The following is a 54,706-nucleotide window of genomic DNA, read 5'->3' as shown; positions in this document are numbered from 1 at the left end:
ACGATAATCCAGTTGTTGGGATGCCCTCTATGGTCCACGAGACTCCGTGCATGTTCCCACACGGAGCACATCATATTTATTTTGGTGTCCTGTCCGAAATACTCGTTGGGCCATGCAATTCCCGCTACCCACAGCCATTCTCGTAAGCGCCACGCTGCTGAAAGAGTTTCCCAAGACGGCCCTGCTCCCCCATTGGAGCCTACTGGAACCGGGTTTGCGTGGATCCAGCTTGAAATCATGCCGTCCAGCGCTTTTGCGTAGCGATCGTGGCCTGAATTGGCAAATTCCTTGACGAGTTCTCTCATGAAGTGATGCCGATGCAAGAAATGGCGCCATTCCAGCTCACCCGACGGATTGGCGTCCCAATCAACAGGGTGGCCGATCCTGCTGCCCATGATTCGTCCATCGAGTATTTCTTCAGCACGATCTTTGGGGTAGGTGTGTGGCGGCGGTATGAGAAGCCCCGGATTGGCAGGGGCATATGGATACCAAGTAGCTTCCTTTTGGGTCTCTATGCCGACATTTCCCGCGTCTCCACCCGAACGGTCGAAAAAGGAGGTCACCCCGGGGACGTCTTTGGTTAATAGGCCTTTGAGGCCCTCTCGGCTCAGTCGAGGCCCTACCGGGATTTTACGAATTCGCGCTTGCAGAGGCCCAATGGATACCTGGATTGATCCCGGAATAGGGTAACAGCGTTCCACGCTGAAGGTCACTTCCACTTCTCGTATATGCGACCATCCTACAGGAAAGCCGTAGACCCCGAAGGCCTCGTGAGGAAATTCCAACTCTCTTCGTTCGCCTGGCGCAAGTTCCTCTCGACCTCCCGAAAGAGAAACCGGAGGAAGGTCGCGGCCGTGGCCGTGGCCATGCACAAGCTTAATCCCCACCAGCAGGGGGCTTTGACCGAAATTGGCTGCTAATAAGGAAAGACCGTTGAATCGAGAAAGATCCGCCGTGAGAGTACGGCCTCTGAAGGTTGCTTTTCGGGAGGAAACGAATTTGAAAGACCCGCCGACGCGCTCAGCTTCTTGGATGGGCATCCATCCTTCGGAGTCAATCACAGGCTCCGTGTCGAGCACATGGTCGAGGCGGAAGCAATCCGGCGGTAGGTCAGGCTCCCGCATCGGGAATGCCATTGGTCGGGAGGAGGCAGCCGCTCATGCCCCTGGACTGATAACCTTCATATAGCATTTCTCTAAAATTCTTTCCGGACACCGCAATTCCGGCGTCCCGGCGCAAGCCGGGACCCAGTTCCTTTCGGATTCCGGCTTACGCTCGAATGACGTTCGGATTCCCAATCAAAAATAATTCTCAAAAATAGCTATACCAGTAGCGAACGCCGTTTAACCGGCCTGTTATTTCGAGAGTCCCAGGTACGCCAGGGCTATTAAGCTGGTACACGGGATGAAAAGCAATATGCCCCAGATTGCGGACTTGCCTCGGGCCTGGGCTATGCCGATGCATACAAGCAGCCAAGCTGCAATACAAACCAGAACCAGCGCTATGCCAAGCACCCCGACGATGATCCCTCCTGTGGGATCTACGATCGCGACCAGAGCCAGGAGTGGCGCAACCACAGGGAGGAACAACAAGGCCAGCCACCAGAGTGGCTTTTTGGCAATTTGCACCATCAGGAAGATGTTGGCCAACGGGACAAAAGCCAGCCACGGCAAACCGGTACCGGTCTTAGTGGCTATGAGATAGAACATCACCGCAGTGAAGACGTAGAGCACAAACGAAATGATCATCGAGACAATGTTCATGCTCGCAATAAATGCATCTATGTCGGAGGGAATAGGAAGCGAGGGCATTCCCGGAATTCCCAGGTCTAATCCCGGTGGCTGCTGCGGCATGGCCGGTACGCCGACCTTGGGAGGAACGGCCTTTACTCCAGGCTTGGGCTCTCCCGGCTTTACCTGCCCGGGCGCAGGGGGGCCGGGAGGTGTCGGCGGCTGGCCAGGAGCCGGAGGTTGGCCCGCGGCGGGCGGCTGGCCGGCAGTAGCTCGGGCTTGTGCCATCTCTTGTCTCAGCCCCTGGATTTTCCCCACAACCTGCTGCTTGTCAGGCGCGTCCGGTTTGAGCCTCAAATAAATCCCGTATTCCGCCGCCGCCTGTTCTTTACGCTGCTGAAGTTCGTGGATCAGGGCCATATTGTAATGAGCTTCCGCGAATCCTTTCTCCAGCGACGCGGCCTTCTTGTAGTCCGCGAGGGCCTCCGCGTACTTCTTCTGCTTGCGATAGATTTCTCCTCTATTGTTATAAGCGTCTGCATAGTTTGAACTCAGATCGATTGAAGCACTGAAATCCTTAAGCGCGTTGTCTAATTGCCCCAGGTCGTCATAAGCCATACCTCTCCAGTTGAGTGCCTCCGCAGCGCGCGGGTTCTTCTTTATTACATCGGAATAGACATCGACGGCCTCGTTAACCTTCCCGGCCTTATGAAGCTCGAGCGCTTCTTTCAGGTCAGGCGTCATTTGAGATAGCGCAGGCGAACAGGTCCACAACGGGATCAGAACGAACAGTACCATCGCAGCGAACCTCACCAGGCCACGCGAACCGGCAACCCCGGAGCCCAAGCCAGGCTGTACAGAACCGGCCAAATGCGCGAATGCAGCATGGGGTAAGCACTCCCAGCTGCGAGAGGTTCGAACTGCTTCGGCTTTTTTCTGCATGTGCTCAAGTTCGCTATTGGCGGGTGGAGCGGACACACCAGACCTTCTGACAATCCTAGAGCCTTCCATACCTGTCCCCACTTTTTAAGAAAAGAGAATGAAATATTTTTTCCAACAGTGACTCACGTTTTGCTTATCAGATTCCTGCGCTGGGGTCAAGGCTTATCGGTGCCAGATCATTGAAAAATCAAGCAATTCGAAATACGGCCCTTACAGACCGTGCAGATGCGAGAAGAGCATTTCTACCAGTTTTTCAGGGTCTGATTCTACTATCAGAGGCGCGGCCGGGGATCGGCCCACCAAAGTTGCCAATCCGGCCAGTTCATCCGAAATTCCGTCGCTATGCTCAAGGACGCCAATTGCGCAGGTTGGCCCCAACTCGTCGAAAGCGATTGTAAACTCGTTTAAGGTTCCCATGCCACCGCCCGCAAAGACGGCGGCATCCGCGCTCCTGACCAGAATTACATTGCGGCCTTTGCGCTCCATTCCTGTAAATAGGATGATATCACTGTCCACAGGATAGCGGTATTTGGCCACGTGTTCTTCCCTGTTCATTGCAGGAGAGATCGCCACAGTTATGCCCGCCGCGGCCCTTGCCCCCAGTGCCGCGGCATGTGGAAGGCCACCGCATCCTCCTGTCAGAAGAACACCTTTCCGGGAGGCAACCTCACGTCCGACGATGAAAGCCCTTCGGCCCTGAGCCGAATCCTCGGCCACATCGGCTGATCCAAGAACCGCTACCTTGAACTGCCGCCCCATATTCAAGCCTCTCCTTCAATAGTAGTCCTCGAAAGTAAACGCGGATTAACTCGCGAGTCCGCCGTCAACGCTGGACGACCTGATTCGGGAAGAGCTTTCGGGAACAACTATGGAGCCCTGTCTGTCAAGCTATGCCTTCTGTATTGGGTGCCACGGACCTTCACAAGCGGGTCCGTGCTTCTTCGTCTTCAGGTTCAGCGCTTGATGGCAAATCGGTTTCCAGCGATTCTCGAAAGCGATGCCCGTGTGACCGGTGGGCGCCACTGCCTGCTTGTACAGCATGCTATTTCATGCGGACGGAACTTCCGAGAACAGCCGGAAAGTCCTTGCTCAAACACTGCTCTGGTAAGTGCGCCCACAAAAAACATTAACACAGTCCACATTTCAGCGGGAAAGTTTATGGAAAAACTTCCACGAATGCTGTTCGTGAGTTGCGTTCTCACGCATCCGGCCGCCGCAAGCCGAAAAGCACCTTGACAGCACCGATGCAAAGGGATAAATTTGCTGGGTTCGACGACCGGCGAGTGAATTTATGCCATCATGAAACAATATGCTGCTCTCATATTGGCTGCGGGGAAGGGCACACGTATGAAGTCAGGCCTATGCAAGGTTCTTCATCCCGTGGCCGGGCGACCAATGATTTCTTATGTGATGGATGCGGTTCATGGAGCTGGCTTTCAAAAAATAGTCGTAGTCGTGGGGCATCAGGCCGACGGGGTAAGGAAAGCGGCTGAAGCGAGGGCAGTCGAGTTCGTTGTGCAGGAACCGCAGTTGGGAACCGGCCACGCGGTTTTGGCGGCGAAGGATTTGTTCCAAGGTTTCGCAGGTGATATCTTTATCCTATGTGGCGATATCCCGCTTATTCAGCCTGCCACGATCCGAGAATTCCTGGACATGCATGAGGCGAATGCCAGCCGTCTGACAGTTATGACGGCCCTGATGGAAGACCCGGCGGGCTATGGTAGAATCATTCGCAATGAATCCGGCCTGGTGGAACGCATCGTCGAACAAAGAGACGCGGACGCGTCAGAACTGGCCGTCAAAGAAATTAATACCGGTTTGTATATTGTTGATAGTGAACTCCTCTATGCTCTGTTGGAAAAAATAAGCGCAAACAACTCCCAAGGGGAATATTACCTCACCGATATAATTGAAGGAGCAGTCCGAGAGTCAGTATCCGTGTACGCTTTTCCCCTGAAAGACGCGCGAGAGGCCTCCGGAGTCAACACCCGTTCGGATTTGGCTGGGGTCTCAAACATAATCTGGGCAAGGCTTCGGGAAGAGCTGATGAATTCAGGAGTCACTCTGCTCGATCCTGCATCAGTCTACGTTGACTCTGATGTCACGATCGGCTCTGACAGCGTGATTCACCCCGGAGTAACCCTGTCGGGAAGGACGGACATAGGCAGAGACTGTGTCATCGAGTCCGGGGTGTACATCATGAATTCCAAGCTGGGTGATCGCGTTACGGTCCTGCAGGGGTCCAGATTGGATAGGGCCGTGGTGCAAGATGATACCTCCGTCGGGCCGATGGCCAACCTGAGACCGGAGGCTAGAATAGGAAAGCGAGCCCGAATCGGGAATTTTGTGGAAGTCAAGAAAACCGTGGTGGGGGACGGCACCAAGGCGGCCCATCTTACGTATCTTGGTGACAGCATAATAGGTAAAGACGTCAACATAGGCTGCGGCACAATCACCTGCAACTACGACGGACAACGGAAGCATACCACCACGATCCGGGACGGATGCTTCGTGGGATCGGATGTTCAGTTCGTTGCTCCGGTGGAAATCGGGGCGGGTAGCTTGATTGGAGCAGGCAGTACGATTACCAGGGATGTCCCGCCGAACACCTTAGCCATATCGCGTGCAAAACAGAAAATGTACCCATTGCGAAAAGGCCAAGGGGCTAAGCGATCTGATGAAGATCGCGACAAGGGGACCTGAAGTTCAACATCCGTGTGTTCACCCGAGCAAGATCGTTTCAAGACCATTTTCCACCGCTGGGGCTGGTAGCGCGAAATGGTCAAAGCGGGGCGGAAATTTCCAGGGCCTTGCTCGGAATCAATTGGACGGTCGAGACAGGGTTTCGGTTCACAGTTCGCTTCACAGGCCGTCCGACCTGACAGCTATGGTCCAGATTTTTACAAGAGGTCGCGATGTTATGAAAAGACAGGATAAGGAACCAGGGACGCAAGCCGCTGCGCCGGACCAGCCGAAGCAAAGCCGTGGCACTCATCCCGTTCTCAAGGCCAACATCGGGGATTCAATCGACCTGCTGGTGGAGTTTCTGGTGGACAACAATGTGGAAGGAATTCATCCACTGATAATGGGTGAGGTGGAGAAGCGTTTGATTATCAAGGTGCTTGAGCGTAGCCGAGGAAACAAGCTGCAGGCCGCGAAACGACTTGGCTTGAGCCGAAACACTTTCTGTAGAAAAATTCGGAAGCTTGAAGATTCCCGCTCGTTCCCTGACAGCGAGCCGAAGGCGTGACCGATCGAGACGCATTATCTACAAGAAACCATTCTATTTCTATAGTACCCTTGGTTCGTGCAGCCACAAACGGAAGTATTAAGATATTGACAGGGGGTTAGGGCTCTGAAATCTATCGCGAGGCCGAGTTGCGTTGCGGAATGCAGCTTCAGGTTTATCAGTTTTGTCGGCAAGTGTTTTCCGGAACGCGAGCAAAGCGGCTTCAAGATATATCTTGACACCTATAGCTAAAGAAATATAATCAAAGAGGATCTCAAAATACCGATATGGAGACCGGTGATGGATTCCGATAAGCTTGCTCTTCTCGAAGAGAAGATCATGCATTTGATCGAACAAAACGATCAATCCAAGAAAGAACAGGAACGCTTCGGCAAGGAGCTGGAGCTGAGAGACAGAAGAATCGGCGAACTGGACCGCACTCTCAAGAAACTCCAAAAAGACCACAAGTCGGCCAAAGGCAAGCTCGACAGAATCATCGAAAAGCTGGAGGCGTTTACCTGACAGATCATCGCTCTAACGAGGCCTTGGCGTCTGAGCACGACTCGGTGCAAGTGACCGAAGCGGTGAAAGTCCGGTTGTTCGGCCGAGAGTACAACATACGGGGGCATGGAAACAAAAAATACGTTCAGAGGCTCGCTGATTTCATCAACGAAAGAGCCGATGAGGTTCAGCGTCATACTAAGGTTGTTTCCACCATCGATCTCGTGATTTTGACTCTCTTGAACATTACGGACGAAATGTTTCAATATAGACAGGTCAAAGACCAGACAATAAAAGAACTGGAGGAAAAGGCCGAAAAGTTGCTTAAGGCCATCGATCGGACAGTTTAACGAAAGGTGTCCCCTGCGCGGTGCGTGATTGACGGTAATTTTTTGAGCCAACACTCAAAAAAAGGGAGCCGCCCCCGGCTGTGGTGAGCAAGCCTGCCTTGAAGCAGGAAGCCTGAAGCGGCCGCTAGGGTCCCACCTGGGAAACCAGGTTCAAAAGAGCTGTTGACACGGCCGATTGCGGGGGACTCCGAAACTATTCCTGATCGATTTGCTTGGATACACACAACTACCGGGATGTGGACGAAAGCCTTTGGATGACCGTTCGGTTGCGTATATATGCGTTATTGTTGGGTAATCACTGGCTAGGCTTAACTTTTTTACCCTTGGGACCTTCTTCCGATACTTGACATCCTTTCTGGGTTTCTCTCCGCAAGCATCCCGTTAAACTAGATAAATGGAGGGGTTGTGGAATCTTTCCCCTTAGTGATTCCTGCCCTTGTCGCTGCGATCATGGGAATTGCGGCAGGTTACGTCGCTGCCAGAATCCTGGACAAGAGGCGGCTTGACTCAGCCAGAGCCGTCGTGGACGAAATCCTCAAGTCCGCGAACAAAGAGGCTGATACAATAAAAAAAGAGGCGCTCCTACAGGCCAAAGACAAGTTGTTCCAAGCGCGAACCGACTTGGAAAATGAAATCAAGGAAAGTAGGTCGGAACTCTCCGCTCGTGAGTCCCGACTGTTGAAAAAAGAAGAGAATCTGGAAAGAAAGGCTTCGCAACTCGAGAGCCGAGAAGCGGGAGTGGCCAGACACGAAAAGGATGTAGACGCCGGGCACAGGAAATTAAAGGATAAAGAAAAAGAAATAGACAATATTGTCCAGAAGCAACTGGAAAAACTGGAACATGTGGCCGGTTTGTCCGCGACGGAGGCCAAGGAAATACTCCTGCAGAAGGTTGAGGACGAAGCTCGAATAGAAAGCGGCCGAATCCTGCGTCAAGTCGAAGAGGAGACTCACACGCAGGCTGACAAGAAGGCCAAGGAAATCATATCCGTAGCCGTCGGCAGATTCGCTGCGGATTTCGTTGCCGAGCGCACAGTCTCCGTAGTCAGTCTTCCCAGCGAGGAAATGAAGGGGCGAATAATCGGCCGCGAAGGTCGTAATATCAGAGCAATAGAAGCCGCCACCGGAATAGACCTGATAATAGACGATACGCCCGAAGCGGTGATACTGTCCGGGTACAATTCCATCAGGCGGGAAATTGCAAGGATAGCCCTGGAAAGACTCATCAACGACGGTAGAATTCATCCTGCCCGGATTGAAGAAGTTGTAAAAAAAGTCACTCAGGAGATGGAAGAGACTATTGTGGAAGCCGGCGAACAGGCCAGCTTTGACGTAGGCGTTCACGGGATCCATCCCGAGTTGATAAAGCTGGTCGGAAAGCTAAAGTACCGGACCTCTTTTGCACAAAACGTTTATCAGCATTCCATCGAAGTTGCTTTCCTGTGCGGCATAATGGCCGCGGAACTGGGCCTTAACCCCAAGAAGGCTAAACGCGCAGGGCTCTTGCACGACATTGGCAAGTCTATTGATCACGAAGTGGAAGGCGCTCACGCGATCATCGGCGCGGACATAGCGCGGCGATACGGCGAATCACCGCTGATCGTCAATGCCATAGCGGCCCATCATGGTGACGAAGAGCCTACCAGCACTCTATCTGTTCTTGTGCAGGCCGCTGATACCCTTTCCGCAGCCAGGCCCGGGGCTCGCAGGGAGATGCTGGAGAATTACGTCAAGCGCCTGGAAGACCTGGAGCGCATAGCGGACTCTTTCAAAGGGGTGAGCAAGTCTTTCGCCATTCAGGCGGGCCGTGAAATTCGAATTATCGTTGAGAATTCGAATATCAACGACGAAGGGCTCACTTTGCTGGCTCGAGATATCCGCAAGAAGATCGAAAAGGAGCTTTCCTACCCCGGTCAGATAAAGATAGTGGTTATCCGCGAGGCTCGGGCTGTAGAATTCGCCAGGTAGCAAGAGGTCTGTCGCATTCGCCAAGAGTTCTCGTTAGTTCCCATGTAGGGAACAAGTACCAAACCCGACAATTTGATGATGGGACAGTCCCGCCTCTGGCGGGATTGCCTGTTCTGGCATTGTGATCCAGATCGATCTACAGACAGGCGAGACGCCTGTCCCACCAGAGCCACGGAGGCTATTCAATTGAACGGCGATTTCGTATCAGTCCTCGATCCTGACGCCTGCGGCTTTCATCTCCTCGAGCGCGGCCTCGGTCCCTTCAGGAGTGATCCCTCGGCTTAAGCCTTTCACCAAAGTTACTTCGTAGCCTTCCTCTCGGGCGTGCATTACCGTTGCCTGCACGCAATAATCAGTAGCCAATCCGTAGACAATGAGGTCTTTCGCTCCCAGGTCTTCCAGAAGGCCTTTGAGCCCAGTATCGCGGCCGAGGTCGTCCCGGAATCCGGAATAGCTTTCCGCGTCCGGTTGGTCCCCGGTAGAAACGACGGCGGAGATCAGGTCGGGTGGTAAAAGGATCTCCGCGCCTGGTGTCCCCTGGACGCAATGCGGGGGCCAGAGCACCTGGTCATGGCCGTACGTTTCGATCACGTCCAGCGGTATGGTCCCCGGATGGCTCGTGAAGAAGGAGATGTGATCAGGAGGATGATAGTCCCGTGTGGCCAAAACCGGTAGCCCGCTTTTCTTGAACGCTGAGGTGCGGGATATGACTTCATCGACGTACTCGGCTCCGGTATCGGGAACCGCGAGGGCGCCATTGCGGAGTTCCGTGAAGTCCGCCTGAAAGTCAACGACTATGACTGCCTGTCGGCTTTTCCTGGCCATGGTTCACTCCCAAAACGTTTCGCATCATTATATTAGGACCAAAACCTGCAAAATCGGTCGCATGCTGTCCCAGAAATCGAAATCATACAAAATTTCCAGCAAATATTACAAATCCGGAATCAGGGTGGTGGAAGTGTGGCAGGAACGCATTTCGTCGGGGGTTAGACGCTGCCGCTATCCTTGTTCGGCGGAATCAGTCCTGGTCGTCTGAAGCGGAGGTCTGGTCGATGTCGCTGGGCACTAGTTGGAGATGAGGTTTCCCGTCAGCGCGTCTGGGTAAATCGAATTTCATGCGCGCGTTTGCAATCAACTCACAGAATTTCGCAAAATCCGCGGGAAGAAATTTCAGGCTGCAATGAGGCAGGTTGATATGTACGACTCCGCCGTGGCAGACCGAGACGGTCCCGAAGTTTTCCGAAGTGGCGAGGATAGTCTGATCTTCCAAAAGAGGCCCCTTTTCACAACTCTTCTATAGCTCATTCTATGGGCGGGTACAGATCTTTGCAATAGAATTCGGAATAGGAAAGGCAAGCGTTCAGGTGCGCGGGGGGAAACGGGCCCCGTGCCCGCGCTATAGGATGAGCTGTTGACAAGTGTCCAGGTGCGCGGGGGAAACGGTGCTTCGGGGCAAGTAGGACCAGTATTTGGCGGGTCGTCGATGGACCGGCATTCCGCCGGTCCATCGACTATTATTCAGGGTTTAGCGTAAACCGACCGCGGGGCTCAGAAGCCCCGCGTCTTTCAACTCCGATTATTGTTGAACCGACAAGATAGGGCTTGCACACCGCCGTTACGGCGTCAACCCCGCGGTGTACTTCTTCAATTCGTCGCCAAACGCCAGATCTTGTCGCTGTTCCGCGAGGGTAAGGCCTTTGCTGTAAACCTCGGCGAGAGATCTTCTCAGCCGGTCATCGCATGGGTACTGCCTGACCGCGTCCGCGAGCCGCTTCAGCCCTTTGAGCCAATAATCGCGCTCCTGGGCCCAATTCTCCCTTCGTTCTTCCTCGGTTCCATCTGCAGCCTGTGCTCTGGCGGTTCTTTTCAGGAGCCCCGCGGCAGCAGAGCCTTTAGCCCCTCCCAATGCCTGCAAGAGCGCAGGCAATTCGGCCTCGTTGATTTCCAGGAATTTTCTCACACGCTCTGCGGCCCGTTCCACCATGGCGGTGTTAGCGACTTCATATTCGTATCGTGCCAGTTTTATTATAGAGTCATCCAGGAGGTCTCTGAATTTCATGTCAAACGGCGCTAACTTCCTGGCAGTTCTCAGGATGTGGATATTACGCTCATATTGCCGGATGGTCTCCTGTCTGAACCGGTCGTCAGCCGCAGCCATCTGCCGGGTCAGATTTCCAAACTCAGGAGAGTTGAGCGAAAGGCTGAAGAATTCGTCTCCTGCGGGTACTCGTGCGAATCCGTAGCGTCGCAGTCCCCGTATCAACTCGGTTTGAGTGGTGTCATCGAAGCCGAACTGCTCTTTCAGTATGCGCCTGAACAAGGATTCGTATTTGTTGAGAGCCAGCAGATCCACCGACTTGACAGCCACGTCCGCGAATTCCTGCGCGACCAGCTCCATTGGAGCCGAAACCTCGTCCAAAGTTTCGTGGCGAGTTTGGTTCAAGGCCGCATCTCGATCCCTAAAACCAGCCAGGGTCTCGAGTTTTATATCGAAACCCTCATTGGTTTCAACCGCCGGGTCTATTACTATCGTCCTGTCGCCCACCATTACCACTGAATAAGCATGACCCGGAAGCAACAAGGCCCTTGAATTCAGTTTCCCGTCTTGCGCCAGCAGAACATACAGGATGGTCCCGGTCACGGCGTCGAACTTCTTTTGGTCCACGACACTCTTGGCCGAAGCACCTTCGATGGCGCTATAATCCTTTAGAACGTTCTTCTTTAGCCACGATAGCAATCGCCTCGCCTTTTCTTCATCGTTCTTGGCAGCGGCAATTTCTTTGAGCGCTTCTTCACGGATAGTCAGAAGCTCCCCCAGAACTCGCTCATGCTCTCCGGCGGTGTCGGGTAAGGCGTGGACAAATGCTTCGTAAGGGTCCTTGAATGGTTTTCCGCGAATCTCGGACGGATCGCAGTAGACCAGTTTGTACAAAGCCGTAGGCATTTCGTAGCGTTCAGGGACACGATTGGCCAGGTCCGCGTAACTTTTAAGTTCATTGAGGATGAGCTGCCGCATGATCAATTCGGCAGCCTCTTTCTGCGAATAAGCGGCTCTGAGACGCGGAGATCTGAGGAATCCCTGGAGGACGTAGTCGTTGACCAGATCAATTATCTCCCCGCCCGTTTGGCGGAAGAGTAACCGGCTGACCTCGTAAACCCAGTCGTACGGTTTACCGGACATGAGAGCGGCTGTGTAGAGACGCTTGATCAGAAAAGGGTCTCCGCGGAATTGGGAATCGAGGGAAAGCGCCGCGGGAGCATATGTCATGACAGCGGCGAAGTAATTCCCCGTGTCTTCATATCGCCAACCCAGCAAGCAGACGCCTTCGTAATTCAGGCCTCGACCGAATCCCTGGGCCATTCTAAGGTAGGCATCACCTTCCGGTATGTAGCCTATTTTGTAATACAGTTGTGCCAGGTAAAGAAAGGCTTCCGGACTATTGGGTTTGGCCAGGGCCGCGCGAAGGAGATAATTGGCAGCCGCTGAGCCGGACCCGGTGCCTTCTTCCGCCTCCTTCATCAAACCCATCTTCAGGAGAGCGAAATAGTTGTCAGGATCGGAGCTAAGGACAGCTTGAAACTTCTCCATTACCTTGACGGAATCGCCGCCGGCTTTTTCGGCCTCAAAGGCCTCCAAGAGCAGATCGTCGACGCTTTTCCGCTCTACAGCAGAGGCTTTGTCGGGGCAGGCCCAAGCACAAAGCAACGCCAGGCAGCAGACTAGAGCTATGCCACTGGCTTTCATCTTGTCCCCCTTACAGCGTACACAAAACGTACCTTCTTATATCGAATTTTGTCCATTTTGTCAACAACTTAACCCAAGAGAGGTCAGCAAGCCCCTGAAATGCTTAGTAGCCGCGCGGCCAAATGTGATATCGTAGTACAGATCCGCGTCATCTTGATGAGAAGTGGGCCCCGCAAGCATAGGCGGCGACACCAGCGCCGCGTGCACGAGCTACATGGGGCCGACGCAGTGAAATGGGGGCACTGAGCCGTTTCCAAAGCAGCAGCCCGTCTAATTTCTATTGCGAGACAGACACCAGGAGGTTCCACATGAGGAAGCCAGTTGGGTTAGTGGTTCTTTTTGCCGCCTTGTTGCTGTTGAGCGGAACCGCAACCGCTCAGGTTTACAATCCGGGCGTGATCAATGTCGTCGGGGACAGACTTCTCATAGAGGAGGATATGGGGACCCTGACGCTGGTGTGGACCGGCACGGTCTTCTTTGTAAAACCGACCCCGGACCCGGTGGCAGTTACCGTGAAATTTGAGCTGTCGCCTTCGGGAGTATGGGAGGAACGAGGCACCAGCAGTACGGTTCTTGTCAGCGGTCGGACGGCCGGCGCGAGATCGCTAAGGGAACGGATTGCCATTGCCACGACCGACGCACGGGGTGTGACGGATGCCGCGTCGTTGTTCAACAAGGACCAGGTGCTTCGTCTAAGCATAGCGGTAAGGCGTCCCAGTGCGGCCGGTACAGCGGCCGCTCTCGCACAGGGGGACTATGAGGTCAAGCCACTGGGATACCTGCTCTTGAACGCGGCCAGGCGCGGTAATCTCAATGAGGTGAGACAGATTCTGGAAGCCGGGGGTGATGTCGATTCAGCAAGTATGGACAATGTCACGCCCCTGATGATGGCTGCAGAGCGCGGGCATAAAGACGTGGTGAGATTGCTCTTGGAAAAAGACGCAAGCACGAAGAATCGCACCAAGGGCACCGCATTCATAGAGTCCCCGTTCGGCTCGAGGATTGCCGGCGGTTGGAACGCCCTGATGGCCGCAGTCTCATCCGGCGACGCGGATATAGTGAAGCTCATGCTGGACAAAGGCGTAAACGTGAACTCCGCCATGGATGATCGCAGGACCCCTCTGCTGGTTGCGGTGGATGGAAAAAGCCCTGCAGTGGTAAGCCTCCTGGTGGAACGCGGCGCGGATGTCAACGTCGTGTCGGACTCGGGTTACTCTCCCTTAGCGATGGCCGACGTTAACGGCAAAGGGGCAATCGCGAGAATTATCGCGGCGCGTGGAGGCAAAATCATAGTCCCTTGGGACATTCTCTCCGGTTCGGAATAGATTGTTGTAGCAATCCTCGAAAGTAATCACGGTTTGACTTGCGGGTGTCCCGCCAACGCGGGACGACCCCATTCGGAAAAGACTTTTGAGAACCACCATCACTTCGCGGTCGGGGCAGATCCGGGCGGTTCGGGGTTCGGAATGCACCGGCCGCGTGGCTGCAATCGCCAGGGGACAAGGTTTGTACCAGAGCGGCAAACCCAGAATTTGTTTATGTAAATCTTGACATTGCGCCGATTTATCAAGTATAATTTGACAGATTCGGTGTAAATGCCAAGGTTCAGAAATTTTAGACCTGCTGTAGCTCATGTTGCCTACGAGGAGAAGCGCGATGAACAAGAGCCTGGTTTTGGTCCGTTTGCTTTGTTTGCTGGCACTGACTTTGCTGCCCTGTGTGGCAGGCTCTCAGGAGGTCCCACCTCCCGAAAAGGTAACAGACGGCAGGTTTGAAATCACCACAAAGACACCGGATCACAGAAAAATTAGGGTCGGTGAACTAGTACCTCAGAGCACGGAACTGGTGCGTGACCGGGACCTCAACCCCGGCGCGGTATTTCGCGTCATGACAGGCGGCTACCTGGCTTTTGAGGAAGCCGAATGGGTGGACAAAATCGAATTCAAGGTCTTTGACCGGCCTGTTACCGCTTTTGAACCATACAAGAGATTCGCTGAACTGCTGGTGGACATCAACGAGAAAATCTGGGGGATCAAGCAAACGTTGGGCAGCTATGACCAACTCGCGTTTCGCCTGATGAACATCTGCGACAAGAGTCGGTTCCCGACCCTGCAATCCATTGACGACAACATAGTCCAGCAGTTGGTAATTTATAAGAGACTGATGCTTCTCAGAGAGTTGGTCGTGAATTCGCTCAATCGGTTCGTCAAGGAGAGGTCTTGTAGGGATCGGTACGATGAGTATCAGAAGAGCCTCAATCTGTACAGCCAACAGCTCACGGAGTTGTCCAGGAATTACGAGCGCCTGACCAAAAAAGGCCTTCAGCTGGCTCAGGAAGTTCAGCCGGACCAGGCCGCACCGGAACGGGGTAAGACCGACACCCAACCTCTGAAGAAAGGCCCTGCAAGTCAATAGCCGAAAGCCGGCCCGACATCTTATACGGATTGGCCTTCGCCGGAAGGGACCCTCATCCAACCTTGTTCGCTTAAGCGCACACTGGTATTATAGCGGTTCTCGAAAGTAATCACGGATCAACTTGTGGGTGTCACTGCCGGCTTGTCCCGCAGTGCGATGCCCTTCGGGCGGAACTTTTGAGAATCGCTCTAGACCTCTTGCCCGAAAACGCCCCAAGTTTTTCGAAGAATCGCCAGACGCTTCAAAACCTCATGCTTGAACAGTCGCGCACCATCATCAATGCCAGATCGGCTTCAGTTTCGGGGATCCTTCTCGCCGGAGGCAAGTCGCGTCGAATGGGAGGCATCAAGAAAGCCCTTCTGGAGGTGGGAGGCCGGAGAATAATTGAACGAGAGGCTTCCACACTAAGGGAACTGTTCATCGAAACCGTGGTGGTGACCAATTCCCCCGAAGATTTTGAATTTCTAGCTCTTCCGATGTTCAGAGATAAGTTTCCGGGGACCGGCTCTCTGGGCGGACTGTACACAGGGCTTTCAGTATGCACGGCGGACCACGGGTTCCTGGTCGCGTGCGACATGCCGTTTATCCTTCATAGGCCCATCAGGTACATGGTTGATTTGATTAACGATCACGATGTGGTCATTCCTCGTGTCCATGGGTATTTGGAGCCTCTCCACGCAATCTATTCTCGCCGATGCCTCCCGTTCATCGAGGAACTCCTCAATGAGGGCAATCTCAAGATTATCGACTTCCTGAACAGGGTGAAGGTCTTGGAAATCCCGGAGCAGGACCTGAGGGTTTTTGATCCCGGCCTTCGCTTCATCGTGAACCTCAACACCCCCGAGGATCTTCAAAGGGCCCGAGAAACCGCCCGGGAGCTGGACGAAGCCAACCCCCATCCATGTCCGTAGCTGTGTGGCGAGATCAGTACTCGTAAGGCAGGAAGAGCTTCCGATGTTCGTCGAGAGCGAAGCGGTCCGTCATGCCGGCAATATAGTCGCAGACTATTCTTTCAGGCGGCTCCACATTAGCTGAAATTCTCTTTTGGACCCCTGGAGGGAGCTGCGAGGGGCGTTTGACATATTCCTCAAAAAGGTCGGTCAGCAGGCGGTTTGCCTTGTACTGCATCCGCATTATTTTGTGGTGGGTGTAGAATCGCTGATACAAAAACCCGTTAAGTTGAACTTTCCATTTCTGCATCCGGGGAGAAAAAGCGGCTGCCGGACTAATCATGTTGACAATCTGCTGAGGGGTCTGGAAAGAGCCCTCAGCAAGAGCTTCCTCTGTGGCTTTCACAAGGTCCCGTATGAACGCGTCGATCAGTAGACGGATGCATTGATACAGAAGAGTGTCCCTATCCAGATCCGGATAGCGGTCCCTGATGATTCGCGTCACTTCATTCCAAACTTCCAGCTCTGAAAGATCGCGCTCATCGAAAAAACCTGACCGCAGCCCATCCTCAATGTCGTGGCAATTGTAGGCGATCTCATCCGCAAGGTTGACAATTTGAGCTTCCAGCGACGGTTGAGGCTCAGCCATGAACTCCCTGAGCGATTCTTCCGGGGCATGATCGTAGACGGTCGAATGCCTAATTATTCCGGAACGAGTTTCGTGCGTCAGGTTGAGTCCGGGGAACTCGGGGTACCTTGCTTCGAGCAAGTCCACGACTCTCAATGACTGGGTATTGTGCTCGAATCCTCCATTGTCGGCCATCAGAGCGTGGAGAGATTGTTCCCCGGCGTGACCGAAAGGGGTATGTCCTAAATCATGGGCCAGCGCCACGGCATGAGTGAGGTCTTCATTTGCTCCCAAGTACTGTGCCACGCTTCGGGCAATCTGAGCCACCTCAAGGGTATGAGTGAGTCTTGTTCTGTAATGGTCACCCTCGTAGTACGCGAACACCTGGGTCTTGTACTCGAGCCTGCGGAATGCCTTTGAATGTATTATCCTGTCTCTGTCTCTCTGGAAAGAGGTGCGGTACATGCACTCTTCTTCCGGATGGACTCTGCCACGCGAGTTCTCGGACAAAAGGGCGTACGGCGCAAGGTACGCTCTTTCTCTCTGTTCCTGTATCGAGCGAACTACAATCACGGGTCTGTCCTGCGGCCACGCGCTTAGGATTTGGGTTATGAAGCGCGGCCAAATTCGGTTCGGCCAACCGGGGTGAGCTGACCAGGGAACATCTCAGCGTCGGGCCGGAATACGCCCGGATTCCCTTTCCAATTGCGATGGCCGAGGTTTTTCCGGCCTGGTGGAAGACTCTTCGCTGGACGGCAATCCGGTGTCCGAGCCGCCTCCGTACGGGCCCGGTAGGATTATGTTAACGAGCAAAGCAAAGAAGCCTACCACCAGGAGTGATCCTATAATCCATAACAGCATCTTCACCTTACGGCTGAACATCCTCTTCGGGGCCGAAACGGGTCCATGTTCCGCGGGGAAACGGAAGTCCCCCGTTATTCGTGACGGAGAGCCTTTTGCTCCGCCGTCCGATGGAGTGGCGCCGGATTCACTGGTAGTTTGGTCATGGGGCCGAGTAGCAGAACCACCCCCGCCTTCGGCAGGCCCGCTAGCGGAGGCGGCATCCTGTAAAGGGCCGATTTCGTTGCAAAGGGGACAGCGAACCTTGACCGAACGGCCTTCGGGAAGAGCGTTCTCGTTTATCCTCATCAAGCCGCCGCAGTGCGTACACCTTGTGATCATGGCTTCCCCGAAGCTGGTTCCACCTTGCCTTTGAGCAAGGGATTATTGTCATAAATCTTCATAGATCCGAGGCAGACTGGGGTTAGGGCAAGACGCAAAACCTGTGCTCGTTGACCCGCGGGCAGGAACACACGGAGATTACCGCGGAGGCTTTTCTCCAGAAGAGGATTTTCCCCGGGGAATTTCCTCGCCGGCGCAGATCCTTTTGCGTTTTAGCTCATCGAGGGCACCGTGTCAATTGCCGCAACAATGCCGAAGTGATCATTCACTTATGTGCGGGAGCGTCTCCCATGCCCCGAAGGGGCAGCCCAAGAGTAGCCACGGGCGTAAGCCCGTGGACAATGGTCCACACAATCATTTGGATCACCGACCCTGGAGGGGTCGACCATGAATATGAGTTGGACTTCGGGATTGGTCGACCCCTCCAGGGTCGGTGATTCAGGGCTGGAGCAGTACTTCCAGTCCACGGGTTACACCCGTGGCTACCGTTGGTACGCCCCTTCAGGGCTCAGAATCCCTTCTACCCCCGCAAGACTGAATGGTTACATGCCGAATCACCTCAAGTTGTCCCTCTTGAAGCGTGAATTTGTTCCGGCTCGTTCAAATCTAAGAAAAGCAGCGTTCCACCCACTACCGCGGCAGGAATAAAAAAGAGATTCACCACGGGAATCGAGGCGATTACCAGGTTGCCGAGTCCAAAGCCCATTATGGAGCGGAATCCGGATTTGAGGAAGGCCCTCTTTTCTTGCCACGAGAACCGGCGCCGGTCCATTGGATATCCTAGATATTCGTGAGCAAACTTGTACGCGGATAACAGTGCGCTTGCTACGGCAAACAGAAGGGAGCCGATTCCGGGAATCAGCAGTAGCGGAAGAACAAGCACCAGCAACAGAATGTATAAGCCAAGAATCCTGAAAGAATGGGCGATTGCTCGACCCGAGTCCTTAAGCAGCAGCGCGGCTGAGAAAGGGGCCTCGTGGAATGTGCCGGTAATTATCTGTTCGGTCTTTTGAGAAATCACCTCATTAAACGGTGAAGCCAGCGCGGACGCAACCAGTGTGAAAATAAAGAAGAAAACAACAAGCACAATCAGGCCGACTATTACAAGAAGCATATAGTACAGGGCCTGCCAGTACCATTCCCCACCCATCATTTGGCCTACCAAATGGGAGAAGACATAGTAAAGCAATATGTAGGAACCGCCAAGCACCACTAGACTTATTGCCAGTGGCGCCGCGGCATACTTCCAGAGTTCGCGGTGCGCCCAAAGAAACAAAGCACCTCGCAACACGTACAGCGGGGCCGGCAAGAGCCTTCGCGTCAACAGTCCACCGCCCTCTCCTGAATGGTTCATGGCTTTTTCGCCTTGCCACTCACGGAGTGGGTTATTTATCTTTCTTGATTAGCTGGACAACTTCACCGGGATCAGGAAAACGATCCAATTTCTTCTTCGAGAAAATGAGCTTGCCTCCATATTCAATTTCAAAGACGCCGCCACTCGAACGGATCAGCTCTGACTCGATTCCCAGTTCCTTATTGAGTTCGCCCGCCAGACCGGCGGCTTTCGGCTCGTAGTTTCAAGCCCCGCAGTAGGTTATTTTGCATGTGGGCATAGTGAAATGTCCTCCTTTCACCAAAAATTTTCGCCGAGCTATTATATTCTTGCCGTTTCCTGCCAACAAGGATGTACGGACCAACTGAGCACATGCGACTATCTTTTTTGTTCTTCTCTAGTTGTATTCGAGAAGCTCAATCTTTACTTTTCCCAGCATTTTTAAGATCGAAGCGGCTTCGTCTCCCTCCTGTTCCGCGGCTATCTTGATATGTGTGGCGTCAGCGGGAACTTGCTTCAGAGTAGGGTCCACTGCAAGCCATCCATTGACGTACGATTCAGCCCAAGCGTGGTAAAGGAAACCCCCTCGATCGGTGTAAACCAGGCCGGTGGCCACTCGGCTCGGAATTTTCTCGGCCCTGGCCAGTGCCGTGTACAGGGTTGCGTGAGACTGACATTCACCCGTCTTGCTGTGCAAGACCTCTAAAGCGGTGAATGAACGCTGCATTTTGTTCTCTACGTTTTCCGCGGTCCATCGGACAAGTTTAATCACCTTATCCAGGGTCCCCTCGTTCCTGTCAACGACCTTTCTTGCTTGGGCGACGATCTCATTGTGATCGGACTGTATGGCTAACGTGGAGCCGAGATATTTCTCCAAAGATGGGTCTCGTGATTCTGTTGGCTCCGCGCTTTTGAATCGCTTTAGATCTTCCGTACGAACTGCAACGTCAAAGCCTTCCGAAGAGGTGGCTGTGGATACCGGCAAGATCACTTGCCTCCAGTCTCGGGCTATAAGGCCTGGATCGATCCCCTGCATCCTCAGTTTCAGCGACTGAAGTCTTTCCGGATTGGGTAGTTTGGGGCTGACCGGGATAAAGCTCACGTCCAGGATCAGGTCCTTGCCTGTAGTTTTAGCCTGCAAGAATTTCTTCGCTGCATTTTCATCTTCGAGGACGGTTACGAGATCACCGTTCACAGCTTTTTGGAGGACTGCAAGGCCTTTCCTATCGAGCCATTCATGCACCACCGACCGGCCGTCGCTGGTCGTGACTTTCCACATCGCCCCATTCGGGCCTGGGTCTCCCTTCACGCTGGACACCTGCTGATCCACTTTTCGTGTGCGCTGTAGGTTGGGGTCAAATTCAATGAACGAGTAGGCCTTACCATCTTCGAGTCCTTTCAGAGCTGGCATGAAAGATCTGGCGCTAAAATGATAAACCTTGTCCTCAAAAGGGTGCTCTGTATTGAGAGCCTCGCCCCCAGTGGTCCTGGTCACCACTAAACGGCCGCCTTCCGTTCTTCCCGTTATCTTAAGATTTTTGTCGTTCTGTCGATGATTCGATTGGAAGGAAACCATGGTCATGTCCGGCCGAACCGTGGCGATCTCTTTCATGACAATCTCGTTGGTTTCTTTCATGGTTTTGAGTCTCATCGTCGAATCATTTGTTATCGTGAAGTTCGATCCTGTGGGCTCGATCTTGAAATGGCTGCAACCTATTTTATCCTCCTGGAAGTACGTCCCGTACCATGCTTCTTTGAACGGAAATTTGTCGAGACTCCCGTATCCCTCCGCCGGCACGACCTGATCTGACTGGTTTGCTTTCAAAGAGTAAAACATGCAAGAGGTTTGCGGCAGGGCCAGGAACAATGCAATTATTATGGAAAGCGCAATTCTGTTCATTATGGCACGCTGAATAAGTCCGCGGTCCGCATTCCGGCGCGTTGGCCTGTTTAATAGCGAGTGAGCCGCACGAACAGCAGTCGCCGCATGTACGGATATTCCGTCAGTTTTCGCGAGCCATGGAGCCAAAGGAGAATCCACGGCCGGCGCCGCGACTCCAGTATACTCACCCCCTGCCGAGCTTGCAATGACATGGAGCGAAAAGCTCTAAAGCTAAGAGGAGATTCCTCATGCGGCCTAAATCATGAGGGCTTTGAGAGGAAGAGGAACGAGAGGGGGTTAAATTCCCTTTCCCTCTCCGCTCTCTTCAAGGCAGAGTATTCCGCTTAATTCACAGGTCTTTCGATTCCCGGGCCATGCCGCGGGTGTCAACCGGTCAATGTGTGTGAGAATGCTCTTCCGTTTCATGGGCTGCATGGGTGTGCTTGTGCGCCCCGTGATCACCATGGTGCTCGTGGCTGTGCCCGGTACCGGCAGCGTGTACATGCTCATGAGCATGGGTGTGGTCATGTTCGTGACTGTGCGCATGGGAGTGCTCATGGCTGTGAGTTTCGTCTCCATGTTTGTGTTCATGCGAGTGATAATGAATATGCTCGTGAACATGCTCATGTTGGTGCTCGTGAGTTCCTTCCATTTGCGGTCCTTCCTTTCTTGTCGCTTCCGACACCACGAATCGCCTTGATTTAAAGTTACTTCTCCAAGTAAAGAGGGTCAAGCAATTGCTATTCAGGGAAAAAGTGTGGCACGGGCCATATACTTAATCGGCATTTATGTCTTGGCCATGCCATCGAACATCTCATTTTATATAATCGTTCACCGGGCTTGAGACGGCTCTGCGCCCGGTGAGGATGGAGGGGGAGACCATCTCCCCCTCCAAGCCTCCCCCATCGTGATTCTAAGGCCTTAAGACCGTCCCGGTGAACGGTTACCATTTTATATGTTGGCGGATTTCTCCGAGACACCGTTTGTTAAGTGCAAAGTTGGAACTCTTGATTGACTTTTCACCAATTGCGGAAGTATCTTGAAAAAACTGAAGCAAAATTGGGTCATTGAGCCCGGTTCCGATCGGATTGATCCGCCAAAGGAGGGGCGATAAATAGGGCCGTCGGCACCGGTATGATGCGCCTCCAGCGGGCCTGCCAAGAGTTGGACGCGGTATTAGAAAGGATAGGGTTAAGGTCTCCCGAAAATTGCGGAGGGGGCAATCCTCTCTGCCATTACCGATCGCTGTAACAATACGTTCGTCTCGCATAAACGAGGATAAATCGAACAGGAGGACCAATGAAGAAATTGGCCGTGATGTTGCTGTTGGGATTGGTGGTGTCATCCTTGATGGTGATGCCGGGGAAGATTCAAGCCGCGGACAACAAAGTCGCTGTCATGTGGGTCGGTAAATCCGGCATGACCAATTCGGTGCTGATGGGGTTCATGCAGCGAGCCAGGAGCAGCGCTCCAAATATGGAAATCCAGCTCAAGAGAGAACTCAAGGACATGCAAGAAGCTGAAACGCTGTTTCGTGAGTTCGAGTCGACCACGAACGGCATTGTCTTCCTGCGATCCACCGGCGCGGAGTTTCTAGCTAAAGTGAAACCCAAGGTCCCATGCTTTGTGGGTGGCTGCAACAACCCGGCTTACCTGGGAACCGTTAAGAACCTGAATGCGCCGGAGGGGAACATAACAGGCGTAACCTATTTCATCCCCTATCAAGAGATCTTCAAAGTGATGTTAGCCCTTTTCCCGAATATAAAAAGCGTGGGTCTCCTGCTGGAGAAGGGCCATCCAGGCGCGGTCATTGATGAAGAAGGCACGCGTGAACAGTGCCAGAAGTTAAAGCTCGCGTACAACGAGGTGGTAGCGAGCAACCGAGACCAATTGGTTGATGGAACCAAGAAGCTTTCAGGCAAGGTTGACATATTTATAATCAGCAATACAGGCCTTGTAATGGACAACACTGTGTCCCTGCTGGCGGTTGCCAACAGCACAAACACCCCCATGTTCGCTTTCGCCGAGAAGCCGGTTAAAGCAGGGGCCGTAGTGGGCATGGTGGCGGATGACGTGAAACTGGGCTCCATGTTGGCCGACTCTGTGGTAGACGTAGTGGTCAATCGGAAACCGGTGTCCAGCGTCCCGGTCAAGACGGACCCGGATCCGAAAATCCTGGTCAATCAGGCGATGATGCAAAGCCTGGGCCTGAAGTTCCCGCAGGAAATTCTTGGAAAGGCGCAGGTGATCCAATAGCGATTCAGGTCTTTGTCGGACCCCTGCACGAAACAGCTAGTAGGCGCTGGAGAGCCATCCCTGGAGAGGCCCCTGGATGGCGTCGGTTAAATCGCGCCCGGACCGACCAATTGGAGAACCTATGAAAAAAGGTCTGTTGATGGTTTTCACGGGTAACGGCAAAGGCAAGACCACGGCCGCTTTAGGCCAAGCCTTCAGAGCCTTGGGCCACGGCTTCAAGGTGTGTGTGATACAGTTTATCAAAGGCTCCTGGAAATACGGCGAAATGGCCGCAGCCGAAAAATTCAAGGGACTTCTGGAATTCCATGTGATGGGGAAAGGGTTTACCTGGGCGTCCAAGGACATAGAGCAAGATACAAGGGCAGCCAAAGAGGCTTGGATTTTCGCCAAAGAAGCCATCGGATCGGGGAAATTCGAGATGGTGGTTTTGGACGAGCTTACCTACCCTATGAATTACGGAATGCTCGACGCTGAAGAAGTTTTAAAGGCTTTGACGAGTCGCCCGGGATCGGTACACGTCGTGGTTACAGGCCGTGACGCGCCCAAAGGATTGATCGACGCGGCAGATCTCGTCACAGAGATGGTGGACGTCAAACACCATTACGATTCCGGCATTGAGGCCCAAAAAGGGGTGGAGTTCTAAGAGGAAGGGCAGCAAGGAAAGAAGTCGGCGGAGGAAGAGGACACCACATGCCTTGCCCTTGCTTTCACGGCAAGGGAACCCGGACTGGTGTGGCTTTGACGGTTAGTGAGCCTGAAAGACGTTGTCTTTGAAGTCGTCTACAAAGGCGTCGATATCCGGCCTATTTTCCTCATCTTCAGGGAGATTGCGGAGATCCACTATTTCATCGGTATCCTTTCGGTACAGAACAATTACCATCCTCTTGTTTCTGGCCCTGTTAGCCCAGGCCTCCGCTGTAATTACGGAGCCCATGAAGGGCCGCATAAACGGCTGATAGCCGTCTCGGGCCAGCTCTGCTACGACTTGTTGCCTGGTCATGGGTTTTTGCGCTCCTGCTCGGTGGGTTTCCCGGGGGCCCCACAGAGAAAGCCGTTTAGTTCCAGATCCGCCGTGGCGGGCGCGGGTCTTCCGTTGTAGGAGCGAGCAATTAGTATGCCAATCTCGTTGATACAATGAAACCAACATTAATACAACAAGTTACATTGGTTTTCCTCGAGATAAAATCCTGACAAAGCCTACCGTTAGGTATGTTTAGGCGACCAAACGTACCTGAATGTGTTATGTCTCTGCGCTTTCATGGAAGTGTAGCAAGCATCAAAAAGATAATTTCCGATTATGAAATGCGCCTCTTGAAAATTGGTGGGTGCCGGCCTACGGAAACTGTCTCAAAACCCTGAAATGGAAGGATTTCAAGGTACGGCGTGCTTCGAGAAGCGCCCTGATTCCGGTCGGTTCACGAACCGCCCCTACCACCATGCGGTGAAATTCTCGGTTTTGAGACAGTTTCTACTCTCCGGGACTTTTCTCATAATCGTCGTCTGATGTCCCTAATTCTGAATATGTTTTGGTTCATATTTCTAAGATTGTTGTTCAGGCTTCGCGTGCTCTGGTTAATGTTGCTTTTCGTCCTATCAATGTTGCTGAAGTCCGATTTTAGCCTGTTTTGAACTCCGGTGGTCGGGTCCACTCCGCCGGTAGAGCCTCTAAAGATCCGTCCGCAGCTCTTGCACGCCTTTTCGGGGGCAACCTTCTCGCCGCACTGCGGGCACACACGGTCCGGCGATTTTCCATCATCTTGTTGATCGGGCTCAGCGAGGTTTGTGGAAGGCTCCCCAGCGGGCACCGCGGATTCCCCGTGAGCAAAGGTCCATGCAAACGCCATCAGGAAGGCAACAGCCACGATAAACGCGCGCTTGCAGACGTTGGACCTGGAAAAGAAGTTCAGCCATCCATCCGGCCCTTTTTCTGCAAGCCTCTTCGGCAATTGTTGGTTCGCAAACACCTTAATTCTCAACTCCTGCCTGCCAATTTCAACCTCAGCCACTAAAAATGTAATCAGGAAATGCCTCAAGGACAACTCCCTTACCGCGAGGGCTTTGACCATGGACAATGAATCCGGCCTCGACGAAAGCCCCAGGGAAACCCCACAAGGGTCAACCGCGCTGATGCTCCTCCAGGATTTGCAGGACTTCGTGAAGCCCCAACTCCTTGGCCCGATCCAGGCATGTTTGGCCGGCGTAGTCCGCCGTGTGCACATCCGCGCCCCACATCAAGAGCAGCTGGATTGGCTCGATGTGAGCTTTCTCACAGGCCAGCATCAGGGCGGTTCGGCCGTCTTTGTCTCGCGTCTCAAGGTCGGGCCCGGCGGCCAGAGCGAGCTTCACGATTTCAGCCCTGCCACTGAGGCACGCCCACATCAAGGCCGTCCGGCCGTTGCTATCCTTGGTGTCGATATCCACTCCGGCATCCACGATGGCCTCAATCAGGTCCGGGGCGGCGTACGTCATGCACCACATCAGGGCCGTCCGTCCCTTTTGGTCCGCCATATTGACGGCCGCCCCTCTCCCCAAGAACAGTCTGACAGCGTCTTTCCGGTTTTTGTAGCAGGCCCACATTAACGGAGTCCGACCGGCCTTGTCCTTAGCATTGACGTCGCATCCGGCGTCCAAAAGGGGCTCAAGGTCCTGGTATCGCCCTTCCAGGCAAGCAGCGATCAAGGCTTCCGTGTTTCTGTCCGAGTCCTCTGACAGCACATCTTCGGCGTGGCTATCTGTGTCAGTGGTATCGTCCACCTCGTTGTCTGAAGACTCGGGGTATGCCTCTTCCTCCTCCATGGTCGGCCGCTTCACATACGCGCCGCCGGCGACGAGCGTTGTTACGACTTCGACATGTCCCTTTACCGATGCCCATGCTACGGCGGAGAGGTTGGCCTTATCCAGTGCATTTGGGTCTGCTCCCGCTTCGAGAAGGATCTGCACCACTTCGAGATTCCCCTTATAGGAAGCCCTAATCAAAGGTGTCAACCCGTGGTGGTTGGCGGCATTGGGGTCCGCTCCATGCTCGAGCAGCAGGCGCACCACATCCACCGCCCCGACTGAACAAGCTTTGAGCAAAGCAGTCTTGCCACCCTTGTCCCGCGCTTCTATGTTCCCACCGTTTTCCAAGAGAATATGGACGACTTCCCGATGACCTCTGAACGCGGCTCTCATCAGAGGTGTGAGGCCGTGAACGTCGGAAGTGTTCGCGTCAGCGCCGGCGCTCAACAGGCTTCGTACCTCTTCCACGTTGCCTGCCGCCGCGGCCCGGATCAGATCCGGTTGACCGTTGGGTTTTCTTTCAACCAGGAAGCCTTGGTCCAGGGTGAGTTCCAGCGCCTCGGTGCGTCCTGAACCCGAAACTTCAATCATAGTCTCGATGGTTTTTTCAGCCTCGGAAGTAACCGCGGCCCCTCTCTCCAGGAGCAGCTCCACTACCTCTTCGTGTGCCTCTTGAGATGCCCAAACCAGAGGAGTCATGCCGGCCATGTCAGACATTTCGACGCTCGCACCGCGGTCGAGTAACAGTTGAACCGCCTGAGTCCGACCCGCGCGGGCGGCCCACATCAAAGCCGTGCGGCCCGCTCTGTCCTCCAAGTCCACTGTAGCTCCATTGTCCAAAAGGAGCCTCATGAAGGTAACGTCGCCTTTGTCCGCAGCGACCATTAACGCGCTCCACCCTGCGCGATCCTGCGCGTCGGGATTTGCTCCGCTTTCCAAGAGGAGTTCGGTGGCAGGTTTGTGTCCCCGATACACAGCCTTCATCAACGCGGAGCGCCCGGCATTGTCAGAGGCATTGGCGTCGGCGCCCCGCTTGAGCAGCAGTTTCATCATTCCCAGGTGGCCGTCGAAGGCGGCCCTCATCAGCGGGGTCCACCCGGCTGAGTCTTTGGCGTCCGCATCTGCGCCTTGTTCCAGCAGCCTCGTCATAACGATCGGGTGTCCTGCCACGAGCGCGATCGTCAAGGCCGTCCTGCCATTGTCGCTTCGGGCATCAGGGTTGGAGCCACGATCTAAAAGAAACTTGACCATCTCGGTTTTGCCGTAACGGGCAGCCACCATCAAAGCCGTGCAGCCTTCCTCATCTCGGAGGTCCATATTGGCTCCTTTGCTGAGCAATAGCTGCGCAACATTTTTGTGACCTGCATACGAGGCGGCTATGAGGCCTGTATACCCTTTGCTGTCGCTTGCATTCACATCAGCCCGGGCATCCAGCAAAGTTTTCACTACGCGTTGATGTCCGGCCAGCGCAGCCTTTACAAGGGGCGTAGCGCCGGTTTCATCTCTGGAATTCGGGTCGACTCCCTTTGCCAGAAACTGCTTAACAACTTCGTGCTGGCCTTTCTGGGCTGCTTCGAACAACGCTTTGCTCTTGTCTCGTCCGAAGAGAATGGGCATTCCTTCGTCCTCTTCCGGCTGCCGGCGGCTCCCGTCAAATGCACATGACAACGGGACTTACGTTTGGGAGCGTCTAGGCTGGTATCTCGTGCAGTATTTCGAAGATTCGGTCCTAGTCCGGACCGATTCTCGGATTTTACATGAAAATTCACCGTAGAGTACAAGAAACTTTTATGGATCTTGAGCACCTGGAAGCAAGGGACCGCCTGCAAGCTTGCATAGTGGTAACCCATATAATGGCGACTGTCAGAACAGATCTTCCAAAACGCGCTGCGGTCACTGGCGCCGGCATCGACCAAAGTAGACGGGCATGGCCCGCCAAATCAAGGCTGAATAGCTCCGTTGAATTTTTCACCCGTCTCCTCTATGCTGCAATCACTGGAAAATAATGTCTTTGGCCTCGGCCCAACTTGTTTTGCATCGACCTCGGTCCGCTGTCAATACAGGCCGGGGCAATCTCCACAAGGAGGTCTCAGGAGATGTTCGAGACTTTGAAAAAGCTTTTCACACCAGCGCAGGCCCTGGAGCCATCCGGGTTAAAGGACTTCATGGACAAACATAAGACCGGGACATATACGTTACTGGATGTCCGGCAGCCCGGGGAATATGAAAAAGAGCACATTGCAGGGGCCACGCTTATCCCACTGCCGCAACTCGGCGACGCATTCGATCAGTTGGACCCGGAGAAGCCGATCATCGTTTATTGAGCTGTGGGTGGCCGGAGCCGAGTTGCGGCTCAACTGCTGGCCGGTCGCGGGTTCAGAGAGGTGTACAATCTGAGTGGAGGCATCAAGGCGTGGGAAGGCAAGGTTGCTGAAGGACCTGTGGAGCTGAATTTGGACATGGTTCGCGGAGATGAGACCCCCGCGGAAATCATCAGACTGGCCTATGGCATGGAGCACAGTCTGGGCGAGTTTTACGAGACAGCGAAATCCGTGACGAAGGATAGCGACATTGTGACAATGCTCGACACCTTGTCCAAGGTAGAGAACAAACACAAAGCTTATTTGGTCGAGCTAGGCAAATCGATCGACCCCGGCGGGGAAAGTGGAGAAGCGCTGGAGATAAAGGCTGCTTCAAATACCTTGGAGGGTGGCTTTAACAGCGTGGACTTCCTCAAAAAGAACGAGAGGTTTATGCAATCCGTTCCCGATCTGTTGGACCTGGCCATGATGGTAGAAACACAAGCTTTTGATCTCTACTTTCGATTCTCGGGGAAAACGGGGAACGAGCAGACCAAGGTTGTGCTTTACAAAATAGCAGACGAAGAGAAAGGCCATCTAGCTGCTCTGGGGGCTTTAAGGGACGCCAAAGCCTGAAAAGGGGAGATACAATGGACCGCTTTGAATATGAGATTACGACACATTCATCCGAAACCTTTCGCCGCCTGGTTTACTTCTGCTCTGAGGGGGGAGATTGCGGAATCGAAGAGGTCCCTGCCGAAGAGCCTCAGCTTCTTGTCGACCTGTTTAATGAGCGAGGCAGGGAAGGGTGGGAACTGGTGCAATTGCTTTTCGGGAGCAACGGATTCATGGCGTATTGGAAAAGAAAGCTTAATGTATAGGAAGCAGTCGGCACACTGGAAACGAAAAGGATCTTGACAGAATAGTAATATATTTATATCTGTATACAAAGATATAGGCGACGGAGCAAGCTCAGGTTCAGAGAACCAAAGAGGACAAACACATCTTATGCCAACAATAGAGGAAACGGAAGATGAAGGAAACTGTCAAAATAAAAGGCATGTCCTGTAATCATTGCGTTATGGCGGTGATCAAAGCGCTGAAAGAGGTGGACGGCGTCGCTGATGTCCAGGTGGACCTGGCGCAAGGAGAGGCGACTCTCGAAAGCCAGGGCGCAATAGACATGAAGCAAGTAGCCTCAAAGATAGAGAAAGCCGGCTATGAACTTGGCTAAAGACACCATCCAGATCCGGGGGATGAGTTGCGCTGCCTGTGTCCGCCGGGTCGAAAACGCGCTCGGCGAAATGCAGGGCGTCGAGAATGCATCCGTAAATTTTGCCACGGAAAAGGCCTCCGTGGAGTACGACCCTTCGGTGGTGGACATTGCAGCTATAAGAACTGCGATCAGGGGTCTTGGATACGAGCCGGTGGTGCTCCCGTCAGGCTCTGAACAAGGAATCCGGAAAACCACGATCTCCGTGGGGGGCATGAACTGCGCTGCTTGCGTCAGGCGAGTTGAGAAGGCGTTGCTCTCGGTTCCAGGGGTGACTGATGCCGCGGTAAATCTGGCCACGTCAAAAGCGACCCTCACCCACTTGCCGGGCGCAGCCACCGCCGTGGAACTGAAAGAGACACTGGACGACGCAGGGTACCAACTACTGGGGGTTGCTGAGGCTGCCGGCGCGGACCCCATTGAGGAAGCCCGCAAGAAGGAGCAGAAGGACCTAAAGATTAGGCTCGTAGTCGGCTTTATTCTGACAGCACTTATACACGCGGGCTCCGCTCCGCATCTGTTCCCGTTCCTGGAATCCATTCCGCATCATCGAATGCTCCTTTTCCTTTTCATCATCACAACCCCGGCGGTCTTTTGGGTTGGTGACAGGTTTTTCATAGGCGCCTGGAAAGCAGCAAAGCAACACACTACGGACATGAATACCCTTGTCGCTGTGGGCGCGCTTTCAGCATATCTCTATTCCAGTCTGGTCACTTTCTTCCCGGCCTTTTTTGCCACCGCGGGAATTACGCCTCACGTGTATTTCGACGGCGCTGCCATGATTGTAACGCTCATACTTCTGGGGAGATTCCTCGAAGCTCGAGCCAAAGGCAAGACCTCGATGGCTATTAAGAGGCTCATGGGCCTCAAGCCCAAGACCGCCCGAGTGGTCAAGGACGGCCGCGAGATAGACATACCGATAGACATGGTTGCCAAAGATGACGTCATCGTTGTAAGGCCGGGCGAAAAAATCCCCACGGACGGAATGGTCGTGTCAGGAATCTCCACGGTGGATGAATCCATGCTTACCGGCGAAAGCATCCCGGTGGCTAAGGAGGCCGGGAGCGAGGTGTTTGGAGCTACAATCAACAAGAGCGGCAGCTTCACCTTCAAGGCCACCAAAGTGGGAGCGGAAACAGCGCTGGCTCAAATAATTCGACTTGTGGAGGAAGCTCAGGGATCGAAAGCCCCGATTCAGAGGCTGGTTGATAAGGTGGCATCGGTCTTTGTGCCTGTTGTCTTTGCTATTGCGGTCTTGACCTTTGTTGTGTGGTACTTCCTGGTGCCGGACCCAATATTCAGCCGCGCGCTTTTGAATTTCGTCTCCGTTCTGATAATCGCGTGCCCTTGCGCGATGGGACTCGCGACCCCTACAGCGGTAATGGTGGGAACAGGCCTCGGCGCAGAGAGGGGAATTCTGATAAAAGGCGGGGAAAGTCTCGAAAAGGCCTACAAGCTAAACACAGTTGTATTCGACAAAACAGGTACCCTTACAAAGGGAGAGCCTGAAGTTACCGATCTTTTTCCGGCAATGAATGCAAACGGGAAAGACCTGCTGGAAATAGCCGTGTCCATTGAAGCCGTTTCGGAGCATCCTCTGGCATCTGCCATCATAGCAAAGGGACGAGCCGAAAACACTGCCGTTCAGCCGGTGGAAGGCTTTGAAGCTCTGTCAGGTCTTGGGGTGAAAGGCTCTATCCGCGGGAAGAGCGTGTTTCTCGGAAACCTGCGCCTCATGAAACAAGAAGGGATGTCCATGAACGGGCTGGATGCCGAGGCCAAAGCCCTGTCCGATCAGGGTAAGACGGTGGTCTTTGTGGCTCAGGACGGACAGGTGTCCGGTCTCATCGGCCTTCTTGATGTGCCTCGCGAATCCGCGAATGAAACAGTGGAAGCCCTGAAGCGAATGGGCTTAAACGTAGTGATGATCACAGGCGATAATGCCAAGACGGCTCAGGCTATTGCGCAAGCTGTTGGAATAGACGAGGTGCTCTCGGAGGTGTTGCCCGGTGACAAGGCCGCGGAGATTCGCCGCCTGCAAAACAAGGGATGGGTCGTTGCAATGGTCGGCGACGGAATAAACGACGCGCCTGCCCTCACCGCGGCGGACATAGGCATAGCTATAGGAGCCGGCACGGACGTGGCCATTGAGTCCAGCGACATTACCCTCATCAAGAGCGACCTGCGGCTGGTCCCTTCGGCGATCAGGCTGTCCTTTAAAACCATGAAAGTGATCAAACAGAACCTCTTCTGGGCTTTTTTCTACAACACCCTGGGCATTCCCATTGCAGCGGGCGTGCTTTATCCATCCTTCGGCATACTCCTTAACCCTGTGTTTGCCGCTGCCGCCATGGCCCTGAGTTCGGTGTCCGTGGTCAGCAACTCGCTGCGATTGCGTTGGTCCAAGACCTGAGACCAATGCCCCTTCAACAAGAAGCAAATTGGAGTAAGAGTTGAGCAGAGACCTGGGGGACTTCCAGACTCCGCCCGAGTTGGTATCGAGGGTCCTGACGGTCCTTGGTCCCATAGGCGAACTCTGGCCCAGAGTCCTCGAACCCACTTGCGGGAGCGGGAATTTTATCAACGGGCTCCTCGGGCTACCGTATCCGCCCCTGGAAATCAAGGGCGTCGAGCTTCAAGGCGCACATGTGCGGCAAGCCGAAAGAGGAATTCGGCGGGCTGCTTCCGTTTCGGTGGAGATTCGGCACGCAAATCTTTTCGACATGGACCTTCGCCGGGACCTGAAGTGGACGCAAAGCGGTCCGCTGCTGATTATAGGAAACCCGCCCTGGGTGACGGCCGCGGAGGTAAGCTCACTCGGCGGGAGCAACCTGCCGAAAAAAACCAATTTGAGGGGCTTGCCCGGCCTCGATGCCATAACCGGGGAATCCAACTTCGATTTGGGCGAGCACATCTGGATAAAACTGCTGACAGAGCTTGCCGCCGAACGGCCCACCATAGCAATGCTTTGCAAAATGGCCGTTGCGCGCAATGTGCTGCGGTTTGCTCAGCAGAAGTCCCTGTGGCTGGACCATGTCTCGATTCGGAGGATAGATGCGGGGAAGTGGTTCCATGCCTCTGTCGAGGCGTGTCTACTTTCCGTGACCGTTGGTTCGGAAGCACGCGGCGTTGAGGCCAAAGTCTACCCGGACCTCGACTCACACGATCCCATAGAGGTGCTGTCGGTCGTTGAAGGCAGAGTGAACGACGTCTCGGGATACCGCCGGACTGCTTTCATGGATGGGATTTGTTCTTTGACTTGGCGGCAGGGGTTGAAACACGACGCCGCAACCGTCATGGAGTTGAGGCAATCCGAAGGTGCACTGCGAAACAAGCTCGGTGAAAAGGCAATTGTTGAGCCGGATTACCTTTATCCGCTCCTAAAAGGGTCCGACTTGTTCAATCAACCGGACCCGATTCCGGATCGCTTCACAATTGTGACGCAGCGAAAACCGGGAGAGCCCACGGATCGGCTCCGGGATGAAGCCCCGCGGTTGTGGGCGTACCTCGAAAGAAATGCCGCGTTCTTTGCCAAACGCAAGTCCGCTGTCTTCAAGGGACGGTTCGCCATTTTCGGTATTGGGGACTATTCTTTCGCGGATCACAAGGTTGCGGTTGCGGGCATGTACAAGACCGCGCGGTTTCGAGTGGTGCGTCCCTTCAATGGACGTCCTGTGATGCTAGATGACACTTGCTATTTTGTGCCATGCCAATCGCTGGAACACGCAGTTCTGGTCGCTTCCCTGCTTAACGACCCGATTTGCCTGGAATTCATAGCCGCAGTGACCTTTGCCGATGCCAAGCGACCCATCACAAAAGCGGTCCTTCAGCGGATCGACCTTGCGGCCTTGCTGGCCCGGCTGGATCAGAATGAATTGCGCTCACGTGTCTATGATGAGTATGCCCGCATGACCGGGAGAGAAATTCCTCCTCAGTCTGTTTTTGGCCTCAACATGAACTTTTCGACCATATGATGCGGATAGTATGATTTCTTGGCTTTTCTCAGGCCTTCAATCCCGAGATCTTGTTCCCGATTCATGAATTTTGCCTTGGACCAGGCCTCCTGACAGAATAACTGATTGATGACAGCGTAAAGGCCGGGAATCTCCGGATTAGCTTTCTCGACGTGAATTACCGCGGTATCCGGATTCAGCATCTCGCCCAGCGAGAAGGCTTCCACAAGCGAGTTGACCAAGATCACGCCACCTTTATAGTCCAGTTCCTCGTAATTCTTTAGGGCCTCGTAAATCGCCATGTCTTCGGCCATGAGTGCAGGGCTTTCGCCACAATCCTTTATCTCGCACCAGCTCTCCTGGAGGTTTAAGCAACAGTGGACCAGGTCGAGGTCGAGTTCCCGGTACTCGAATTCGTAGTCTTTCGTGAACCTGTTGATATGATTCTTTTTACCGTGGTATTTGTTTCCAGGCAGATTGATGAGATCTTCGGCAAGGTATACATAGTCGCTATTGTCCCGATCTTTTACGATTTCGTACTGCTCCGGGTCGACCAATTCTTCAACGAAATCCTTACTCACGCGACAAATCATTACCTCGTTCGTCAGATCACCCAAAAGTTTGGCCAAAAAATCGAGCGCTCCCCGTTTGTTCCCGGGTCCAACTGGCGGAAGTGCGAAGGGTAGACTGTCTAATGGATGGAGGATTATGAGGAGGCAGTCCTCCCGACGGCGCCACTTGGGACGATACCGGTGCCTCCACATGAAAAGATTGGTGAAAGTCAATTCAGAGGTTTGTGGTGGGTCCTGTGAAAAGAAGTCATCAAAGACTTCTTTGGCAGTCAATTCGATCGGTTTGAAATCATACATCAAAGGCCTCCTGTCGCCCCCTTGCCACGGCAACTGCTTGGCTGTATCCTAGAACTGTTGCGGCTCGAAATCCAGACGGAATTCCGCGGCAGCCACACGGTTTGCCGAAAGGACTGTTACAATGAACGAGAATGAATTGAAAGACCTGATTATGAGAAGGCAGGTAGACGGTAAAATATCCTGCAAAGTCGTCTTCGACATAGCTGACGAGGCGGGAGCGTCAAAAGGTGAGCTAGGCGAACTGCTAAATGAAATGCGAATTAAAATACGCGCATGTCAACTTGGGTGCTTCAAATAGTCACCTGGCCCGATCATAATTCTCGACCCTCACGTCCTTCTCGCAGCAGACGCATGGGCACGTCTTTTCGGGTCCTGTGGTCATGCAAAGTAACACCCTCGGCGTTGATCTGGGTGACTGTGGCCCTCCCGATCTGCATGCCGGAGGTAATGAAATAGCCCCGGCCATCAGGATCTTCCACCAGTCCCTTGAAATTACCTTCCTCCACCTGAATTACACCCACCAGTTTCAACTGAGCGGGATCGAACCTACAAAGCGGCATTGAAGGCGGGCAGTCGGTCGGCAAAACTTCCGTAGGTTGTCGAAACGGGTCACGCCCAGCAAATAGATCTCTTGCCGACTTTGTCTCAACAGGACCTGTCGGTGGCTTTTCGGCAGCAGGAGCCATCTGCCCCGGGTCGCGCTTCTTTCCCTCAGCCGGTCCCGTAGGAACCTGAGCGGCCTTGGGGGGAGCAGGTGGCGTGGTTGGTTCGCCGGACGGCTTTACCTCTGTTTCAGGGCTTGGTTTTTCTCCCGGGGCGCTTCTCTTGGCCGGGGCCGGCGTCGGCGTCGGAGAAGTAGCGGGTCCGGTTTGGATTTCCGGAACTTGTTTTTCACCGGGGACGGTTCTTTTGGCCTGGATTATGGTAACCGCAGATCCCTGGGCCGAAGCCGATAAAACAGGGGATGTTCGCCCAAGGACGTGATCTAAGGCAATATTTGCTTCCTCGCAGCCACTTAGCAGGGCTAGCATACTCGTGCTCAAGACCAGACTGAACAGTCTCTTGAATCCATATCCACAAATCAGGTGTTTCATTCTGAAACCTCTGTAACCTCCGGGCCTTTAGCGACGCCGTCCCGCTGGTTTTTGGGGCGCGGCCTGCTTCTTCTTGGCAATTGCCTGTATCTCGTCTTGCGATAGCCTACGATAGGTCACTCCGCTGATATCACCGTCCAGAGGAATTACGTCAAGCTTTCTAGCCAGATCTGTTTCCCTGACGCTTAGACCTCCAGCCCTTATAAGGCGGATCGTCGGCACATTGACTATTCTGGGGAGGGTATTCAGGCTCGCCAAAAAAGCTCCCTGCTTCTGATAATCCCCTCGAACGTTGAGCTGAATAGGAATGGTGGCATAATAGAGTTCTTCGTTAATTTGCTCTTGTCCCGGAACGAACCTCTTGGCGACAAGGTTGGATTCACTCATCAGATCCGTAATCTTCTTCAGCAGTTGCTCGATATCTTGTTTTTCAGGCAGTGAGGCCACCATAGTCTGCAAACGTTTCCTAAGTTCTTCGATCCTGGTTTTCAACTTGGGCCCTTCCTGGAGTATCTTTTCCTGGTTCATTATCTCAAGCTTGATTCGCCCTATCGATTGCTCGAGCTTGGCAATCTGATCTTGCATCTCGTAGATCACCAGAAAATAAAAGCCTACCAGAAGCAAGACCGCGATGGCCACCACTATAAGGATTCGCTGAATCCTGTTGATCTTAAAGAATACTTCCTCGACGGTCATGGCCCACCTTCACTGAATATTGCCAACGATCTTGAAACTCATGGTCCCGAGACCCGCGGTTGCGCTGGAAGCAACGATCTGCACAAGCTTTACGTTGCCAAAGTAGCTCCGCTCGTCTTTCTTGTTGGGATCCGTCCAGGGCTGCTTATCCGTGAATCCCTGCCGTACTTTCTGCAGTCTCTCCACAAAATTTACCACCACCGTGTTGTCTATTCCCGTGCCGTCGAGCGTAAAATTTCTTCCGGTTTTGGAGATGGCACTAATCCATACCTCGTCCGGGATGGCAAGGGAAAGAGCCGCCATGAATGGGGCAGGAGTGTCGCGGATTTTGGTCAGCCTCTCTATGGTGTCGACCTGCTTCTGAAGCCTGGTGATTTCATTCTTGAGGGCTTCTATCTCTTTGTTCTGTTCCTTGAGTTTGTTAAGCTTTGTCTGCTGAACTTTCTGCTCCCCCTCCAGACTGCTCACCCTATAGGTGAAAAACGTGTAGGAAAGGACCATCAAACCGAAGGCGGACACAATTATGATGATCGCGAGCAGCGCAAACTGCTTAAACTCACGTTTCCGAAGCGTTTCCCTGATCGGGAGAAGATTGATCCTGACCATTTATACCTGCTTGTCTTTTTCGTCCCTCAGGGCCAAACCAACGGCAACCGCCATGGAAGCCCCGATGTTGTTGAGATAATCCATATCAAAGACCTTCTCGTCCACCCGAAGACTCCTGAACGGGTCCACGATCTCGACAGGAATGTTCAGTTCCGATTCCATGGTCGAGGACAGACCGTAAGTCAATGCCGCGCCACCGGAAAGGAATATCTTCTGAATCGGATCGTAAGAGATGTTTGTGGAAAAGAAGTCGAGTATCTTCTGTAACTCCGAGACGAAATAATCAACAGACCGCAGAAAAATCTTGCGCAGACTCCTTGGATTAATTTTTTCCAGTTGGGCGCCGCGCTTGATATTCTCCGCTTGGTCGAATTCCACATCAAAAAAACGCACAATTTCTCGGGTGATAGAATCCCCGCCGAGCGGCAGGTCCCTCGTGTATTGCGACGCGCCCGATTTGAGTATGTTAATGTTAATCGTGCTCGCCCCCACATTGACCAGCGCTATCACTTCCTCTTGCACGTTGGGGTAGCAGAATTCGTACATGACCTCCAAAGCAAATGGATCAACATCCACCACAACCGGCGCCAGGTTTAAAGAGGACAACAAATCCAGATACTCACCCATATAGTCTTTCTTCGCTGCCACAAGCACCACTTCCATGGCGCCTTCTTTTTCGGGTCTGTCGCCCATGATAAAGAAATCAAGGTTCACGTCCTTGATATCAAAGGGGATGTAGGGCTCCGCCTCCATTTGAATCTGCTTTTCCAGTTGAGCATCGCTCATGGAACTCATGGTGACCTGCTTGATAATCACAGCCTTTCCCGCAAAAGATACGGCCACCTGCCTGGTGCGGCTCTTGGAACTCCTGTACAACGAACTTACGGCATTCCCCACAAGATCCGGCTTCTTGATTGACTTGTCCACAATGGCTCCGTCAGGCAAAGGAACCAAACCGGCAAACTGCAATTCAAAGCCCCTCTTGGAACGGTCCACCTCAACCATCTTGACGGCATTGGAACCTATGTCCAGTCCGATGATTTTTGTAACTGCCATTTTGCTTCCTTGACGATAAAGCCTGGGTCTTTTTTGGCCGCAGGGTTAGGATACAGAAAATTCAGGTGGTTGTCAATAAAAAATGATAATTTTGGGTAGGTTATATCAAAAACATAAAGTAAATCGTTAATTGTCGGCTCCAGCGGACGATCTTTGTCCACGATCGAAAAGGTAGACCGTTTCGTCCGGCCTGGCCATGCCAAGCTTTTTCTTGGCGACCTTCTGAATCGTTTTCGGGTCCGATCGCAGGAGTATAACCTTGCGTTCCAGCGATTTTATTTCCATCGCAAGGGTTTGATTTTCCTTTTGGAGGAGTGTCCGCTTTTCCAGCAGCTTGGACCTTTGGTTCCAGCTGTTTTCTCCTGCCAGGATTCCGAATGCCGCGACACCGGCGAAAAGGACCGTGAATTTAGTGTACTTGACAATCCGCTTCCAAATCAGTTTCATTGGCAAACCGTTGCGGTCGAAACTCCAGTAGTTCCGCCCCGCAGACTAGGATCTCTCTTTTTATATATACCCCACCGGAGTGATATTCTCAATACATTTCGAGGAAACAGCAATTATTTATTAAGATAATTTAGCAATGAGTCCAGGAGCTTGCCATCATTCGCCTGGTGAGCCGGGATGATGCCGCATTCCAGAAGAGCATGTCTCAGAGCAGGCAGTCCTCCCGCCATAGCCGCCCACCGATTTCCGGCCTGGCTACTCATGAAATCCGCAGGGCTTCCATCGAATTGGACGCCGCCTCGAGCAAGAAACAAAATTCGGTCCGCGCTCATTGCTTCTTCCAGGCTGTGGGTGATCTCGATTATAGTCAACCCCGGAGTTCGGCGAAGCGTTCCGAGAAGGGACCGGATGGAAAGTCGGCTTGGCCTGTCCAACATGCTCAAGGCCTCATCCACTATCAACACCTTGGCCCCGGCGGCTAGAACTCCGGCCAGTCCGACCTTCTGCTGCTCCCCACCGGAGAGAGTATGCACCAGCCGGTTTTTCATGCCGGCCAACCCCGTCCAAGCCAAGGCCCGATTCAACCTGATCTCCATCTCGTCCGAGGCAATGCCCTGGTTTTCCATCTCGAACACGATGTCTTCTTCGACCGATATACCGACAAAAGAGTCATAAGGGTCGCCCCCAAGATATCCGAGGCAAGCGGAGCCTCCGGGACCTGCCTCATTGAAAACCACAGATCCGCTGTCAGGTTGAACCAAGCCCTTGATCAGCTTTCCAAGCGTACTCTTGCCCACGCCATCCTGTCCCATGATGGCAATCCATGAGAAGTCCTCGATGGTCAGGCTGAGATCCTCGAAAAGGGGGGGATCGTCCTTGGAATATGAAAAAGAAATGTTATTGACAAGAATCATCGGGACCAGAAAGAAGTCATGGTGATGGCCGGCAATGCTGCCGATATGGGGTTGCCTCTATAGGGATGGACATCTGGCCCTTGCGGCGCGGACAGTGGAGACGCTTGTCCCACCAATCCATAGCCGGGCTGGGAATGTCTTCTAGAAACGAGGATCAGACAACGCTTCCGACAACTTTCATAAGCATACTATACAAAGCGGCATTAAAAATGAAGCAAGCACGTCCCCGAGACAGGTCAGTAAGGTCACGGCATGCGGTGACCTTCAGCGCACAGAGCTGTCCGTTGAGGCGTCGTTTTCAAGGTCAAGTTTAGCAATATGAGGTCGAAGAAGGAAACCGCCGGTAATACCAATGCGCTTTCGTACAAGTGAACATGGCGGGCATCCCGCGTGCCGCGGGACCGCCACCACATTATGGTAGCGGTCGGCGTCCCTGCCGGCCATTCCATTGCTAATGTCACTTCTTTGAAGGCGCATCGGTGTGAAACCCCTTTAACAGGGGCTTCTACGCGTAGACTGCTCGTTTGAACGCCAATTCGGAAACAAGGGGTACCGCGCGGCGGGCGGGAAGGGACTAGTCGAGGCGTTAGGCCTGGCAGGCCTGGTTTTCATACCTGCCAAAAGCAATGGGGCGCCGTTCACTTGGATTTCAAGGTGTCCTTAATCTTGTCTTTAATGGACTTAGGCTTGCTTTTGGCCTTGGTCTCTACAGGCTTCTTTTCCACCAATTCCACAAGAGACATGGCGGCTCTATCGCCTTCGCGGTATCCTGTCTTCAAGACCCTCACGTATCCTCCGTCACGGTTTGCGAAACGCGGGGCGATATCCTCGAAAAGTCGTTGTGCCACCTTCTTGGACCGGATCACCTCAAGAGCCTGACGTCGGGCATGGAGGTCCCCCCTTTTGCCAAGGGTGATCATTTTGTCGGCCACACTTCTCAGCGCCTTTGCACGGGCGTCCGTGGTGGTTATACTCTCGTGTTCCAACAAGGATGTAACCATATTGCGAAGCATTGCTTGCCGTTGCGAAGTCCTCATCCCTAATTTAAATCGTGCTTTTCTGTGCCGCATATCCGTCTCCCAGGCCTATTCACCGATATAATTCTGTCTTTCCTGTTGCATCCTCTCCAGCTCTTCTCGGCTGGGAAAGTTCGGAACATTCATCCCGAGGTGCAGGTCCATATCGGCCAAAATCTCTTTGATTTCATTAAGCGACTTTCGACCGAAGTTCTTTGTTTTCAGCATTTCCGCTTCGGAACGTTGAACCAATTCCCCAATAAACCGGATGTCTGCGTTCTTGAGGCAGTTGGCTGATCTGACACTGAGTTCCAGCTCCGCGACGCTTCTATAGAGATTATCATTAATCTCCGGTTCGCGCTGAGGTCTCTCGTCGTGTGTTATCTTCTCTTCTTCCTCAAAATTCAAGAAAACCAGGAACTGCTCTCTGAGAATTTTCGCAGCCTGGGCCAACGCGTCTTCGGGGTGGATCGCTCCGTCGGTCCATATTTCCATGGTAAGTCTGTCGTAATCGGTTCTTCGTCCCACTCGGGCGTTGGTGATCTTGTAGCTCACCTTCCGGATGGGCGAAAAGGCAGCGTCCAGCGCCAAGGTTCCAATAGGATCATCTTCACGCTTATTGAGTTCGGCAGGGACATATCCTTTACCCCACTCTGCGGTCATGGTTAGGGACAGCCGGCCTTCTTTTGACAAAGTCGCCAGAATCTGATCGGGATTGATTACTTCTACAGTCTCGTCCGTGGCAATGTCACCGGCTCGCACTTCGCCCTCGCCCACGGCTTCCAGCATCAATGTCTTGGGATAGGCGGTGTGGAGCTTCAAATTAACTCTTTTCAGGTTCAGGATCAGATCGGTAACGTCTTCCTTGACCCCGGGAATAGTAGAGAACTCATGGAGCACACCCTCGATCTTGACCCTGGAAATAGCCGCTCCCTGCAAAGAAGAAAGGAGTACCCGGCGCAAGGAATTTCCCAAGGTGATTCCGAATCCTCTTTCCAGGGGCTCACATACAAACTTCCCGTAGAAAGGGGTGTGGGTGGCTTCCTCGACTTCCATTCGCCGCGGTCGGATGAGTTCCGTCCAATTTCGTCTCATCAGGGTTTGCCCTGTATCGGTCATGGCTTCCCTCGTCGTGATTCGTGAATACTGCAAAGCAGAATTCGTGTGTGGTCCTCGGGAACAATTCGCTGAGGCAACTCACAGGCCCGGTACCGGGCACCGTCCTTTGTCGTCTGGCGTCTGTTCCGTTACTAGACCCCTCTCCGAAGGGGCGCGTCCTATGACAACTATCGCGAGTAGAACTCGACGATTAACTGCTCTCTAATGGTCGGGGGCAGGTCTTCTCTTGTCGGAAGTTCCTTGACAGTGCCTTTGAAGCCGGCAACGTCCACGTCAAGCCAATGTGGCATCCCTTTCCTGCTTACCGTCTTGAGGGACTCTTCGATTGCCGGGATACTTCTGCTCTTTTCTCTCACCTCGACAACCATGCCCGGTTTGGTCTTGAACGAAGGGATATCGGTTTTTCGGCCGTTGACGACGAAGTGCCCATGGTTGATCAGTTGCCGTGCCTCGGCTCTGGAAGCCGCAAAACCCATTCGAAAGACCATGTTGTCCAGCCGGGTTTCCAGCAAAAGCAAAAGATTCTCGCCGGTTACTCCTTTAGACCGCTCCGCTAAATGAACATAGTTGCGAAACTGCTTTTCAAGGACTCCGTATATGCGCTTGACTTTCTGCTTCTCACGGAGCTGAACGCCGTAGTCCGTGTGTTTGACGCGGCTCTGGCCGTGTTGCCCGGGAGGAAAGTTCCTTCTTTCAACGGCGCATTTGTCCGAAAAACACCGATCTCCCTTGAGGAAGAGTTTTGTGGTCTCCCTACGGCAAAACCTGCATACTGATTCTCGATATCGAGCCAAGCCTGTCTCCTTTAATTTGACGAAAGCTTATATTCCTTGACGATCAGACCCTTCTCCGTTTCGGGGGGCGGCATCCGTTGTGGGGTATTGGTGTCACATCCTTGATCAGGGTGATCTGAAATCCCGCGGACTGTAAAGACCTGAGAGCGGCTTCACGGCCTGCTCCCGGCCCCTTAATGAAGACCTCCACGTGTCGCATGCCTTGTTCCATAGCCTTGCGAGCCGCATCCTCGGCGGCAAGCTGCGCGGCAAACGGCGTGGACTTACGGGATCCCTTGAATCCCTGCGTACCGGCTGAGGACCAGGCCACCACATTGCCGTCAGGGTCGGTTATGGTAACGATGGTATTGTTGAATGTAGACTGTATATGAGCTACCCCCCTGGGGATGTTTCTTCTTTCTTTTTTCTTACGAGCTACTCGCCTTTTTGGCATTGACCTCTCCGTTGGAAGCCCGTCAAAACGGGAAAATCTGTCGGTTCAACCAGCTGCAAGGAACCTGAACTCATGGTCTTATACAACATTCTCCGTCACAATCCACGGGATCATTTTCTCTTGCCGATCTGCATCTTTCGCGGCCCCTTGCGCGTCCGCGCGTTGGTGTGCGTTCGCTGGCCGTGAACCGGCAAGCCGCGACGGTGACGTAAACCGCGATAGCATCCGAGGTCCATGAGCCTCTTGATGTTCATGGTTACTTCGCGTCGAAGGTCACCTTCGACTTTGTACGAGCGATCAAGCACCTCGCGGATCTTGGCTACGTCCACTTCTGTGAGCTGATCCGATTTCATGTTCGGGTCCAGCCCGCTTTCTTCTATAATCTTGCGAGCGGTGGTCCGTCCAATTCCGTAGATGTATGTCAGCGCTATTTCCATGCGCTTATTTTTGGGAAGGTCAATCCCTGCAATGCGCGCCACAGTCTTCCTCCTGGCGATAAGGCGAATGGGAGCAGGGCCTAACCCTGACGTTGTTTATGTTTCGAGTTTTCGCAGATCACCCGGACAATACCTTTTCGCTTGATGATCTTGCACTTGTCACAAATCTTCTTTACCGATGCCCGTACTTTCATGGGCCCCTCCTTTTCCGCGTAGGGCCGTTGATCCCTATTTCAGGACCTTTTCTATGGCTGCAAAGATCTCGTTAATGGGTCCGACTCCCTTAACTCGGCGGAGCAACCCCTTCTTGTCATAGTAGTCGATAAGAGGGGCAGTCTGGTTGTTATACACTGTAAGCCTCTCTCTAATAGTCGCTTCGGAGTCGTCATCCCTCTGATAAAGTTCGCTGCCGCATTTGTCGCAGACGCCTTCTTTCTTCGGGGGATTGAACATCACATGAAACATGGCCCCGCAATCCGAATTCTTGCAAGTGCGGCGGCCGGACAGCCTGCCCACCAATTCCTCGTCAGGAACGTCTACCAGGATTGCGTGATCGATAGACTTGGTTTGTGATGACAGGATCTTGTCCAGGGCTTCAGCTTGAGGAAGCGTCCGGGGGAACCCATCGAGCATATATCCTTTGTCTAGATCAGGCTTGGTCAGCCGCTCTTCAACAACTCCTATGACCACGTCGTCCGGGACCAACTCCCCTTTGTCCATGTACCCCTTGGCCTTAAGGCCCATAGGAGTTCCTTCCTTGAGAGCAGCCCGAAAAATGTCTCCCGTAGAAATCTGCGGGACCCCGAGTTTGTCAATCAACTTCTTGGCCTGAGTCCCTTTTCCCGAACCTGGCCCTCCCAACAGCACGATTCTCATGGTACCTTCCTGTTATAGGGGGCGGCTTGCTACCGCCTTCCCTTGATCCGGCCCGTGCGGATGAACCCCTCATAGTGCCTCTGGATCATATGGGATTCAATTTGGGTCAATGTGTCCAGAGCGACGCCCACGACTATGAGCAGAGAGGTCCCTCCAAAATAGAAGGGCGCGTTAAAACGTGCAATGAGGATCGAGGGTAAAACGCATACCACGGAAACATATATGGCGCCGCCGAAGGTTATCCGTGTAAGCACCCTGTCAATGTACTGCGAGGTTTTCTTTCCGGGCCTGATTCCCGGAATGTAGCCTCCGTATTTTTTCATGTTCTCAGCTACGTCTACCGGGTTGAAGGTCACGGCTGTGTAGAAGTAGCAAAAGAAAATTATCAATGCGACATAGAGAAGCTCGTACACTCCAGTAGCCGGACGCAACCAGTTGGTGATTTCGTTCAGGATCGGTACGTTCAGAAACTGAGCTATGGTCGCAGGGAAAATGATCAACGAGGACGCGAAAATCGGAGGAATAACACCGGCGGTATTCACCTTCAGCGGAAGGTGAGTACTCTGGCCACCGTAAACCCGCCTGCCCACCACACGTTTGGCGTACTGGACCGGAATCCGCCGCTGTCCCCGCTCCACAAACACAATTGTCGCTATGACTGCGATCATGATGGCCATGAGTAAGAGCAACACGAGAAAACCCATGTCGCCAGTCTTTACCAACTGAACCGTATTCCCGATTGCCGCGGGCATCCTGGCCACGATGCCGGCGAAGATGATGAGAGAGATCCCGTTGCCAATCCCGCGCTCCGTGATCTGTTCCCCCAGCCACATGATAAAAGCGGTCCCCGCGGTGAGTGTGATCATGGAGAGAATCACGAAAGCGGGCTTGGAAATGTATATCATGTTCGGCTGTTGCGCGAGCCCGATACTTATCCCCATTCCCTGGATCAGCGACAGCCCGATGGTCCCGTAACGAGTGTACTGGGTGATCTTTTTTCTGCCGGCCTCCCCTTCCTTGGAGAGCCGCTCCAAGTGAGGGATAACCACTGTGAGCAACTGCAGAATGATCGAAGCGCTGATATAGGGCATGATCCCCAGTGAAAACACGGAAAAATTCTCCATAGCTCCACCGGTGAACATGTCAATCACTCCGAAAAGCGTCTGTTGATACCTTTCGAAGAAATCCTTGAGAATCCCCGAATTTATGCCAGGCGTCGGGATATGCACACCCAAGCGATACACGAATAGCATCAGAAGGGTGAAAATCACTCTCCGCTTGAGTTCCGGTATCTTAGCTATGTTAGTGAGGGAACCTATCACGACGGGACTCTCCTAAATAAATGTCCGATGTACCCGTGAACGTCTTTTAGGCAGGCTTGACAGCACGGCACTACCCCAACACCGTACCGCCTGCGGCCTCGATCTTCGACTTGGCCGGGCCACTGACCCTGTCTAACTTGACTGTATATTGTGCTGTAATATCACCGTCGGAGAGAAGCTTGATCGGTCCCTGCCTCTTGACAATGCCTCTTTCCCTCAGAAGCTCCGGTGTTATGACCGTCCCGGTTTCGAAGCCGGACAGCTCCTTTATGTGCACAATGTTGTAACAGATTTTGAATATGTTTGTAAAACCTCTCTTCGGGAGGCGTCGCTGCAAAGGCATTTGGCCGCCTTCAAAGCCGGCGGATATTGAATTCCCTGCACGGGCCTTCTGCCCTTTATGGCCCTTTCCACAGGTTTTTCCCACTCCGGAAGCTTCCCCGCGGCCGACTCTCCTACGGCTCTTCTTCCTTCCTGTGGCCTTCATATTAGACAGATCCATCTTATTCTCCCATGGGGGCCCGGTCAGTCCCCAACCTCTTCACAGTCCACTATATGACTCACCTTCAGTATCATGCCCCGGACTGCGGGTGTGTCCGGAAGGACACGGCATGAATTGAGCTTTCGCAAGCCCAAGCCTTTCACTGTTTCCCGCTGAGCTTTGGTGGACTTGATAGGACTCTTCTTCAAGGTCACCTTAAGCATTAGCCGGGACCTCCTCTCCCTTCTCAGGTTCATCCTCCGTCGAACCCAGCTTGCCAAGTTTCCTGGCGATCTGCTGTTGTGTTCGGAGACCCTTCAGGCCCTCGAAGGTGGCCTTCACCACGTTGTGCGGGTTGTTGGTGCCAATACATTTGGTAAGGATGTCACGAATTCCAACCGCCTCCATCACGGCTCGAACGGCTCCACCAGCGATGACCCCGGTCCCTGAAGAGGCCGGTTTCAAAAGGACCTTGGCCGCTCCGAATTCTCCGATAATCTGGTGTGGGACAGTCCCTTTGACAATCGGGACCTCCACCATGGAAGCCTTGGCCCGATCAACGCCCTTACGGATAGCCTCTGGAACTTCGTTGGCCTTGCCCAGACCAAATCCGACGTGACCCTGACCGTCGCCTACGACGACAACCGCACTGAAGGAGAATCTTCTTCCTCCCTTCACCACTTTCGCGACACGACTAAGGTGGACAACGCGGTCCTTGAGTTCCCCTTCAGAAGCCATATCGGATTTAGAAAGCAAAGCGCGATCCCTCCTTCCGTCCTAGAAATCGAGGCCGCCCTCACGGGCGCCTTCGGCTAAAGCTCTAACTTTACCATGGTACAGGTAAGGCCCCCGGTCGAAGACTACTTTCGTAATCTGCTGCTCCAGGGCCCGTTGGGCAATCCGTTTGCCCACCTCTTTTGCAACCTCTTTATTGAATGGATCACCGGCCTTGTTACGAAACCCCTTATCCAGCGTCGACGCTTGCACCAACGTGCGCCCTTGAGAGTCATCAACGATCTGCGCAAAGATGTTCCGATTCGACCTGAACACGGTCAAGCGGGGACGAATGCGATTTTCGCCTATTTTGTAGCGAACCCGCTTGGTCCTTTTCGATCTGGAGGCCACTTTATCTATAACAGCCATCTAATCGTTCCTCTGATGGGCTGGACGCTCCGAGTCACAACCGCGGGAGCATCCAAGCCGTCTTTGATCATTTCGCTCCGGCTTTTCCAACCTTACGTCGGACTTGTTCGCCAAGGTACCGAATTCCCTTGCCCCGGTAAGGTTCGGGTTTGCGCACCCGCCTCAACTGTGCGGCGATTTCGCCCACCTGTTGCTTGTCAATGCCTCGTACATGGATAACGGTGTTCTTTTCCACTTCCACGGTTATCCCGTCCGGGATTTGTACCACAACCGGATTTGAATACCCTACGTTCAGAGTCAGGGTCTGCTTGTCCGCCTCGGCCCGGTAACCGACCCCTTGAATCTCCAAGGACTTCGTGAACCCCTGGGTTACGCCTGTCACCATATTTTGAATCAGGCTGCGCATGAGGCCGTGCATAGCGCGAGATTTTCGGTGTTCGCTGGCAGCGAAGACGCGGACAAACGAGTCGTCCACTTCGACCTTTACCAGGTCTGACACCGGCATACTAAGCGATCCCTTCGGACCGTCCACCGCAAGGGTAGGCGGTGAGAAGGTGACCTGGACCTTTTCAGGTATTCCTATGGGGGCCTTGCCTATTCTGGACATCCGTAAAGCTCCTGCACTGTTCTTGTTACCAGATGCTGCAAAGCACCTCGCCTCCGATGTGGCGCCGATGGGCCTCTTTGTCGGTCATGATGCCCTGGGAGGTGGAAAGAATCAACACTCCCACTCCGCCATGGCTCTTGATGCTATGGTCCTGCCCGACGTAAACCCGACGGCCGGGCTTTGAAACCCTGGCCAATCCCTCGATCACGCATTGGGTCTCATCATCGAACCGGAGGGTAAGTTTCAGTACGCCCTGCCTGTTCTTTCCCGAGCGTATGACCTTGTATTTTTTGATGTATCCTTCATCCTTCATGATCTGCGCTACGCCGATCTTTAGATTGGAGGCAGGAATAGTGACTTGTTCCTTACGCGCCTGCCTGGCATTCCGGATACGTGTCAACATGTCCGCTATGGGGTCAGTCATGCTCATTTCAGCAGTCTCCTACCAACTCGATTTCACCATGCCGGGGACATTGCCCTTGAGGGCTTCGTTCCGCAGGCAAATGCGGCACAACTTGAACTTGCGGTAGTAAGCTCTCGGCCGGCCGCAGAGCTGGCATCTATTGTAACTCCGGACGTCGAATTTCTGAGGCCTGGAGGCCTTAACCATCATTGATATCTTGGCCACGCTTCCTCCTTGAAGGAGAGCTTGTCTACTTCCTGAAAGGCATGCCGAGTTGTCCCAAGAGTTCTCGGGCTTCCTCGTCAGTTTTGGCGGAAGTGACGACAGTGATGTTCATCCCCCGGATCTTGTCGATTCTGTCGTAGTTGATTTCCGGGAAAATGATCTGTTCTTTGATTCCCATTGAAAAGTTGCCTCGGCCGTCAAATCCCTTCGGACTGATGCCGCGGAAGTCACGCACGCGCGGCAAGGCCACATTGATCAGCTTGTCCAGAAAGTGGTACATCCTTTCACGTCTGAGGGTTACCTTGCACCCGATGGTCATTCCCTCTCTCAGCTTGAAAGTAGCTATCGACTTCCTGGCCTTTCGCAGAATCGGCCACTGGCCCGCAATTACGGCCATCTCTTGCTGGGCGCTCTCAAGGACTTTCGGGTTCTGGATTGCTTCGCCCAATCCCATATTTATGATGATCTTTTCCAGGCCGGGCACCTGCATAATGTTTTTGTACTTGAAGCGATCAACCAGGGCTGGAACAACTGCCTTTTGATAGTATTCTTTCAGACGCGACGCCATCACTCAGTTCCTTCTAGGCCTGCAACTGTTCGTTGCATTTCTTGCAATATCGGACCTTGCTCCCATCCTCGAGACCCTTGATTCCAATTCTCGTAGGCTTTGAGCATTTGGGGCAAACGACCATCAGCTTGGACAATTTTATAGGGGCTTCCTTTTCGATTATTCCGCCGTGCTGACCAGCCTTGCCTCCCGACCTTGTATGGCGCTTGACAAAGTTCAGTCTCTCCACAAGTGCTGCGTCCTTTTCTTTGACGATCTTTAGCACTTTTCCCTGCCGTCCCTTCTCCTTGCCCGAAATGACCTTAACCTTGTCATTTTTCTTTATATTAGCCATTCTTAAAGGACCTCCGGAGCGAGGGAAACGATCTTCATGAACTTCTTTGCCCTGAGTTCACGGGCCACCGGGCCGAAGATTCGGGTGCCGATAGGCTCCATCTGGTTGTTGATCAGCACTGCGGAGTTGTCGTCGAAGCGTATATAAGATCCGTCCGCACGGCGAACGGCCCTGCGGGTCCGAACTACCACTGCCTTGTGCACCTCTCCCTTTTTCACTTTGGAATTGGGGATGGCCTCTTTCACGGACACTACCACCACGTCGCCGACGCTGGCGTACTTTCGCCTGGTGCCTCCGAGGACCTTGATGCAGTATAGTTCTTTGGCGCCCGAATTGTCGGCAACGTCCATTCGGGTCTGCTGCTGAATCATACGGCACCTCCAGGCAACGCCGCCTCTCTCAGGATCTTCCGAACGCGCCAGTTCTTGTTGCGGCTCAGGGGCCGAGTTTCCACGATCATCACCTGATCGCCGATATTGCAGCGATTCTCTTCATCGTGGGCCATGAAACGTTTTCTGCGGCGGACGTATTTCTTGTACGCAGGGTGGAGGACTGTGCGGCTGACTTCGACGACCACAGTCTTGTCCATCTTGTTGCTGATCACCACTCCGGTTCGCACCTTGCGCTGCTTCCGGCCGTCAGAGGAGTTTGTCATGCAGACCCCTCCTTTTCTCTCATTATGGTTTTCACGCGAGCAATCTCTTTGCGAAGTATTCTGAGCCGTGCAGTCTTTTCCAGTTGGCCTGTGGCGTGACGGAATCGGAGCTTGAATTCCTCTTCACGGAATTCCTTTTCCTTGGTGGCCAGTTCTTCCACAGAGAGATCTCTCAATTCCCTGGGCTTCATGTCAACTCCTCACGAACAACGAAGCGGCTCCTGACAGGCAGTTTTCTCGCAGCTAAACGAAAGGCCTCGCGAGCCACCTCAATCGGCACTCCCTCCATCTCGTACATTATGCGTCCCGGCCTGACCACCGCCACCCATTCCTCAGGGGCGCCTTTGCCTTTTCCCATTCGGGTTTCTGCGGGTTTCTTGGTGATCGGTTTATCAGGGAACAGCCTAATCCAGATCTTTCCGCCTCTTTTTACATGCCGCGTCATAGCGACACGGCCGGCCTCTATCTGTCTGGCTGTGATCCATGCGGGCTCCAATGCCATAAGGCCATACTCGCCAAAGGAGACGTGTGTGCCGGCAAGGGGACGCCCTCTCATACGGCCTTTTTGCTGCTTCCTATGTTTGATTTTCTTAGGCGCAAGCATATCAACTCTCTCCTGACGCGCTCTTTATCAACTCACCTTTGAAGATCCAGACCTTTACGCCTATTACTCCGTAAGTGGTGGATGCCTTGGCAAATCCATAATCAATATCCGCCCTCAGAGTGTGTAAAGGTACGCGACCCTCACGATACCATTCCCGTCTGGCCATTTCCGCTCCGCCCAAGCGACCGGCGGTCGCGATACGGATGCCCTTGGCCCCGGACTTTAGAGCGCTTGTAACCGATTTCTTCATGGCACGCCGAAAAGCGATGCGCCTCTCAAGCTGCTGCGCCACATTTTCAGCCACCAACTGCGCCTCAATTTCCGGTTTACGGATCTCCTTTATGTCGACGACCACGTCCTTTTCCGTCATCTTTAGGATCTCCCGGCGAAGCTTCTCGATCTCGCTTCCCTTGGGACCGATGACGATTCCCGGACGCGCAGTATGAATAATCAGACGGATCTTGCCGGCGGCTCTCTCAATCTCGGTCTTCGAGATACTCGCTTGAGCGAGTCTTTTCTTGACGAAATCTCTGAGCCTGAGATCCTCGACCAGGAAGTCACCGTATTCCTTCTGCGAGTACCATCGTGAATCCCATGTGCGGGTGACTCCTAAACGGAATCCGTGGGGATGAACCTTTTGTCCCAAGCTAACCCTCCTGCGGGTGGTTCGAGGATTCGAGTCCGGCGCGTTGACCGTTCACGCCAATCGGGCTGTCGGAATCCTCGTTAGTTACACAATGACTACTTTTCTTGCAGCGCGACCCGAATATGACTGGTTCTTTTCCTTATGCGTGTGGCCCGTCCCATGGCCCGAGGGCTCCAGCGTTTGGCTGTGGGTCCCTCGTCCACAGTAATGCTGCTTATGAACAGCTTGTCCTCGTTGACTCCACTGGATTGAGATGCGTTATCAAGCGCGGACTGCAACACTTTTCTGATCATAGCCGCGGCCTTCTTGGGCGTAAACCTTAGCACGCCGAGGGCCGGGCCCACTGGCTTGCCTCGAACCAGGTCTGCGACCAACCTGGCCTTACGCGCGGAAATGTGCGCGTATCTGAGGGTTGACTCCCACTCCATTATCTCTTCCCCTTCTTCGCTTTCCTGTCACCCGCGTGGCCGTGAAAGGTGCGGGTGGGAGAAAACTCCCCTAGCTTGTGGCCGACCATATTCTCGGTTACGAACACAGGGATAAACTTCTTTCCGTTGTGAACGGCGAAAGTGAGGCCCACCATATCGGGAATAATGGTTGACCGTCGCGACCAGGTCTGTATGACTTTGCGAGATCCCATCTCTCGCGACTGGTTTACCTTTTCGAGCATATGAGCGTCCACAAACGCACCTTTGTGTACCGAACGAGGCATGGAAATCACTTCCTTCGCTTAACAATGAATTTGTCAGAGGCTTTGTTCCCTTTACGTGTCTTGTACCCTTTAGTAGGAACACCCCACGGAGTCACAGGGTGACGTCCTCCTGATGTTCTGCCCTCACCACCGCCATGGGGATGATCCACAGGGTTCATGACCACGCCTCGGACCTTGGGTCGGCGACCCAAGTGCCTGGTGCGGCCGGCTTTTCCCAGTGAGACTTTCTCATGGTCAAGGTTGCCAACCTGACCCACGGTGGCGCGACAGCGGTCCAGGACCATACGAACTTCACCGGAAGGGAGCTTGATCTGGACATAACCGCCCTCTTTGGCCATTAACTGACCGTAAGTCCCCGCGGACCGAATGACCTGCCCGCCTTTTCCGATCTTCAGCTCCACATTGTGGACCGCGGTCCCGAGAGGCATGTTTTTTAGCGGAAGACAGTTCCCGGGCTTGATGTCCGCTTTGTCACCGGAGACAACCATATCTCCAACGTTCAGGCCCTGGGGCCACAAGATGTAGCGTTTGTCTCCGTCAACATAGCTGATCAGTGCCAAACGGGCGCTACGGTTAGGGTCATACTCAACGCTCACGACCTTGCCGGGCACATCGAGCTTATTTCTCTTGAGGTCGATCTCGCGAAATTTTCTTTTGTGCCCACCACCGCGGTATCGGACAGTTATCCTGCCGTTGTTGTTGCGGCCTCCGCTCTTGACCATGCCTTTGGCAAGAGACTTCAGAGGTTTTTCAGCGGTGACCTCTTCGAACGTCAATCCCGTCTGGAACCTGATGCCAGGAGAAGTCGGCTTGTAACTCTTAATGCCCATGAATCCAGTCCTTAACGGCTCGGGTAACCAAGAAGCCTACCCAAACCGGTTTTACACTCCCTCAAAAAAGTCCACTCGATTACCTTCTTTCAAGGTAACTATGGCTTTCTTCCAGTTCTTGCGTCGGCCGACGGAGCGCCCCAGTCTCTTGAGTTTGCCCTGGCGATTCTGAGTCCTGACAGATAGGACCGTTACCTTGAAAAGCTTTTCGACCGCCTTCTTGATTTCAGACTTGTTTGCTCCAAGGTTCACCTCAAAAATGAGTTGGTTGTTCTCATCCTTGAGCACTGATCCCTTTTCGGTGATAATGGGCCGTCGAATAATTTGATACATGTCCAGCATCAGCCCAACCTCTCGTGAATTCTCGGAACGGCTCCTTGAAGGACCACGAGGCGGTCGTAACGGAGCAGGTCATAGACATTCAGGCCCTCAGGCGGCAGAATCATCACCCGGTGCAGGTTCCGAGACGACCGGATCAGGCTTTCGTCCTTTTCCGGGGTCACGAAAAGAGTCTTCACTCCACTCCAGCCCATCTCACTTACCAACTGAGCGAAGAGCTTGGTCTTGGGCGCTTCCAGTTCGATCTTGTCAAGCACGGTAAGCTGATTCTCTTTCAGTTTGGAGGTCAGCACCGACTTCAGGGCGGCTGATCTCACCTTCTTCGGCACGGAGAAGGCATAGGAACGAGGACGCGGGCCAAAGATAGTGCCGCCTCCCGTCCAGATCGGTGAACGGTTGGAGCCGGCACGGGCCCGGCCTGTACCTTTTTGCCGCCAGGGCTTCTTTCCTCCGCCCGATACCTCGCCTCTGGTCTTGGTGGACGCGGTTCCCGCACGTCGTTTGGCCAATTGCCAGACCACTACTCTCTGGACCAGCCCCTCGCGAATTTCCGCGTTGAATATAGTGTCGTCCAGTTCTATGGAATCGACTTTTTCGCCCTTTTGATTAATCACGTCTACCGAGGCCATCAGCGCTTCCTTATGACAACGATTCCCCCTCGAGGTCCAGGAACAGGACCTTTGAGGAAGATCAGATTTTCCTCGGGCCGGACTTCAATGACCTCGACCGAGGGAGCAGTGACTTTCACGCCGCCCATTCTTCCCGGCATGCGTTTGCCTTTGAAAATTCGAGACGGCCAGGCGCACTGGCCCACGGAACCGGGGATTCTGTGGGAACGGGAGCCGTGAGTTTCTCGTCCGCCTCCGAAATTCCACTTCTTCAATACGCCGGCGAAACCTTTGCCCTTGCTGGTGCCAATTACTTTTACAGCGTCTCCCACGTTGAATATGTCTGCTCTGATTTCCTGCCCAACTTCAAGGGCGGCCGAATCCTCCGCGTCGAATTCCTTCAACACGTTAAAGGGAGAAACGCCTGCCTTCTTGAACTGGCCGAGGAGAGGCTTGATAACTTTCTTTTCTTTGGCCGCGCCGAACCCAAGCTGAACCCTTGACGGCCCCTTTTTTTGAATCACCGTACAGGGGCCGGCTTCCACCACAGTGATTCCCATGGCGCGACCATCCTGGTCGAAGAGTTGGATCATCCCAAGTTTTTTCCCGATCATTCCTTGAACCATGTCCGGCTCCTGCGTGTCCTTTTACGGCAAACGGCCCTCTAGGCCTTTATCTCCACGTCCACTCCGGGAGAGAGGTCCAATTTCATCAGAGCATCCAGGGTCTGTTGGGTCGGCTCAAGAATATCCAGCAGCCGCTTGTGAACTCTGATCTCGAACTGCTCCCGAGACTTCTTGTCGATATGCGGTGACCGCAACACAGTGTACTTATGTATCCTCGTCGGAAGCGGTATGGGCCCGGCAACCTTGGCGCCCGTACGCCACGCTGTATCGACGATCTCGGCGGCGGACTGGTCCAAGAGCTTGTGGTCGTAAGCCTTCAACCTGATCCGAATTTTAAGCGCTTGCATATCCATGCGAAAAACCTCTGGCCGACGGGGATTTACCCTCGGACCTTACTCGATGATTTCGGAGACAACACCGGCCCCGACCGTGCGGCCGCCTTCCCGAATTGCGAACCTAAGCTCTTTCTCCAAGGCAATGGGCGTTATCAGGTGAGCCTCGATGGAGACGTTGTCTCCCGGCATCACCATCTCCACTCCCTCGGGTAGCGTTATCACACCGGTCACGTCGGTTGTACGGAAGTAAAACTGAGGACGGTATCCGTTGAAAAACGGCGTGTGGCGGCCACCCTCCTCCTTGTTCAAGATATACGTCTCGGCCTTGAACTTGGTATGAGGTGTGATCGATCCGGGAGCTGCCACAACCTGGCCGCGCTCCACCTCGTCGCGCTTGATTCCGCGAAGCAGGGTGCCTATGTTGTCACCCGCCTCACCAATGTCCAGCACCTTGCGGAACATCTCCACGCCCGTACATACCGTCTTTATGGTGGGACGTATACCCACTATCTCAACCTCTTCGCCTACCTTCACCCTCCCGCGCTCCACTCGGCCC

General features: G+C 53.6%; 69 protein-coding genes and 1 other RNA gene (1 of these 70 cut by a window edge). 19 read left to right on the top strand and 51 right to left on the bottom strand.

The window, feature by feature from the left end; genetic code table 11:
• The 3 genes from HY913_22495 to HY913_22485 form a co-directional block, all read right to left on the bottom strand.
• Positions 1-1,040, bottom strand: the start of a protein-coding gene (locus HY913_22495) for an alginate lyase family protein (GenBank protein MBI4966066.1). Its footprint begins 1,360 nt before the window's first position; the window shows 1,040 of its 2,400 coding nt (coding positions 1-1,040); it begins with the start codon at positions 1,038-1,040; its stop codon lies beyond the left edge, outside the window.
• Between the two features lie 315 nt (positions 1,041-1,355).
• Positions 1,356-2,528 carry a tetratricopeptide repeat protein gene (locus tag HY913_22490; protein ID MBI4966065.1) on the bottom strand — a complete coding sequence of 391 codons (1,173 nt, stop codon included), beginning with the start codon at positions 2,526-2,528 and terminating at the stop codon, positions 1,356-1,358.
• 354 nt (positions 2,529-2,882) lie between these two features.
• Positions 2,883-3,431 (bottom strand): LOG family protein, encoded by a 549-nt coding sequence (locus HY913_22485; GenBank protein ID MBI4966064.1) that lies wholly within the window; start codon positions 3,429-3,431, stop codon positions 2,883-2,885.
• 540 nt (positions 3,432-3,971) lie between these two features.
• Here HY913_22485 and glmU point away from each other — a divergent pair.
• The 6 genes from glmU to rny all read left to right on the top strand — a co-directional run bounded on the left by glmU (position 3,972) and on the right by rny (position 8,720).
• Positions 3,972-5,375, top strand: a complete 1,404-nt coding sequence (gene glmU, locus HY913_22480) for a bifunctional UDP-N-acetylglucosamine diphosphorylase/glucosamine-1-phosphate N-acetyltransferase GlmU (protein MBI4966063.1) — start codon at positions 3,972-3,974, stop codon at positions 5,373-5,375.
• A gap of 217 nt (positions 5,376-5,592) precedes the next feature.
• Complete coding sequence (locus tag HY913_22475; GenBank protein MBI4966062.1) at positions 5,593-5,922, top strand: hypothetical protein; 330 nt, start codon at positions 5,593-5,595, stop codon at positions 5,920-5,922.
• A gap of 279 nt (positions 5,923-6,201) precedes the next feature.
• Positions 6,202-6,423 (top strand): hypothetical protein, encoded by a 222-nt coding sequence (locus tag HY913_22470; GenBank protein ID MBI4966061.1) that lies wholly within the window; start codon positions 6,202-6,204, stop codon positions 6,421-6,423.
• 44 nt (positions 6,424-6,467) lie between these two features.
• On the top strand, positions 6,468-6,752 hold the full coding sequence (locus tag HY913_22465; GenBank protein ID MBI4966060.1) for a cell division protein ZapA: 285 nt from the start codon (positions 6,468-6,470) through the stop codon (positions 6,750-6,752).
• A 7-nt stretch (positions 6,753-6,759) separates the two neighbouring features.
• A non-coding RNA gene (gene ssrS, locus HY913_22460) (6S RNA) lies at positions 6,760-6,940 on the top strand.
• A gap of 217 nt (positions 6,941-7,157) precedes the next feature.
• Positions 7,158-8,720, top strand: coding sequence for a ribonuclease Y (gene rny / locus HY913_22455; GenBank protein ID MBI4966059.1), 1,563 nt, complete (start codon positions 7,158-7,160; stop codon positions 8,718-8,720).
• A 204-nt stretch (positions 8,721-8,924) separates the two neighbouring features.
• Here the strand turns inward: rny and HY913_22450 are convergent, their stop codons facing one another.
• The 3 genes from HY913_22450 to HY913_22440 all read right to left on the bottom strand — a co-directional run bounded on the left by HY913_22450 (position 8,925) and on the right by HY913_22440 (position 12,465).
• Entirely contained in the window at positions 8,925-9,545 is a 621-nt protein-coding gene (locus tag HY913_22450) for an isochorismatase family protein (GenBank protein ID MBI4966058.1), read from the bottom strand.
• A gap of 193 nt (positions 9,546-9,738) precedes the next feature.
• Positions 9,739-9,990 (bottom strand): hypothetical protein, encoded by a 252-nt coding sequence (locus HY913_22445; protein MBI4966057.1) that lies wholly within the window; start codon positions 9,988-9,990, stop codon positions 9,739-9,741.
• A gap of 345 nt (positions 9,991-10,335) precedes the next feature.
• On the bottom strand, positions 10,336-12,465 hold the full coding sequence (locus tag HY913_22440) for a hypothetical protein (GenBank protein ID MBI4966056.1): 2,130 nt from the start codon (positions 12,463-12,465) through the stop codon (positions 10,336-10,338).
• Positions 12,466-12,773: 308 nt separating this feature from the next.
• Between HY913_22440 and HY913_22435 the strand changes: the two genes are divergently transcribed.
• From HY913_22435 to HY913_22425, 3 genes are all read left to right on the top strand, one after another.
• A complete protein-coding gene (locus tag HY913_22435) occupies positions 12,774-13,790 on the top strand; it encodes an ankyrin repeat domain-containing protein (protein MBI4966055.1) in 1,017 nt (338 codons plus the stop codon).
• A 331-nt stretch (positions 13,791-14,121) separates the two neighbouring features.
• Complete coding sequence (locus HY913_22430) at positions 14,122-14,880, top strand: hypothetical protein (GenBank protein ID MBI4966054.1); 759 nt, start codon at positions 14,122-14,124, stop codon at positions 14,878-14,880.
• Between the two features lie 176 nt (positions 14,881-15,056).
• A complete protein-coding gene (locus HY913_22425) occupies positions 15,057-15,791 on the top strand; it encodes a molybdenum cofactor guanylyltransferase (protein ID MBI4966053.1) in 735 nt (244 codons plus the stop codon).
• 13 nt (positions 15,792-15,804) lie between these two features.
• On the opposite strand, the gene HY913_22420 is transcribed toward HY913_22425, so the two are convergent.
• From HY913_22420 to HY913_22400, 5 genes are all read right to left on the bottom strand, one after another.
• A complete protein-coding gene (locus HY913_22420) occupies positions 15,805-16,971 on the bottom strand; it encodes a deoxyguanosinetriphosphate triphosphohydrolase (GenBank protein MBI4966052.1) in 1,167 nt (388 codons plus the stop codon).
• A gap of 93 nt (positions 16,972-17,064) precedes the next feature.
• A complete protein-coding gene (locus HY913_22415) occupies positions 17,065-17,580 on the bottom strand; it encodes a hypothetical protein (GenBank protein ID MBI4966051.1) in 516 nt (171 codons plus the stop codon).
• 559 nt (positions 17,581-18,139) lie between these two features.
• The gene (locus HY913_22410; GenBank protein ID MBI4966050.1) at positions 18,140-18,934 is read right to left on the bottom strand and encodes an EI24 domain-containing protein; all 795 of its coding nucleotides are present in this window, start codon (positions 18,932-18,934) and stop codon (positions 18,140-18,142) included.
• A gap of 31 nt (positions 18,935-18,965) precedes the next feature.
• Positions 18,966-19,133, bottom strand: a complete 168-nt coding sequence (locus tag HY913_22405) for a SelT/SelW/SelH family protein (GenBank protein MBI4966049.1) — start codon at positions 19,131-19,133, stop codon at positions 18,966-18,968.
• Between the two features lie 177 nt (positions 19,134-19,310).
• Positions 19,311-20,813 carry a transglutaminase domain-containing protein gene (locus HY913_22400; protein MBI4966048.1) on the bottom strand — a complete coding sequence of 501 codons (1,503 nt, stop codon included), beginning with the start codon at positions 20,811-20,813 and terminating at the stop codon, positions 19,311-19,313.
• Positions 20,814-21,204: 391 nt separating this feature from the next.
• On the opposite strand from HY913_22400, the gene HY913_22395 reads away from it, so the two are divergent.
• The 3 genes from HY913_22395 (at position 21,205) to cobO (ending at position 23,694) form a co-directional block, all read left to right on the top strand.
• On the top strand, positions 21,205-21,495 hold the full coding sequence (locus HY913_22395) for a hypothetical protein (GenBank protein MBI4966047.1): 291 nt from the start codon (positions 21,205-21,207) through the stop codon (positions 21,493-21,495).
• A 599-nt stretch (positions 21,496-22,094) separates the two neighbouring features.
• Positions 22,095-23,051 carry a hypothetical protein gene (locus HY913_22390; protein MBI4966046.1) on the top strand — a complete coding sequence of 319 codons (957 nt, stop codon included), beginning with the start codon at positions 22,095-22,097 and terminating at the stop codon, positions 23,049-23,051.
• Between the two features lie 121 nt (positions 23,052-23,172).
• Positions 23,173-23,694, top strand: a complete 522-nt coding sequence (gene cobO, locus HY913_22385) for a cob(I)yrinic acid a,c-diamide adenosyltransferase (GenBank protein MBI4966045.1) — start codon at positions 23,173-23,175, stop codon at positions 23,692-23,694.
• A gap of 102 nt (positions 23,695-23,796) precedes the next feature.
• On the opposite strand, the gene HY913_22380 is transcribed toward cobO, so the two are convergent.
• The 3 genes from HY913_22380 to HY913_22370 form a co-directional block, all read right to left on the bottom strand.
• Positions 23,797-24,051: a hypothetical protein gene (locus tag HY913_22380; protein ID MBI4966044.1), complete on the bottom strand. Its 255-nt coding sequence runs from the start codon at positions 24,049-24,051 to the stop codon at positions 23,797-23,799.
• A 487-nt stretch (positions 24,052-24,538) separates the two neighbouring features.
• Positions 24,539-25,117 carry a hypothetical protein gene (locus tag HY913_22375; GenBank protein ID MBI4966043.1) on the bottom strand — a complete coding sequence of 193 codons (579 nt, stop codon included), beginning with the start codon at positions 25,115-25,117 and terminating at the stop codon, positions 24,539-24,541.
• 49 nt (positions 25,118-25,166) lie between these two features.
• The gene (locus HY913_22370; protein MBI4966042.1) at positions 25,167-27,446 is read right to left on the bottom strand and encodes an ankyrin repeat domain-containing protein; all 2,280 of its coding nucleotides are present in this window, start codon (positions 27,444-27,446) and stop codon (positions 25,167-25,169) included.
• A 479-nt stretch (positions 27,447-27,925) separates the two neighbouring features.
• On the opposite strand from HY913_22370, the gene HY913_22365 reads away from it, so the two are divergent.
• The 6 genes from HY913_22365 (at position 27,926) to HY913_22340 (ending at position 33,376) form a co-directional block, all read left to right on the top strand.
• Positions 27,926-28,153, top strand: a complete 228-nt coding sequence (locus tag HY913_22365; protein MBI4966041.1) for a rhodanese-like domain-containing protein — start codon at positions 27,926-27,928, stop codon at positions 28,151-28,153.
• 3 nt (positions 28,154-28,156) lie between these two features.
• Positions 28,157-28,765 (top strand): ferritin-like domain-containing protein, encoded by a 609-nt coding sequence (locus HY913_22360; GenBank protein MBI4966040.1) that lies wholly within the window; start codon positions 28,157-28,159, stop codon positions 28,763-28,765.
• A gap of 14 nt (positions 28,766-28,779) precedes the next feature.
• Positions 28,780-29,010, top strand: coding sequence for a hypothetical protein (locus tag HY913_22355; GenBank protein MBI4966039.1), 231 nt, complete (start codon positions 28,780-28,782; stop codon positions 29,008-29,010).
• A gap of 152 nt (positions 29,011-29,162) precedes the next feature.
• The gene (locus HY913_22350) at positions 29,163-29,363 is read left to right on the top strand and encodes a heavy-metal-associated domain-containing protein (GenBank protein MBI4966038.1); all 201 of its coding nucleotides are present in this window, start codon (positions 29,163-29,165) and stop codon (positions 29,361-29,363) included.
• A complete protein-coding gene (locus HY913_22345; protein MBI4966037.1) occupies positions 29,350-31,815 on the top strand; it encodes a copper-translocating P-type ATPase in 2,466 nt (821 codons plus the stop codon). The genes HY913_22350 and HY913_22345 overlap by 14 nt, the downstream gene beginning before the upstream one ends.
• Before the next feature lie 40 nt (positions 31,816-31,855).
• Complete coding sequence (locus HY913_22340) at positions 31,856-33,376, top strand: class I SAM-dependent methyltransferase (GenBank protein ID MBI4966036.1); 1,521 nt, start codon at positions 31,856-31,858, stop codon at positions 33,374-33,376.
• On the opposite strand, the gene HY913_22335 is transcribed toward HY913_22340, so the two are convergent.
• Complete coding sequence (locus HY913_22335) at positions 33,334-34,224, bottom strand: DUF2156 domain-containing protein (protein ID MBI4966035.1); 891 nt, start codon at positions 34,222-34,224, stop codon at positions 33,334-33,336. The genes HY913_22340 and HY913_22335 overlap by 43 nt on opposite strands.
• Before the next feature lie 121 nt (positions 34,225-34,345).
• Here HY913_22335 and HY913_22330 point away from each other — a divergent pair, with 121 nt between their 5' ends.
• The gene (locus HY913_22330) at positions 34,346-34,522 is read left to right on the top strand and encodes a hypothetical protein (GenBank protein MBI4966034.1); all 177 of its coding nucleotides are present in this window, start codon (positions 34,346-34,348) and stop codon (positions 34,520-34,522) included.
• A gap of 13 nt (positions 34,523-34,535) precedes the next feature.
• Here the strand turns inward: HY913_22330 and HY913_22325 are convergent, their stop codons facing one another.
• From HY913_22325 to tuf, 36 genes are all read right to left on the bottom strand, one after another.
• Positions 34,536-35,318, bottom strand: a complete 783-nt coding sequence (locus tag HY913_22325) for a hypothetical protein (GenBank protein ID MBI4966033.1) — start codon at positions 35,316-35,318, stop codon at positions 34,536-34,538.
• Between the two features lie 27 nt (positions 35,319-35,345).
• Complete coding sequence (gene pilO, locus HY913_22320) at positions 35,346-36,014, bottom strand: type 4a pilus biogenesis protein PilO (protein ID MBI4966032.1); 669 nt, start codon at positions 36,012-36,014, stop codon at positions 35,346-35,348.
• Between the two features lie 9 nt (positions 36,015-36,023).
• Complete coding sequence (locus tag HY913_22315; GenBank protein ID MBI4966031.1) at positions 36,024-36,620, bottom strand: PilN domain-containing protein; 597 nt, start codon at positions 36,618-36,620, stop codon at positions 36,024-36,026.
• The gene (gene pilM / locus HY913_22310) at positions 36,621-37,676 is read right to left on the bottom strand and encodes a type IV pilus assembly protein PilM (GenBank protein MBI4966030.1); all 1,056 of its coding nucleotides are present in this window, start codon (positions 37,674-37,676) and stop codon (positions 36,621-36,623) included.
• Positions 37,677-37,802: 126 nt separating this feature from the next.
• The gene (locus HY913_22305; protein ID MBI4966029.1) at positions 37,803-38,123 is read right to left on the bottom strand and encodes a septum formation initiator family protein; all 321 of its coding nucleotides are present in this window, start codon (positions 38,121-38,123) and stop codon (positions 37,803-37,805) included.
• 113 nt (positions 38,124-38,236) lie between these two features.
• The gene (locus tag HY913_22300; GenBank protein MBI4966028.1) at positions 38,237-39,037 is read right to left on the bottom strand and encodes an ATP-binding cassette domain-containing protein; all 801 of its coding nucleotides are present in this window, start codon (positions 39,035-39,037) and stop codon (positions 38,237-38,239) included.
• A 638-nt stretch (positions 39,038-39,675) separates the two neighbouring features.
• The gene (gene rplQ / locus HY913_22295; GenBank protein ID MBI4966027.1) at positions 39,676-40,107 is read right to left on the bottom strand and encodes a 50S ribosomal protein L17; all 432 of its coding nucleotides are present in this window, start codon (positions 40,105-40,107) and stop codon (positions 39,676-39,678) included.
• Positions 40,108-40,122: 15 nt separating this feature from the next.
• Complete coding sequence (locus tag HY913_22290; GenBank protein MBI4966026.1) at positions 40,123-41,172, bottom strand: DNA-directed RNA polymerase subunit alpha; 1,050 nt, start codon at positions 41,170-41,172, stop codon at positions 40,123-40,125.
• Positions 41,173-41,339: 167 nt separating this feature from the next.
• On the bottom strand, positions 41,340-41,966 hold the full coding sequence (gene rpsD / locus HY913_22285) for a 30S ribosomal protein S4 (protein MBI4966025.1): 627 nt from the start codon (positions 41,964-41,966) through the stop codon (positions 41,340-41,342).
• 43 nt (positions 41,967-42,009) lie between these two features.
• A complete protein-coding gene (rpsK, locus tag HY913_22280; GenBank protein ID MBI4966024.1) occupies positions 42,010-42,399 on the bottom strand; it encodes a 30S ribosomal protein S11 in 390 nt (129 codons plus the stop codon).
• Between the two features lie 110 nt (positions 42,400-42,509).
• A complete protein-coding gene (gene rpsM / locus HY913_22275; protein MBI4966023.1) occupies positions 42,510-42,878 on the bottom strand; it encodes a 30S ribosomal protein S13 in 369 nt (122 codons plus the stop codon).
• Between the two features lie 38 nt (positions 42,879-42,916).
• Positions 42,917-43,030, bottom strand: a complete 114-nt coding sequence (gene rpmJ, locus HY913_22270; GenBank protein ID MBI4966022.1) for a 50S ribosomal protein L36 — start codon at positions 43,028-43,030, stop codon at positions 42,917-42,919.
• A gap of 34 nt (positions 43,031-43,064) precedes the next feature.
• Positions 43,065-43,712: an adenylate kinase gene (locus HY913_22265; GenBank protein MBI4966021.1), complete on the bottom strand. Its 648-nt coding sequence runs from the start codon at positions 43,710-43,712 to the stop codon at positions 43,065-43,067.
• A 29-nt stretch (positions 43,713-43,741) separates the two neighbouring features.
• Complete coding sequence (gene secY / locus HY913_22260; protein MBI4966020.1) at positions 43,742-45,034, bottom strand: preprotein translocase subunit SecY; 1,293 nt, start codon at positions 45,032-45,034, stop codon at positions 43,742-43,744.
• Positions 45,035-45,104: 70 nt separating this feature from the next.
• Positions 45,105-45,536 (bottom strand): 50S ribosomal protein L15, encoded by a 432-nt coding sequence (gene rplO / locus HY913_22255; protein ID MBI4966019.1) that lies wholly within the window; start codon positions 45,534-45,536, stop codon positions 45,105-45,107.
• Positions 45,537-45,559: 23 nt separating this feature from the next.
• A complete protein-coding gene (gene rpmD / locus HY913_22250) occupies positions 45,560-45,772 on the bottom strand; it encodes a 50S ribosomal protein L30 (protein ID MBI4966018.1) in 213 nt (70 codons plus the stop codon).
• Positions 45,732-46,253, bottom strand: a complete 522-nt coding sequence (rpsE, locus tag HY913_22245) for a 30S ribosomal protein S5 (protein MBI4966017.1) — start codon at positions 46,251-46,253, stop codon at positions 45,732-45,734. Before rpsE ends, rpmD begins: the two co-directional genes overlap by 41 nt.
• A 39-nt stretch (positions 46,254-46,292) precedes the next feature.
• Positions 46,293-46,658, bottom strand: a complete 366-nt coding sequence (locus HY913_22240) for a 50S ribosomal protein L18 (protein ID MBI4966016.1) — start codon at positions 46,656-46,658, stop codon at positions 46,293-46,295.
• Between the two features lie 67 nt (positions 46,659-46,725).
• Positions 46,726-47,265, bottom strand: coding sequence for a 50S ribosomal protein L6 (rplF, locus tag HY913_22235; protein MBI4966015.1), 540 nt, complete (start codon positions 47,263-47,265; stop codon positions 46,726-46,728).
• Between the two features lie 25 nt (positions 47,266-47,290).
• Entirely contained in the window at positions 47,291-47,695 is a 405-nt protein-coding gene (gene rpsH, locus HY913_22230; protein MBI4966014.1) for a 30S ribosomal protein S8, read from the bottom strand.
• A 12-nt stretch (positions 47,696-47,707) separates the two neighbouring features.
• A complete protein-coding gene (locus HY913_22225) occupies positions 47,708-47,893 on the bottom strand; it encodes a type Z 30S ribosomal protein S14 (protein ID MBI4966013.1) in 186 nt (61 codons plus the stop codon).
• Between the two features lie 25 nt (positions 47,894-47,918).
• On the bottom strand, positions 47,919-48,461 hold the full coding sequence (rplE, locus tag HY913_22220; protein ID MBI4966012.1) for a 50S ribosomal protein L5: 543 nt from the start codon (positions 48,459-48,461) through the stop codon (positions 47,919-47,921).
• Between the two features lie 13 nt (positions 48,462-48,474).
• The gene (locus tag HY913_22215) at positions 48,475-48,795 is read right to left on the bottom strand and encodes a 50S ribosomal protein L24 (protein MBI4966011.1); all 321 of its coding nucleotides are present in this window, start codon (positions 48,793-48,795) and stop codon (positions 48,475-48,477) included.
• A 2-nt stretch (positions 48,796-48,797) separates the two neighbouring features.
• Entirely contained in the window at positions 48,798-49,166 is a 369-nt protein-coding gene (gene rplN, locus HY913_22210; GenBank protein ID MBI4966010.1) for a 50S ribosomal protein L14, read from the bottom strand.
• A complete protein-coding gene (gene rpsQ / locus HY913_22205) occupies positions 49,163-49,450 on the bottom strand; it encodes a 30S ribosomal protein S17 (GenBank protein ID MBI4966009.1) in 288 nt (95 codons plus the stop codon). Before rpsQ ends, rplN begins: the two co-directional genes overlap by 4 nt.
• Positions 49,447-49,641 (bottom strand): 50S ribosomal protein L29, encoded by a 195-nt coding sequence (rpmC, locus tag HY913_22200; protein ID MBI4966008.1) that lies wholly within the window; start codon positions 49,639-49,641, stop codon positions 49,447-49,449. Before rpmC ends, rpsQ begins: the two co-directional genes overlap by 4 nt.
• Positions 49,638-50,054 carry a 50S ribosomal protein L16 gene (rplP, locus tag HY913_22195; protein MBI4966007.1) on the bottom strand — a complete coding sequence of 139 codons (417 nt, stop codon included), beginning with the start codon at positions 50,052-50,054 and terminating at the stop codon, positions 49,638-49,640. Before rplP ends, rpmC begins: the two co-directional genes overlap by 4 nt.
• 1 nt (position 50,055) lies before the next feature.
• Entirely contained in the window at positions 50,056-50,700 is a 645-nt protein-coding gene (gene rpsC / locus HY913_22190) for a 30S ribosomal protein S3 (GenBank protein MBI4966006.1), read from the bottom strand.
• Positions 50,701-50,795: 95 nt separating this feature from the next.
• On the bottom strand, positions 50,796-51,128 hold the full coding sequence (gene rplV, locus HY913_22185; protein ID MBI4966005.1) for a 50S ribosomal protein L22: 333 nt from the start codon (positions 51,126-51,128) through the stop codon (positions 50,796-50,798).
• Positions 51,128-51,412: a 30S ribosomal protein S19 gene (gene rpsS / locus HY913_22180; protein MBI4966004.1), complete on the bottom strand. Its 285-nt coding sequence runs from the start codon at positions 51,410-51,412 to the stop codon at positions 51,128-51,130. Before rpsS ends, rplV begins: the two co-directional genes overlap by 1 nt.
• Positions 51,413-51,417: 5 nt before the next feature.
• Positions 51,418-52,242 (bottom strand): 50S ribosomal protein L2, encoded by an 825-nt coding sequence (rplB, locus tag HY913_22175; protein MBI4966003.1) that lies wholly within the window; start codon positions 52,240-52,242, stop codon positions 51,418-51,420.
• Positions 52,243-52,293: 51 nt separating this feature from the next.
• Complete coding sequence (locus tag HY913_22170; GenBank protein MBI4966002.1) at positions 52,294-52,581, bottom strand: 50S ribosomal protein L23; 288 nt, start codon at positions 52,579-52,581, stop codon at positions 52,294-52,296.
• A 2-nt stretch (positions 52,582-52,583) separates the two neighbouring features.
• Positions 52,584-53,210, bottom strand: a complete 627-nt coding sequence (gene rplD / locus HY913_22165; GenBank protein MBI4966001.1) for a 50S ribosomal protein L4 — start codon at positions 53,208-53,210, stop codon at positions 52,584-52,586.
• Entirely contained in the window at positions 53,210-53,815 is a 606-nt protein-coding gene (gene rplC / locus HY913_22160) for a 50S ribosomal protein L3 (protein MBI4966000.1), read from the bottom strand. The genes rplD and rplC overlap by 1 nt, the downstream gene beginning before the upstream one ends.
• 38 nt (positions 53,816-53,853) lie before the next feature.
• Positions 53,854-54,162, bottom strand: a complete 309-nt coding sequence (gene rpsJ / locus HY913_22155; protein ID MBI4965999.1) for a 30S ribosomal protein S10 — start codon at positions 54,160-54,162, stop codon at positions 53,854-53,856.
• 45 nt (positions 54,163-54,207) lie between these two features.
• Positions 54,208-54,706: elongation factor Tu (gene tuf / locus HY913_22150; GenBank protein MBI4965998.1), on the bottom strand; the 499-nt coding region annotated here is incomplete at its 5' end.

This window comes from Desulfomonile tiedjei (assembly GCA_016212925.1).
Taxonomy (GTDB): domain Bacteria; phylum Desulfobacterota; class Desulfomonilia; order Desulfomonilales; family Desulfomonilaceae; genus JACRDF01.
The sequence above is the reverse complement of the archived record's forward strand: the minus strand, read 5'-3'. Positions and strand labels throughout refer to the sequence as shown.

What these genes read in the sequence shown, in the direction of transcription:
- HY913_22490 (MBI4966065.1), bottom strand. Translation starts at nt 2,528, where the DNA reads ATGGTACTGTTCGTTCTGATCCCGTTGTGGACCTGTTCGCCTGCGCTA.
- HY913_22485 (MBI4966064.1), bottom strand. Translation starts at nt 3,431, where the DNA reads ATGGGGCGGCAGTTCAAGGTAGCGGTTCTTGGATCAGCCGATGTGGCC.
- glmU (MBI4966063.1), top strand. Translation starts at nt 3,972, where the DNA reads ATGAAACAATATGCTGCTCTCATATTGGCTGCGGGGAAGGGCACACGT.
- HY913_22475 (MBI4966062.1), top strand. Translation starts at nt 5,593, where the DNA reads ATGAAAAGACAGGATAAGGAACCAGGGACGCAAGCCGCTGCGCCGGAC.
- HY913_22470 (MBI4966061.1), top strand. Translation starts at nt 6,202, where the DNA reads ATGGATTCCGATAAGCTTGCTCTTCTCGAAGAGAAGATCATGCATTTG.
- HY913_22450 (MBI4966058.1), bottom strand. Translation starts at nt 9,545, where the DNA reads ATGGCCAGGAAAAGCCGACAGGCAGTCATAGTCGTTGACTTTCAGGCG.
- HY913_22440 (MBI4966056.1), bottom strand. Translation starts at nt 12,465, where the DNA reads ATGAAAGCCAGTGGCATAGCTCTAGTCTGCTGCCTGGCGTTGCTTTGT.
- HY913_22435 (MBI4966055.1), top strand. Translation starts at nt 12,774, where the DNA reads ATGAGGAAGCCAGTTGGGTTAGTGGTTCTTTTTGCCGCCTTGTTGCTG.
- HY913_22430 (MBI4966054.1), top strand. Translation starts at nt 14,122, where the DNA reads ATGAACAAGAGCCTGGTTTTGGTCCGTTTGCTTTGTTTGCTGGCACTG.
- HY913_22415 (MBI4966051.1), bottom strand. Translation starts at nt 17,580, where the DNA reads ATGATCACAAGGTGTACGCACTGCGGCGGCTTGATGAGGATAAACGAG.
- HY913_22410 (MBI4966050.1), bottom strand. Translation starts at nt 18,934, where the DNA reads ATGAACCATTCAGGAGAGGGCGGTGGACTGTTGACGCGAAGGCTCTTG.
- HY913_22400 (MBI4966048.1), bottom strand. Translation starts at nt 20,813, where the DNA reads ATGAACAGAATTGCGCTTTCCATAATAATTGCATTGTTCCTGGCCCTG.
- HY913_22395 (MBI4966047.1), top strand. Translation starts at nt 21,205, where the DNA reads ATGCTCTTCCGTTTCATGGGCTGCATGGGTGTGCTTGTGCGCCCCGTG.
- HY913_22390 (MBI4966046.1), top strand. Translation starts at nt 22,095, where the DNA reads ATGAAGAAATTGGCCGTGATGTTGCTGTTGGGATTGGTGGTGTCATCC.
- cobO (MBI4966045.1), top strand. Translation starts at nt 23,173, where the DNA reads ATGAAAAAAGGTCTGTTGATGGTTTTCACGGGTAACGGCAAAGGCAAG.
- HY913_22380 (MBI4966044.1), bottom strand. Translation starts at nt 24,051, where the DNA reads ATGACCAGGCAACAAGTCGTAGCAGAGCTGGCCCGAGACGGCTATCAG.
- HY913_22375 (MBI4966043.1), bottom strand. Translation starts at nt 25,117, where the DNA reads ATGGTCAAAGCCCTCGCGGTAAGGGAGTTGTCCTTGAGGCATTTCCTG.
- HY913_22370 (MBI4966042.1), bottom strand. Translation starts at nt 27,446, where the DNA reads ATGCCCATTCTCTTCGGACGAGACAAGAGCAAAGCGTTGTTCGAAGCA.
- HY913_22365 (MBI4966041.1), top strand. Translation starts at nt 27,926, where the DNA reads ATGTTCGAGACTTTGAAAAAGCTTTTCACACCAGCGCAGGCCCTGGAG.
- HY913_22355 (MBI4966039.1), top strand. Translation starts at nt 28,780, where the DNA reads ATGGACCGCTTTGAATATGAGATTACGACACATTCATCCGAAACCTTT.
- HY913_22350 (MBI4966038.1), top strand. Translation starts at nt 29,163, where the DNA reads ATGAAGGAAACTGTCAAAATAAAAGGCATGTCCTGTAATCATTGCGTT.
- HY913_22345 (MBI4966037.1), top strand. Translation starts at nt 29,350, where the DNA reads ATGAACTTGGCTAAAGACACCATCCAGATCCGGGGGATGAGTTGCGCT.
- HY913_22335 (MBI4966035.1), bottom strand. Translation starts at nt 34,224, where the DNA reads ATGTATGATTTCAAACCGATCGAATTGACTGCCAAAGAAGTCTTTGAT.
- HY913_22330 (MBI4966034.1), top strand. Translation starts at nt 34,346, where the DNA reads ATGAACGAGAATGAATTGAAAGACCTGATTATGAGAAGGCAGGTAGAC.
- HY913_22325 (MBI4966033.1), bottom strand. Translation starts at nt 35,318, where the DNA reads ATGAAACACCTGATTTGTGGATATGGATTCAAGAGACTGTTCAGTCTG.
- pilO (MBI4966032.1), bottom strand. Translation starts at nt 36,014, where the DNA reads ATGACCGTCGAGGAAGTATTCTTTAAGATCAACAGGATTCAGCGAATC.
- HY913_22315 (MBI4966031.1), bottom strand. Translation starts at nt 36,620, where the DNA reads ATGGTCAGGATCAATCTTCTCCCGATCAGGGAAACGCTTCGGAAACGT.
- pilM (MBI4966030.1), bottom strand. Translation starts at nt 37,676, where the DNA reads ATGGCAGTTACAAAAATCATCGGACTGGACATAGGTTCCAATGCCGTC.
- HY913_22305 (MBI4966029.1), bottom strand. Translation starts at nt 38,123, where the DNA reads ATGAAACTGATTTGGAAGCGGATTGTCAAGTACACTAAATTCACGGTC.
- HY913_22300 (MBI4966028.1), bottom strand. Translation starts at nt 39,037, where the DNA reads ATGATTCTTGTCAATAACATTTCTTTTTCATATTCCAAGGACGATCCC.
- rplQ (MBI4966027.1), bottom strand. Translation starts at nt 40,107, where the DNA reads ATGCGGCACAGAAAAGCACGATTTAAATTAGGGATGAGGACTTCGCAA.
- HY913_22290 (MBI4966026.1), bottom strand. Translation starts at nt 41,172, where the DNA reads ATGACCGATACAGGGCAAACCCTGATGAGACGAAATTGGACGGAACTC.
- rpsK (MBI4966024.1), bottom strand. Translation starts at nt 42,399, where the DNA reads ATGCCAAAAAGGCGAGTAGCTCGTAAGAAAAAAGAAAGAAGAAACATC.
- rpmJ (MBI4966022.1), bottom strand. Translation starts at nt 43,030, where the DNA reads ATGAAAGTACGGGCATCGGTAAAGAAGATTTGTGACAAGTGCAAGATC.
- HY913_22265 (MBI4966021.1), bottom strand. Translation starts at nt 43,712, where the DNA reads ATGAGAATCGTGCTGTTGGGAGGGCCAGGTTCGGGAAAAGGGACTCAG.
- rplO (MBI4966019.1), bottom strand. Translation starts at nt 45,536, where the DNA reads ATGGATCTGTCTAATATGAAGGCCACAGGAAGGAAGAAGAGCCGTAGG.
- rpmD (MBI4966018.1), bottom strand. Translation starts at nt 45,772, where the DNA reads ATGAACCTGAGAAGGGAGAGGAGGTCCCGGCTAATGCTTAAGGTGACC.
- rpsE (MBI4966017.1), bottom strand. Translation starts at nt 46,253, where the DNA reads ATGGCTTCTGAAGGGGAACTCAAGGACCGCGTTGTCCACCTTAGTCGT.
- HY913_22240 (MBI4966016.1), bottom strand. Translation starts at nt 46,658, where the DNA reads ATGGCTGTTATAGATAAAGTGGCCTCCAGATCGAAAAGGACCAAGCGG.
- rplF (MBI4966015.1), bottom strand. Translation starts at nt 47,265, where the DNA reads ATGTCCAGAATAGGCAAGGCCCCCATAGGAATACCTGAAAAGGTCCAG.
- rpsH (MBI4966014.1), bottom strand. Translation starts at nt 47,695, where the DNA reads ATGAGCATGACTGACCCCATAGCGGACATGTTGACACGTATCCGGAAT.
- rplE (MBI4966012.1), bottom strand. Translation starts at nt 48,461, where the DNA reads ATGGCGTCGCGTCTGAAAGAATACTATCAAAAGGCAGTTGTTCCAGCC.
- HY913_22215 (MBI4966011.1), bottom strand. Translation starts at nt 48,795, where the DNA reads ATGGCTAATATAAAGAAAAATGACAAGGTTAAGGTCATTTCGGGCAAG.
- rplN (MBI4966010.1), bottom strand. Translation starts at nt 49,166, where the DNA reads ATGATTCAGCAGCAGACCCGAATGGACGTTGCCGACAATTCGGGCGCC.
- rpsQ (MBI4966009.1), bottom strand. Translation starts at nt 49,450, where the DNA reads ATGACAAACTCCTCTGACGGCCGGAAGCAGCGCAAGGTGCGAACCGGA.
- rpmC (MBI4966008.1), bottom strand. Translation starts at nt 49,641, where the DNA reads ATGAAGCCCAGGGAATTGAGAGATCTCTCTGTGGAAGAACTGGCCACC.
- rplP (MBI4966007.1), bottom strand. Translation starts at nt 50,054, where the DNA reads ATGCTTGCGCCTAAGAAAATCAAACATAGGAAGCAGCAAAAAGGCCGT.
- rplV (MBI4966005.1), bottom strand. Translation starts at nt 51,128, where the DNA reads ATGGAGTGGGAGTCAACCCTCAGATACGCGCACATTTCCGCGCGTAAG.
- rpsS (MBI4966004.1), bottom strand. Translation starts at nt 51,412, where the DNA reads ATGCCTCGTTCGGTACACAAAGGTGCGTTTGTGGACGCTCATATGCTC.
- rplB (MBI4966003.1), bottom strand. Translation starts at nt 52,242, where the DNA reads ATGGGCATTAAGAGTTACAAGCCGACTTCTCCTGGCATCAGGTTCCAG.
- rplD (MBI4966001.1), bottom strand. Translation starts at nt 53,210, where the DNA reads ATGGCCTCGGTAGACGTGATTAATCAAAAGGGCGAAAAAGTCGATTCC.
- rplC (MBI4966000.1), bottom strand. Translation starts at nt 53,815, where the DNA reads ATGGTTCAAGGAATGATCGGGAAAAAACTTGGGATGATCCAACTCTTC.
- rpsJ (MBI4965999.1), bottom strand. Translation starts at nt 54,162, where the DNA reads ATGCAAGCGCTTAAAATTCGGATCAGGTTGAAGGCTTACGACCACAAG.